A 56,457-nucleotide genomic window follows, 5' to 3' on the forward strand; every position below is an offset into this window, starting at 1 on the left:
ATGATCCTGTCGGGACGCATACGGAGCGTGTTCTTCACGAGGTCATCCATCGTGACCTCTCCCTTGCCCTCGATGTTGGGGGGTCTCGTTTCGAGCCTCACCCAGTGCTCAACGGGCAGCTGGAGCTCGGCGGTGTCCTCAATGCTGATAACACGCTCACTTGGGGGAATGAACATCGCCAGGGAGTTCAGGGTGGTCGTCTTTCCGGAACCGGTGCCACCGGCCACGAGGATGTTGGCGGGCTTTACACCAAGGCCATCGACGAACATCCAGAGCAGGGCGGCTATCTCGGGGTTCATGGTTCCGTATTTTATCAGGTCGATTATTGTGAGGGGGTCCTTCTTGAACTTACGGATGGTTATCGTCGGGCCGTCGAGGCTGATGGGGGGAATCGTCGCGTTAACACGGCTCCCATCAGGAAGACGTGCATCGAGAAGCGGGCTCTGCTGGTCTATTCTCCTGCCCACCTCCCTCGCGATGCGCTCTATTATGTTGAGTATCTCCTTCTCCTCAGGGAAGGTTATGTTGGTCTTGCACATGTTGAAGCGCCTGTGCCAGACGTACACCGGTCTGTTCGTTCCGATGACCATTATCTCCTCGAGGTTGTCATCGCGGACGAGGGGATCGAGCTTGCCGTATCCTATCATGGACTGAACTATCATCTCGGCAAGGACCTCGATTCTTCCCTCAGAAAAATGGGGCACCTCCTCTTTGATCATCCTTCTAACGGCGTTCATGAAGACGCGCCTGCGTTCCTCAAGATTTGGAAAAGCCGTCGGGTCTATCTGGAGTTCCGTTATCGCCCTGTCCTTTATCCTCTTGAGGAGTGCTTCTTCCTCTTTACTCAATTTCGGTAGACGTATCTCGTATATGGGAACAGGCTCCCCCTTCACGCGGAGTATACGAACGTTTCCGTAGGCATCAAGTACCTTAGCTTTCCCAGCGTAATTCATCCCCTCAGAGCGAATCGGAGAGCCCAGTATGCCCTGAAGGGTCGAGCTACCAGTCCTTGAAGTTGACCCGGATCCTACAGGGGGATTTCCCCCTCCTGCCAGTATCCCACCCAGAAAATCAGATCCAGTTGTTCCAGTTGCCCTATTACCAACGGTTTCTTCTCTGGAAGGGGCTTTTTCCCCCGTGCTTGGTATTCCACCGCCTCCAAGCGAGGTTCTCCCCTCACCGGCCAGTATACCCTCCAGGAAGCTCGCCCCAGTTGGTTCAGTGCTTACCACACCTTCTTTAGGCTGAGGTTTTTTCGTTTGGGCGGGGATTCCATTTTCTTGGAACGGGACTTTCTCCTCGTTTGTTAGTATGCCCTCAAGGAAACTTGCCCCGCTTGGTTCAGTATTTACCGCTTTTTCTTTAGGCCGGGCCGTTTCTTCCCCTGCGAATGGCACGCTCTTCTCCTCGGGAGGCCTTCTCTCCTCTCGGGAGGGTGCTCCACCTCCACCCGACAGTATCTCCTCCAGGAAGTTCGCCCCCGTTGGAACACTGTTCACGGATTCCTCCGGAGAGGGACGATTTAATGGTTCGTCGTGGCCAATGTTCTTTTTTTCCCTTACGGGCGGAAGATTCTCCTCTTCAGTCTCACTACCCCCCTTAAGCACGCCCTCAAGGGCCTCGTTCTCGCCGCTCAATATCTCATCGATCCACGAGACGGCTTTCTTCTTTTTCTTCTCATCCATCACAAACGCTCACCGTCCCTCCGTCTTCCAGCTAACGTGGTAGGTTATATCCACACCCTTGCCCATGAATATTATCCAAACCGGGAAGTCAAAATCCACCCGCTTGGACGGTTTAAGCTCCGGGACCCCAACGGAGACCCCGCTTATCAAGCTGTTTGAAAGCTGGAACATTCCGGACATGACCGGAGGATTCTGTGCTTCGCCCTTCTGAGGTGGATTAAGGCCCCTGTATCTCCACACGAACTCCTCCATGTATTGCCTGTAGGTCATGGTGTAGTTGGGGGTGAAGTTCGCCATCTCCGCCCCGTCGAAGATGACGGGTATCGAAGCGGCGAAGAAGGTGTTGAAGACCCCAGCGTCGTTTGGAACGTTGGTAAGGCGGAAGGTAACGTCCCCCTCGTACCCGAGGATCTTGATGTACCCATCGAGGATCGGGAACATGCTCCTCATGTAAATAACTTTTGGGGTGTTTATGAGCTGGGGGTACATGACACCACAGCTTAAAACGGCTATATCGTCGAGGTCCTGCACGATCCCGCTGACGTTGCTTCCGCTGTAATCCACGGAGGTCATCTTGGCGGAGTCGCCGCACACCGTCCGGTAATCCATGGTTTGGAGTACATAGGAGTAATTGGACGTTATCCTGAAGTTGACGACAACGGTTTCGTAGGGCATTATCCAGAAGCCGGTGTAGTAGTTCAGGGTTGTCCTCTGGACGTTCCAGACGGTGTGGACTACACTACTATTGCCCACGCGAAAAGCCCGGGCTTTCTCATCGTTATTCAACCTGTAAACCGTGAAGTCGTAGCGCGGGTTAACAATCACGAACTTTGGGAATGGGGCGGTGTTAACGATAGTAACGTTCAGGTTTATCATGACCTCCCCCTGAACCCCGATGTTGTTGTAGGTATCACCGGGGAGTGGGTACGTAACCGCACTAACCAGGGATGCGGCTAACAAAAGAACAAAGAGAGAGACCGCGAGGCGCTTCATCAAGACCACCTCAGCCGGCTACTTTAGCGATGTAGAGGTACTGCTGGTTGGACAGCACTTCCGGTACGAACATGGAGGGCACCTTCAGTATCACCAGGAACTGCGCGTTCGGATCCAGAACGAGCATACCGGACTCCTTCTCGAGGTCTATTATTTTCCATCCGTACTCCCTGAGCTGCTCCTTAACGTCCTCGCTGGCCTGTATTTTGCCGGCCGCGATGGCCTTAAGGATCTCGGCGAGGTTGACGTTGTAGCTGTAGCTCGCGGAAGCGCTCTGGCTGGAGGTCTGTGAGTTACCGTAGGTATCGCTGATGGCCTGTCCGTTGGTTATGGAATTGCCACCCGGAGTGTACTGCGTGTTGTGCTGCTCGGAGTACTGGTTCGATGAAGTGGTGCTCGATGAGCTCGTCTGACTCTGAGCCTCGCTGACGGATATGGAGCCTGCCTGGGTCGGGAGGAGAACGAGCTCGACGTAACCCCCGTTAACTATCTCTCTGAAGGGCGCGTCGGTGGCGTTCTTGGCGAAGAGCACTACCTCGTCCCCTGGTGTAAGGAAGGCACCGTTTATCCTGCTCCTGGGGAGGACGAGGGCTATGTCCACGTACTCAACCTTATACACGTGGTACTGTGTCAGTTCCCTGTAGTCGAGTATTCCGCCGAGGAGGGCCTTTGCATCCGCCTTGCTAACGATCCTCTTGACGTTGTCCTTCTCAAGGATGACGTTCTTGGTGGGGATGCTGTCGATGAGGTAGTAGTAGTACTCCCTCCAGAGCTCCAGGAGGTAGGGATCGGCGTTTATCGATTTAACCCGATCCTCGCTGGTGGCGTTCATGATTTGTTCCTCGAGGTTCTTCATCGAATCGACGACCTTCTTCTTGAGATCGTCCGGCAGTGGCATGGCGAGAAGAGGACTGAACTGGGCTTCTATCTGATCTATCTTCTCCTTCTTGGTCTGGTTGAGCTGACGCTCCATCTCGAGACGTTTCTGCTCCTGGAGATACGCCTGATACTGACTCCAGGCCTTTTGGTAGGCGGCCTTAACGTTTATCGATTTGACTTGATCAACGCTCTGAGCTGAGTTTATCTCCTTTATCAGCTCATCGCGGGCATTCTTTCCAAAACTCGTGTTCATGAGTTCGCTTCCCGGCTTAAAGTACGCGTTGACCTCGGCGAGCTTCTCCTTCTTTGCCTTGGTGAGTTCGTTGGCGGCACTGCTCTGCAGGTAAACGTAAGCACCTATTGAGATTATCAAGATCACGGTTATGATTATGGAGGCACCTATAAGAATGCGTTTTTTCCTTTCCTTTTCCCGGATACTACCTATACGCCGGGGCCTCCTGGGGGGCTTCTTTACAGGGGTCTTGATCGGCTGGGGAGTCTCTGACTCCGCGCTGGCCCGACCCAGCTCTCTAAGACGGCGAATCTTAGCCTCAATATCCTCGGACACGTTGAGCACCACCATCAATCGTTATCATGACCCGCCTTTCATGTCAAATGTTTTTGAACCTCAATCTTTATTTAGATTTCGGTGAGGGAGATGGAACGGTTGGAGATTACCGTGAAAGAAATCCGCGGGAAATGCCCGGTTTACAAATTGGGTGACAGGATAGTCATAGAGGGGCCGGAGGTCAAGCTCGACGAGACCGACGCCATATGCACCCACGCCTTCGCATCGCTGTTGCCCTACATCGTCGCGCTGCGAAAGGGTATTAAGCCCAGGGAGTTAGGTCTCGGCAGGGGGGAGAAGGCCTACCTGCAGTGCCTCGACCCCGGCGAACCCTACACTGACGGGGGGACCGTGATCTTCGAGGTAACGGTGGTGCGGGATGAAGCAGAGAAAGGCGTGGAGAATAGTGAGGGAGATCGTTGACGAGGCCGACATCATCGTCGAGGTGGTCGACGCGAGGGACCCCATCGGAACGAGGAACGGGAAGCTCGAGAGGCTCGCAAGGGAGGAGGGCAAGCCGCTCCTCGTGGTCATGAACAAGGCGGATCTGGTTCCGAAGGAGTGGGCCGAGGAATACAAGAGGAGAAGCGACGTTCCAGTGGTCTTCGTATCCGCCCGCGAGAGGAAGGGAACCGGAATCCTGAGGAAGGAGATAAAAAAGCTCGCGAAGCCGCTCCTCGAGGAGAAGGACAAAGTTAAGGTCGCCCTCGTGGGCTACCCGAACGTCGGCAAGAGCACGATAATCAACACGCTCAAGGGAAGGAGGGCAGTGAAAACGGCCCCTATACCCGGTTACACCAAGGGGAAGCACCTGATAAGGCTGAGCAAGAGGATATGGCTCCTGGACTCGCCGGGGGTAATTCCGATAGATGACTTCGACGAGCTCGTCATCAGGGGCGGATTTCCCGCCGACAAGATCGAGGAACCCTTGAAGCCCGCGCTGAGGCTCATAAAGCGGATACTCGAGACGAGGAAGGAGGCGATAACCGAGAGGTTCGGCATCGAGGGGCTCGAGGACGGAGAGGAGATACTAAGGCGGATAGGCGAGAGGAGGGGCCTGATAAAGGCCGGCGGCGAGGTTGACCTCGAGGAGACCGCGAGATGGCTCCTGAGGGAGTGGCAGACGGGCCGCTTCACCCTCTTCGGGGAAGGGAAGAAAGGGGAGGAAGGATTCACCCGGGACTTCGAGGACGTCCTCGATGGGGTGGAGAGGGAGCTCCTGCTCGACCCGCGGAGGATAATCTGGAGGTACGGCGACGAGTTAAGGGAAAGGCTCGACAACAGGAAACGCGTCGGGATCAGGGAGATCGAGGGGGTTACGGTCGGAATAGCGACGGGTTTCAAGAGGTGCGACTCCGCCGTTAAGTTCATCGAGAGGCTGACGGGCAGGCACGTCGTCTCGAGCGAGTGCTTCGGGGGAAAGTGGAAGGGCGTTGTGGTCGTACTCGATTAACGGGGTGAGGTTATGAGGCTCCTACTGACGACTTCAAGGGGGATCGAGGACCTCGCGAGGGCCGAGGTCGAGGGACTGTTCGCCAAACTGGGGGTTCCGTTTCGGGTGGAGGAGAGGCCCCTCGGCGTCGAGGGCCGTGTTTCGGCCGAGGTGGGCGAGGCCCATTACAGGGACGAGAAGGGACGGGAGAGGGAACTGAGCATCCCGACATACCTCAATGAGCGTTCGAGGCTCCTCCACCGCGTAATCGTCGGGATAGCAAGCGAGAGGTTCAAGGGCATCGAAGAGGAGGAACCTGAGGTCGCCCTGAAGAGGATCGAGGACTTCGTGGCCTCTCTGCCGGTGGAAAGGTACGTCAAGGTCAGCGAGAGCTTTGCCGTTAGGGGTTTCAGAAAGGGCGAGCACAGAATCACGAGCGTGGACATCGCCAGAACCGTTGGGACGGCCGTTTTCGAAAGGCTGTCGCGGTTCGGGAGCCCGAGGGTGAACCTTGACCATCCGGCCGTCATCTTCCGGGCCGAGCTGGTGGGCGATGCATTCTTCCTCGGGATAGACACCACGGGCGACAGCTCGCTCCACAAACGGCCCTGGCGCGTCTACGACCACCCGGCCCACCTGAAGGCCAGCATAGCCAACGCGCTGATAGAGCTGGCGAAGCCCGACGGTGGTTCCTTCATAGACCCGTTCTGCGGCTCAGGGACGATTCCCATCGAGCTGGCCCTGAGGGGTTACGGGGGGAGGATAACCTGCCTCGAGAAGTTCAGGAAACACCTGCGCGGGGCGAGGATGAACGCCCTCTCGGCGGGGGTTATCGATAGGATCGAGTTCGTCCAGGGGGACGCGACGAGGCTGAGCGAATACGTTGATAGCGTCGATTTCGCGGTCAGCAACCTTCCCTACGGGCTCAAGATAGGGCGGAAGGGGGATATACCGAAGCTCTACATGGATTTCTTTAGGGAACTCGCGGGGGTTCTCGAAAGGCGCGGCGTCTTCATAACGACGGAGAAGAGGGCGATTGAGAGGGCCATTGAGGAGAACGGCTTCAAGATAACGCACCACCGCCTCATCGGTCACGGCGGCCTCACGGTGCACGCCTACGTGGTGGAATAAAAAAACTCAGCAGAGGATCGAGCCCTCGCTCAGGACGTCGAACTCCACGGTTCCGATGCCCTGGATCCACGCCTCTACGTGATCGCCGTGCCTTAGCGGGCCGACCCCGGCGGGGGTTCCGGTCGCTATTATATCACCGGGCTCCAGGGTCATTACGCCCGAGACGTACTCGATTATCTTCGGGACTTTGAATATCATCTCGCTCGTTCTTCCCAGCTGTCTTACCTCTCCGTTGACCCTAAGGCCGATTTCAAGGTTCCCTATCTCCAGCTCCCTCCTATCAACGACCCGCGGACCAACCGGTGCGAAGGTGTCAAAGCCCTTCGCCACCGTCCAGGGGAGACCTTTCCGCCTCGCCTCCCACTGGAGATCCCTGGCGGTTACGTCGAGGAGTATCGTGTACCCGAGGACGTAATCCATGGCCTTTTCCTCCGGAACCCGCCTGGCCCTCTTACCCATTATCACCGCCAGCTCGACCTCATGGTCGACCCTTTTGCTCATCCTCGGCAGGATTATCGGCTCACCGGGGCCTATGAGTGAGCTCGGCGGCTTGAGGAAGAAAACGGGCTCATCCGGGACGTCGCTCTCCATCTCCCTTGCGTGCTCCGCGTAGTTCTTGGCAAGCGCCACTATCTTGCTCGGTCTCAACTCGTAGAAGGTGTCCCTAAACGGAAGGCGAACCATCTTGCCACACCTAAAGACTCTTGGTGGCAGGAATTATAAACCATCCGCTTTCACCGGGATGCCACCGCGGGTAAATCCAACCCGTTAAATGCGCCCACATGAGAGACCGATAAAACACGGCGACGGGAACGACGGAACATGTCCTTATACTCCCGTTCGAGGAGCTTGCTATAAATATAAAAAGAAACGTACCTAAATCCAGAGATAGTGGAAAATAGGTGGGAGGATAGATGAAAATAAAAGCTTCGTTGATCCTGATACTAATCATCCTGTCCACACTCGTCTCATCATCCACGGTGAGCGCATCCTCGCCGGCGAAAGCCCCCAGGTTACTAATCGTATGTAGCGATGCCGAGGACGTGATGTTCGCAAACTCTCTATCAACGAGAGGTTTTGATGTTGATATCCTTTACCTCGGGAAGGATCTGCCCGGAGATCGCTCCAAACTCTCCGACCTCACCTACCTCGTGAAGTACGATGAGGTATGGATACCTGATCTGAACTTCAGATGGACCGAGGGTGGAAGGCTTACCGCGGAGGAAACGGAAGTTCTATCCGAGTACGTTAGGAGGGGAGGGGCTTTAATAGTTGGCCTGAACACGTACACCCAGAGCTGGAGCAGGTCACTCGAAGAGATCACCGGAACGAGGTTGCTCCGCATAGAGGCACCAAAAACCGACTCTGCGGACTGGGACATCGTTTATGAAGGCAGCGAGTACGCTTACAACGACACCTATCAGGCAGTGGTGGTGAACGTTTACAGAGGAGAGGTCATAGCCCGATACAAAAACGGCCTCCCCGCGGTGACGATTTCCAGATTTGGGGATGGGGTTGGGGTTCTAATGACCTTCAATCCCGTTAACGCCCTCATGGACCGTCCAAACTTCGTAGGATTGTACTCTGAAATCGGCCTGAAAGCCATTGAGGAGCGTTCTACCCCCCCTCGGCCCCTGTCTAACGGCGAACTCCTCAAACTACAACTTAAAAACCTCCTCATGAATCCTCTCGTTATGCCCCTTCTCCTCCTTGTGGTTCTGGAGGTTCTGGGTTACGTTGGGTTGATGCCCCAGGGAATCACGGTTCTTCTGGCGGTTCCCCTCCTGCCGTTCTCAAAATTTCTCCTAAAAAGACCCCTATACGAGAGGATCATGGAAACAGTTGTGACTCTCAAAGGAGTGACTCTATCCGAGCTCTCAGAGGAGACGGAGGTAACGAGGAGACGGCTGAAGTTTCCCCTGGCGTTTTTAATTCTCAATCACAGGATAAACCTCGTTGACCTGAGGCATCTTGGAGAAAACGAGACCCTGATAGTTTTGAGGGGCTTTGAGGGAGAGGGGGTAGCTTCGTGGGCCGTGAGGAGGTATCCCCGTCTCATGGAGATAATCGCAAACACCCCTGGGGTGGCCATAATCGACCTCGCCCACAGGGTCAACATGCCCCCCTACGATGTCCTGAGGTTAATGCGCGAGCTCTCGAAGTACGGGGTGGTCGAGGTCAGAAAGATGGTGGTCGATTACGAGGTATACCCCATGAAGCCCCTCCTGAGGTGGTTTGAGTTATGAGAAAGGCCCTTGCCATTGTATCGGCATTCATAGTGGCCGGCTACGTTGTATACCTTGATTACCTTTTCGTTCAGTGGACGGCGTGGAAAATGGTTAGAATTACGTTCCCCGACCTTCCACGGTATCCGGTTTATACGTTTGTTCGGTATCTATTCTACCTAACGGGGGCATTGATCATCCTGGTTTACTTCGCCTACTTCATCTTCTACCTCTACTTCAAGAGCGGAGAAAGGAGGAGACTCACCCCGAGGTTCTTCCCGAAGGTCTCAATAGTGGTTCCAGCGTACAATGAGGCCATGAACATCGAGAGGTTGATAGAGAGCATACAGTACCAGGACTACCCCTTCGAGAACTGCGAGGTAATAATCGTCGACGACGGCAGTCAGGACGGAACCGCGGAAATAGCGAAGAGACTGGGGGCAAAGGTGATAAGACACGAAAGGAACACGGGGAAGGCAAAGGCGCTCGAGGACGGCATAAAAGCCGCAAAAGGGGAGGTCATACTCACGATGGACGCGGATTCGTACTTTGCGGACGGCTCATCTTTAAAAAACGTTGTCGAAAATCTCTTCAGCAGAAGGTTCATCGGAATCTCCACGGGGGTTGTGAGAATCGAAGAAAGGACGGGTGGCCTCATAGAAAAACTGCAGGCCATAGAGTTCATTCATAGTTTTGAGATGGGCCGAAGGGTTCAGGGTTACCTGGACTGGTTGCTCGTGGTTCCCGGGGCTTTCTCGGCCTTTAAAGGATACTTCCTGAAATCCCTTCCATCGATCCCCAGGGACACGCTGGCCGAGGATTTTGAGCTCGCCATGATAGCCTATCGTGCGGGCCTGACCTCAAGCTTCGAGCCGGGGGCTGCGGTCTACACGGAGCCAAAGCTGAGCTGGAAAGACCTTTATAAGCAGAGGGTCAGATGGTACTACGGGGGACTTCAGGTCATGGCCAAATATCATGACATGATAATGAACCCAAAGTACGGGGAGAGGGGGCTCTTTCTGTTCGTCCACATGATCCTTCTTGAGTACATCACCCCGGTGCTCTTCGTGTTCGGGATAATCGTGCTCCCGCTGATTCTGATCCTCCAGTACGCCTTTGGATTCCAAATTCTTGACATAATCCTCCCCATCAAGCCCATGGTGCTAATATTCCTTACTGTCTATCTGCTCCAATACCTCGCAGGGGTTCTTATAAGCGCCCTCGCCATAGCGATGGAAAGGGGCTCCCCAACCGCGGTCAGGTACCTCCCGGCGATCTTCATCTATTATGCAATCTACAACCCCCTCCTGTCCCTGGCAAAGGTTGACGCCATGATGAGGTTCTTCCGGGGGGTAATTCAGTCATGGTAGGGAACAGAAGCTTTTTTATCTCCCTGGGGACGGTGTTGCTTGTGCTCCTCATGGCGTCCCCGATAATCGCAGGGACGGTCACCTACCTCTACTCCGACTCCGGGGACATTCCACTGTACAGGGCAATTTCCAATAAAACCACCGTTGCTCTCTCCGAAAATCCAGAGGGAGGGGTGATCCTCGCCATCGACCTCAACTACGGGTTTATGAACGAGAGTAGCAGAGAAACCCTTCCAGCCCTGCTGAAAGAAGCCCAGAAGGGCAAGACGGTTATAGTCGGACTCAACACCCTGAGGAGCCTCACGGTGGAGGCACCCACGACCCTGAGGTTACTTGGGATATCCGTTAACTTCACGACGGCAGGGATCGTAGAAGTCAAACCCAAAAACGGCTTCAAATTCAAGGCCTTTGGATACGACTCGGACGTTTACGGGGTAGCAATGATAAAAGCTCCTCACGAGAAGGTCATTATTAACTCCTCGGGGATTCCGGTACTCGTTGAGATACCCGTGGGGAAGGGAAAGCTCGTAGTCCTCACCATAAACCCCTCGGCCTATTACCTTGATACAAAGAATCCCGCAGTTGTAGACTTCATAGTCGCGGTGATAGAATACTACTCCAAGGAAGGCCTTCCGTTGACGGCCGTTGCCGCGGCCGTTATTCTGAGCGCTGGTGCCGCTTACGCCACGTTTTCGAACAATCCCCACGCGGAGAAGTTCAGGAGATGGATAAAGTGGATTCCCCTCGCCATAGGGAGGTTCATGATACCCCCCGAGAAGGTGCTGAAGAACAAAACGAGGGAGTCCATCTACAGGTACATAGAGGCAAAGGGGTATTCCACCGTCGTAGACGTGGCCTCAACGTTTTCCATCTCAAGGACAAACGCCAGATGGCACCTTAACGTTCTCAAGAGGGCCGGGCTTTTGGACGAAACCACGATCCAGAACACCACCATATACCACCCCCCGGGTAGAGAAAACAGGCAAAAAGCCGTAAGGGCATTTCTGCTTGAAAACAAGATTCGGAGGGAGATATACAATCTGTTAATCCGGGGAAAGAGCATAAGCGATATAGCGAGAACCCTCGGGCTGAGCAAGTCCACGGTTCACCACCACGTAAGCGTTCTCAGGGAGTACGGGGTCGTGGGCAATGAAGAGGGATAGCGTAATCTTTAACCTCCTGCTCCTGCTCGGATACCTCATCGGATTTTCGATAGTCGTGCTGGTGATAGGGGCGAAATTCGGGAAGCCTCTGGTTTTAATCGAGGCAAAAAACGTCCATGCCCTCCTTAGTTTCCTCGGCGTATCAAACACCCTCCTCGGCAACATGATCTATCTCCCGGGTGAAAGGCTGGCATTCGAGATAACCTGGCAGTGCAGCGGAACGTTTACTTTAAGCCTTTACACCGCTGTGTATTTAGCTTTCCCAAGGATAAGGAGAAACGTACGGGAATGGATCATCGGCGCCTCAGTGATATACCTCCTGAACCTCCTTCGGGTGGCAATTGCCATCTATCTCTACCACCGCTCAGGGGAGGGGGTCTTCAACCTCTTCCACTACACGATAGGACCCGCCATCCTCTTCGGGGCCGTTGTCATCCTCCTCGGCCGTCTCCTCGTGAAGAGCCTGAGGGCCCAACAGGATTGAGCACGATTTCGGCAATTTTGATGAGAAATCTTTTTTAAGCATTGACGATCGACATTAAATTGAGGACCAAAGGCGATGTTCCCTGGTTTGAAAGTTTAACCAAAAATGTTATTAAACAAAAACTGAACCGATTGTTCCAGGCTTACCGTATCGTTCGAGAGTCCGTCTAAAGATATTATAAGTTTCCATGGGGAGACTAAAAAGGGGGTGAGAGAGATGGGAACCCTTAGACTGGTGAGAGATGCGGTGGTGGTAGTCACTTTACTCCTAATCCTCACGGGGTTATCCAACGCCGCCGGAGGGACGCTCAGCGGGAACGTCCTCCACGTCTGGAGCCACGATATGGGCAGTTCGTATACGGAAATTCACAACGTCAACAGGGGCATCAAAAAAGATACCTACGCTATCGAGCAGACGGTTCTGGCGAAAAACTACAGTGGGAGTGCCGGCGTTACGTTGCTTGAGGTCCAGGTAACCGATGGTGGCAGAACCAGGTGGTACAGCGTGTACTGGTATGGCGGAAACAGCGTGGACGTGTTCGGCAAAACCGTGAACCTCGACATGAGCGTCCCCCACACTTACAGGATAGAGGTTACACGAAACAACGTCAAGTTTTACATCGATGGGGGTCTTGTTAAAACCATTAAAAAGAGGCACATAACCAAAATCCAGCAGGTCAATGCCGGAAGGTGGGACGAGGGGAGCACCTACGACCTCTACATAGACGACGTCAGGGAGTACTGGAACGGGGATGTAATCGCTCAGGAAAACTTCGACGACGGGAGCGACGACTTCTATACCTCCGATGTGTCAAGGGGCAGTGGAAACAGCGATGAGGAGATAATACAGAGCGAGGGCGTTCCGGAGTTCCCGTTCCTCGAGCCGGTGATAGATGAAGTCATGAAAGCCCTGAACCTCTGAGGGTCTAATATGAGGCTCGAATCAGCCCGTAAAGAGGCTTTGTTTTTTCTTATAGCTATTTTTATGGCCTTCCTAACCCTGAAGGGCTTTCTTGGAAGCGGTTATCCCCCGAGCTGGGGCGGGGACGCCTACGGCCACCTCTTCAAAATCTGGAAGCTGATGGGGGGTTACCACCCATGGATCGAGGACTGGTACGGTGGCTATCCATTCCTCCGCTTTTATCCACCGCTTGCCTATTACCTCGGGGCACTTCTCGGCGTTTTGACCCATTCTGCGACCTGGGGCTACAAGCTCTCGGCCCTCCTATCCCTGATAATAGGGGCTCTTTCGATGAGGTTTCTCCTGAGGGAGCTCGGGTTCTCAGACCTTCCGTCCTACCTCGCCTCCCTTGCATACGCGTTTGCCCCCTACCATCTGCGGATTCTGTCACCTGAGGGGAACTTCCCGAGGTTCGTGGCGATAAACCTCGCCCCTCTCCTCGTCCTTGGGTTCATATACATCTTCCGCGGTGATAGAAGAAAGGCCCTAACGGCCGGGGTTCTCATCTCCCTCGTCCTCTTAACACACCACACCCTCGCGGTCTCCTTCGGCCTCGTTCTCCTTTTCCTGCTCCCCTATCTCCGGGAAACTAAAAGGGAATGGAGAACTCCTATTCAGAACCTGTTTATCGCCGGGATCGTCGCGTTCCTGATATCGGCCTTCTGGGTTCTGCCGTTCATCCTGGAAAAGGGCAACGCCCATTTCCTAAAGGAGAATGCCATAGACTACCTTTTCAAGTTCCAGAGCGCCAGGCTGGGGGAGATACTCCTTCCCACAGGCCCCTGGTCGTTCTACCAGGGGGCCCTGATGTACCTCGGGATTTTCGGGGCATTGATGACAATTAAGAGAAAGAAAACGCTCTCCATAGCTGTTTTGGCGGGCGTGTTCACCTCGCTCCTGCTCTCGCTCGGGTACTACGGGCCCACACCATGGTTAAACAGACTTCCCATACTCGATTTAATTCCCCCCTACCGGTGGCTCGGCACCGTGGAATTTCTGGCGGCCATCGGGTTCGCCATGCTTCTGGAGTTCGTTCTTAACTATGCCCCGAAAATCCATCCAGATAAGTTCAGGAAAGTGGCTCTGATAATATCCCTCGTTCTCCTGTTGCTTTCGCTCTCGGACCTCAGGTTCCGGGTTGATAGCCTGAATCCGGAGGAATTCCCCGGGAATTACATGGGGGTTCTCAACTACATCGGAAACGACAACGGAACCGGCTGGAGGTACTACCAGTGGGGGCTGGGGATAACGCAGGGCTCAAGGGTCGCCTTCACCCCCGCCCTCACCAAAAAGCCCGCTCTCGACGGCTGGTATCGTCAGGGCGATCCAGCCTATCCCGGGCATAGCTATCTCAACTACGCCGTTCTCAACGACCTCAATTTTGCCAGAAAGGCCCTCAGGGCTTATTCCGTGAAGTACATCCTCCTCGACTCCAGCTTTAAGGATACGCCAAGGGTCGAGGAAAACCTGAAGTCGATTGGCTTCAGGGAGATTTATTCGGTCGGAAACTTCAAGCTCTACTCCTGGGACAACCACAGCCTTTTGACGCCGGAGGCGGGCGTCCTCGTCGTCGGGAACTGGCCCCTTGACACCGGCGTGGAATACGAGAGGGGGAAATTCGTAGATGACCACGCGGACTCACTTGGGAGGTACTCCCTCGTCATCCTGAACAATTACGTGTACAGGGACCCGCTTGTATGGAGGAAGCTCGAGGACTACGTCAGGGACGGGGGAATTCTCGTGGTAAACACCTTCGGAAGTCCCGACGCCGAGGCTACAAGGTTCGGCGTGAGATCAACCATAGTAAAGGTTTTTGGAAAGGCCAACCTCAGCTCCGGGGTTTACAACGTCTCCCGCTTCTCAAACTTCACGTACGAGGGAAAGCCATGGACGGCAACCGCCTACACCGGGAATCTGACTCCCCTGATAAGGATGGGGAACCTCACGGTGCTCGGGGTTAAGGAGTATGGCAAAGGCAGGATATACTTCGTGGGTCTCAACCTGCCCTACCACGCTGTTTACAGCAGAAACGATTACGAGGCCAGGCTCTTAAATGAGATTCTCTCAAGGTACATCGCCCCGCCAAAGATTGAATACAGGATAGTCGAGGTTTCGGATGGAGAAATCGTCATGAAGTACACCGCCGACAGGAGCACGGCGGTCATCCTGAGCGAGAACTACTACCCCCACTGGAGGGCTTACGTTGATGGAAAAGGCATCAAAATTTCAAGGAATGAACAGTTCGGCCTCATCGAGCTCCAGCTCCCGGCGGGAGAGCACGAAGTAGAGCTGAAGTTCGAGGACCCCTATTCACCCCTGGGATATCTGAGCCTCATATCACTCGTGGCCGTGTTGGGGTTTTTGGCGTGGGACAGGGTAAGGAGAAAAGGATAAAGCAGCTCAGCCCTTCAGCGCCTCCGGAATCGCCCTATCCCACTGCTCCCTCGCGAGCTCGCCCGTGTACTTGAACTTCTCGACCTTCTTCTCCGCTTCCTTCCTCCTCCGCTGATGCTCCCTCAGGAAATCCTGGACGCGCTTTATGAGGTCGCGCTTGCACTGGCCGCAGAGGAGCTCGCCGTTTTTGCAGGCGTGGTAGCGCTCCATGAGCTTTTTGTCGTCCGGCTCGAAGAATATCTCGAACCACTTGAAGACGACGCACTTCTCAGGGTTTCCACCCTTCTCGCGCTGTTCCTTCGCCGTAGCCCTTCCTCCCGTCAACGCGTACTTCCAGAGCTTTTTACCGGCTTCCTCGGGGTCGTCCGTGAGGTAGATGGCGGTCTCAGGCTTCGACGCGCTCATCTTGCCTTCGAGGCCCATCAGGCCCGGAACGAACTTGGAGTGGAGGGCGGCGGTCTTGTAGTAACCGAGGCTCTCGGCGAAGTCCCTCTGGAGGCGCCAGTAGGGGTCCTGGTCTATCGCCGATGGAATCAGGCACCGCTTCCTCTCGAAGAAGGTCGGGGCGGCCTGTATCGCAGGATAGAATATCATCCCTATCTTGCTCTGGTCGGTGAACCCGAAGACGGCCTTCGCCATCGAGTAGTTTATCTTCTTGGCTATCGGGATGGCCATCTCGTAGATCTTGGTGAACTCGCTGTCCTGGAAGATGAAGGTTCTGTCGGGATCGAAGCCCACCGCGATTATGTCGAGGATGTTGTCGTAGGCCCATCTCTTCGTATCCTCGAAGGTGAGCCTCTCCTTGAAGAGGAACTTCTCGTCGTCGGTTATCTGGATGTAGAGGTTGACGCCGAACCTCTCCTGGAGCCACTTCGTGGCGAAGAAGGGGATTATGTGGCCTATGTGCATCGGCCCGCTCGGGCCCCTCCCCGTGTAGAGGAAGAAACCCTTTCCGTTCTCGTAATCGGCAAGAACCTTGTCGTAGTCCCTGTGGGAGAAGAAGAACCTCCTCCTGAAGTATAGCGGCAGTTCGCTCTTCGTGAGCTGGGCGGTCTTCTCGAGCAGCTCGTCCGTCAGCGGGCTCGTTCCGAACTCCTCTATGAGCCTATTGTAGTCCACCAGACCCTCAACGTCCCATGGGGTGACCTTAAATCCGTCGTCCATTCAAACACCTCCATTTCCAGTGGAAACGAAACTCCGGCCTAAGCCCGAACAGAAGAGCGGGGCATCATCAGGGCCAAAAGCAATCACCGGGCATGGAAGTGGAAAGGAAAGGAGAGGATTTAAAGTTTTCCGTTCTCCCTCAACCACTCGCCGTACTTGACGAGGGCGTAGACCGCATCGACGCCGTCCTCGACGGTCTCGTAAACCGGGACGCCCCTGAGCTCGATGTTCCTTGCCATCTTGTGCGGGTAGTCCCCACCGGGGGCGACGAAGACGATGGACTTGCCGTACTCCCCCATCTTTGCAACGGCCTCAACGATTCCCTCGTCGAGGGCGGGGCTCTGGAAGAGCGCTATAACGACGAGGAGATCGACGTTCTCGTCCTCCAGCGCGTAGCGCATGGCCCTCTCGTACCTGCTCGACGGGGCGTCGCCGATGACGTCGATGGGGTTTCTGTAGCTCATGTGCTCCGGGAGCCTTCCCTCCTCGATGTCCCTCCTGAAGCGCTCCCTGGTTTCCTCGCTCAGCTCGGCGAGCTTCATGCCGCGCTCGAGCAGGCCGTCGCTCATCATGACCCCCGCTCCACCGCCGTTGGTTACGATAGCAACGCGGTTGCCCTTCGCGGGCTTCTGCATGGCCAATGCCTTGGCGTAGTTGAAGAGCTGGCGCATGCTCTTTGCCTCGAGGACGCCGGCCTGAGTGAAGGCCGCCCGGTAGATGGCGTAGGAACCGGCCAGTGAGCCCGTGTGGGATGCGGCGGCCTTGGCTCCCGCTTCCGTTCTCCCGCTCTTTAGGACGATAACGGGCTTCCTTAGGGTGACCTCCCTGGCGGTGTTGAAGAACTTTCTACCGTCCTTAACGCCCTCGATGTAACCGGTTATGACGCCCGTTTTTGGATCCTCCCCGAGGTAAGCCATGAAGTCGCTCTCGTCGAGGTCGGCCATGTTACCGAGGCTGATGAACTTGCTCATACCTATCTTGTGGTTGGCGGCCCAGTCGAGGATGGCCGCCCCGAAGGCGCCGCTCTGGCTCATGAAGGCTATCTTCCCGGTTGGCGGCCTCGCCTGTCTCTCCGGCGGGTTGAAGTTGCAGTCGAAACCGTTCTCGAGGTTCGTGACGCCGAGGCAGTTGGGGCCGACGACCCTGATGCCCCACTTCCTGGCCCTCCTCACGAGTTCCTCCTCGAGTTCAGCCCTCCCGGCCTCCTTGAAGCCGGCCGAGATGACAACGGCCCCCTTAACGCCCTTCTCGCCGCACTCGTCGATCACATCCGGAACGAACTTAGCAGGAACCGCTATGACCGCAACGTCGATCTCGTCGGGGATCTCCTTAACGCTCCTGTAAACCTGGAACTTCCTCCCGTTGACCTCTATCTCGCCTCCCCTGACGTTGACGGCGTAGACCCTGCCCTCGTACTTGAGAGTTATCGAGCGCATTATGGCGTTTCCAACCTTTCCAGGAACGTTCGAGGCACCTATAACAGCGACGCTCCTCGGGTAGAACAGGAAATCGAGCTCTGGAGCCTCCATATTGCCACCTCCGAAGGTTTTTCGGGAGGGCCTATTTAAGCCTTCCCGTAATGGATATTTTGTCCAGTGTGGTCCCAAAAACGCCATCGAGTTTACATATATAAAGCTACCGGGAGGGCAAAAGGGTTATATGCCATAACGTTAAAAGAAACGTTGGAACGTTTAAATTGGGTGGTTGAGATGGCTAAGGTCAAGGTGATAACCGACCCGGAAGTCATAAAACTGATGCTGGAGGACACGAGGAGGAAGATACTGGGCCTTCTACGCAACAGGGAGATGACCATCTCCCAGCTCAGCGAGATTCTCGGAAAGACGCCCCAGACGATATACCACCACATCGAGAAGCTGAAGGACGCGGGACTGGTCGAGGTAAAGAGGACGGAGATGAAGGGCAACCTCGTGGAGAAGTACTACGGGAGAACCGCCGATGCGTTCTACATCAACCTCTACCTCGGCGACGAGGAGCTCCGCTACTTCGCCCGCTCCCGCCTGAAGACAAAGCTCGAGATCTTCAAGGCCCTGGGGTACAAATTCAACGACGAGGAGCTCCTCGACGTGATGGACCGCCTACTCGAGAAGGAGCACGAGTTCAAAACGGCGATATCGCGGGAGATAGAGGCCAGTGAGGAGGCCCTAAAGGACTTCTCCAACGAGGACATAATCCACGCCATCGAATGGCTCTCAATGGCGAAGATGGGACGCGATGAGGAGTCGCTCGAGCTGATCCAGAGGCTCGGTAAAATACTTAAGAAATGACCCCCAAAGGGGATGCGATGGAAAATGGCGAAGGGGATACGACTCCTGGTGCTGGACGTTCTAAAGCCGCACCAGCCGATGGTCACGGAACTGGCGCTGGGACTTAGCGAGCTCAAGGGCGTCGACGGCGTCAACATAACCCTCGTGGAGATAGACAAGGAAACGGAGAACGTCAAGATAACAATGGTGGGCGACGACCTCGACTACGACGAAATTGCGAGGACGATAGAGGAGTTCGGGGGCGTCGTTCACAGCATCGATATGGTAGCGGCCGGGAGGAGGATAGTCGAAGAGGGCGAGACGCCGCAGGACAAACTGGAGGAGTACTGAGTGAGGGAAGTTCTAATCATCACCGAGCCCGAGAGGGTTAAGGTTCTCTCGGAGGAGACCCGCTTTAGGATCCTCCAGCTGCTCAGGAACCGTCCCATGACCATCAACGAGCTCAGCAACTCCCTGGGAAGGGACAGAACAACGGTGTACCGACACGTGAAGATACTCGAGGAAGCCGGTCTCGTGGAAGAGCTCGAGGTTCAAGGAAACGAAAGGGTCTACACCAGAAGCGCGAGGCTCTTCCTCATAAAGGCCGACCCGGACGAGAGCATCGAGGAGTTCAGACAGGCCTACCTGCAGGTGGAGGCGGAGAAGCTGGTTGGGATCCTGGAAAAGGCCGGATTCAAGGTAAGAGACCGGGAGGCCCTCAGGAGGCTCGCGAAGGAAGTGCTGAACGATATAGAGGTCGGATCCCAGCCGGTAATCAAGAGGATCTCGCAGGCGGGCGTTGAGCTCACTGAGATAGAGCTCTTCCACCTCCTCAACATGCTCGTCTTCCTCCAGAGTTGCGAGCTCTGTGAAAAGGCCCGAAAGGTAAGGGAACTGATAAGGTTCTGACCTCCTTTTTATATTCCCCAAATGAAACACGATGTTTCGTTTCTCCCCCAGGGCATAATGAACAATTACGCTCTATGATGAACATTGATGGCAAAGCTCAAATATTTCACCATCGGTGATACATTATAATTGGATGGCGGGTGTTGACCATGGCCAAGAAAATGGTGGTTGCACTGCTGGTAGTTCTGGTAGTCCTCAGCGTATTCGCGGTTCCAGCGAAGGCGGAGACCCTCGAGAACGGCGGTGTCATAATGCAGGCCTTCTACTGGGACGTTCCGAGCGGGGGAATCTGGTGGGACACGATAGCCCAGAAGATACCTGACTGGGCCAGCGCCGGTATCTCAGCCATATGGATTCCACCGGCGAGCAAGGGCATGAGTGGTGGTTACTCCATGGGCTACGACCCCTACGACTACTTTGACCTCGGCGAGTACTACCAGAAGGGAACCGTGGAAACGCGCTTCGGCTCCAAGGCGGAGCTCGTGAACATGATAAACACCGCCCACGAATACGGGATAAAAGTGATAGCCGATATAGTCATCAACCACCGCGCCGGCGGCGACCTGGAGTGGAACCCCTTCGTGAACGACTACACCTGGACCGACTTCTCAGGAGTTGCCTCCGGAAAGTACACGGCCAACTACCTCGACTTCCATCCGAACGAGGTTGAGGCGAGCGACCCCGGGACGTTTGGAGGCTATCCAGATATATGCCACAAGAAAGAGTGGGACCAGCACTGGGTCTGGGCGAGCGATGAGAGCTACGCGGCATATCTAAGGAGCATCGGCGTCGACGCCTGGCGCTTCGACTACGTCAAGGGCTACTGGCCGTGGGTCGTCAAGGACTGGCTGGACTGGTGGGGCGGCTGGGCCGTCGGCGAGTACTGGGACACCAACGTCGATGCCCTCCTCAACTGGGCCTACTCGAGCGGCGCCAAGGTCTTCGACTTCCCGCTCTACTACAAGATGGACGAGGCCTTCGATAACAAGAACATCCCGGCCCTCGTCGACGCCCTCCAGAACGGCGGAACCGTCGTCTCCCGCGACCCCTTCAAGGCCGTAACCTTCGTGGCGAACCACGACACGGACATCATCTGGAACAAGTACCCCGCTTACGCCTTCATCCTGACCTACGAGGGACAGCCGGTCATATTCTACCGCGACGACGAGGAGTGGCTCAACAAGGACAAGCTCAAGAACCTCATCTGGATACACGACCACCTGGCGGGACTGTTTCATAAATTGGAAAACAAGTGGATCTTTTGATGACTTTTGTTTTCCGAAATTTTTAAATAGTTTTGAGTCATATTTTTTTGATGGTGTGGCAGTCTCCGATATGTGGGGTTTTAAGCCCGAATGGAGGCTGAAAAAACGGAAGATGTGGGGAGTTTCCGTTCCCCCCGAAAGCCACCCGATGAAGCTGGAGGGCGGAAGGTTATCTGTTACGATAGTTTCAAAAGTAGCGGATAACCAGAACGGGAAGCACCAGCATAGTCTACTACGACAGCGACGAGCTCATCTTCGTGAGGAACGGCTACGGGAACAAGCCAGGCCTGATAACCTACATCAACCTCGGCTCGAGCAGGGTTGGAAGGTGGGTCTACGTCCCGAAGTTCGCGGGCTCGTGCATCCACGAGTACACCGGCAACCTCGGAGGCTGGGTCGACAGGTACGTCTCCTCCGGCGGCTGGGTCTACCTTGAGGCTCCCGCCCACGACCCTGCAAACGGGGAGTACGGCTACTCGGTCTGGAGCTACTGCGGCGTTGGGTGAATATTTCCTTTTTCAACGTTTCGTTGATTTTATTTTCTACCAGTTCTGCACGGGATTCAGAACTCCTCAACCCACTTAACGGCCCTTGGAATTCTCCTCGCGACCTCCAGGGCGGTGAAGTTCTCGCCGAGCTCCTCTTTAGCCATATCCCCGGCGAGGCCGTTGAGGAAGGCCCCAACGGAAGCGGCCCTTAGGGGTTCATTGCCAAGCGCAAGCAGGGCCCCAACGATGCCAGCTAAAACGTCCCCGGTTCCTCCCGTTGTCATCCCCCTGTTGCCCGTCTTGTTGTACTTCCATGTTCTTCCGTCGCTCACGATGTCGTAGGGGCCCTTCAGAAGGATCACACCACCCATTTCTTCTGCCTTTTCCCTCACGAGCTCCCCCTTCCCCTCAAGGTCTCCTCCGGGCTTAAACCCGAAGAGGAGTTTGAACTCGCCGGCGTGGGGCGTCAGGACGAAGGTTTTGCCCTCCAGGACGCCCGGGTTCTCGGCGATGGCCTTCAGGCCGTCGGCGTCTATCACGAGGGGCCTTTCACAGCGGCTTACAAACGCCCGCACGAACTCTTTAGTCTCTTCGTTTAATCCAATGCCGGGCCCTATAACTATGGCATCAACCTTTTGGGCGAGTTTTAGCAGAGAATCAACGTGTTCTTTTCTGAAATTTTTCCCTTCGAAGGGCCTCAAAATCAAGTCGGGGTCGCTTATTCTCATAGCTGGATACTCCGGCATCGCGAGGTGGACCAGGTCCACGAGGTACGAGGCCGCCTTCCCCGCCAGGTAGGGCGCCCCGAAGTAGTCCTCGCTCCCCCCGATTATTAAAAGCCTCCCGTTCTGGCCCTTGTGCTCTCCCCCCTTCCGTAAGGCGAACTTGGCATCGCCCGGACCGACGAGGTGGTGGAGCTCCCGCGGGTAGCCTATCTTAACGACCACGCGCTCAAAGTCTTTATACTCCTCCTTGTCCCACTGGAAGGTGACCGCGAAGTCGGCCCTAACGCGAACCTTAGATGGATAGCCGCTCGGCAGGTCAACGCTCACTATCTTCGCCCTTCCCGCGTACTCGTTTATCTTCTCTATCGCGCTCCTTACCGGCTCCCTCGGCTCGCCCCTCGTCCCGGCCCCGAGGAGGGCATCAACTATGACGTCGAAGTTTGAGAGGTCGAGGGCCTTTACGTAAGAGGAGTCCTTGAGAACCTTAACCTTCAGGAGGTCGAGGCCCTTCAATATCTCCCAGTTGTGCCTGGCCTCCTCGCTCCTTATCTTTGCCTCATCGCCAACGAGAAAGACGGTAACGTCGTTGTCGAAGCTGAGGTGCCTCGCCGCCACGAAGCCGTCGCCGCCGTTGTTACCCGTTCCCGAGAAGACCGCGATCCTGAGGTTTCTTCCAAAGCGCTCCTCTATGGTTCTCGCAACTCCCGCCCCGGCGTTCTCCATGAGCTGGAGGGGGGAGATACCGAGCCACCTCGCGTTGATGTCCCAGACGTAAACGTCCTCGATCCGCATGGGAATCACCGTGAGAAACTTGGGCAAGGTGGATATAAGGGCATCGGGGCATCAGGGGGTTACGTAGCCCAATGACTCAGGGGCACAGGGCACAGCCAGCGGTCGATTAACATAACGCCCGGATAAATCCGATATCCACACGCCACGAGCGAAAATGCGAAAAGCGAGCTTCAGAGGGGCATGTTACCCCAGGCTCCCGCTTACTTTGTTCTCACCGCCGGCGATCTTCGGTGTTATTCAGGTTTCCCAACCCCACGAGTAAAACGAAGAGGACGGAGATCACGAAAACCGAGACGAGAACGTCGACGTTATGGATGGTCGTGGGTCCCGGCCCGAGGGACGCCGAAGTGCACAGGTCACTCGTCGCACATGCGAGCTTTCTGATGGCGTAGTACAGTATCAGGAAACCAGACAGGAAGAGCATCGTGAATCCAACGGCAATTCTTCTGATAAGGGCCGCAACCTCCTCACATGACATACTGATCCCCGAGGAGTTTTACCTTCAAGGGTTATATAGTTTTCCATCCAACGGCGGTTTTCTTTTCGAGTCTTCGTTAAGAAACGGGGAAGGGCGTGAGTTGAAGGGGCTAACCTCCACCCAGAACCTCAACGGCCCTCCCGTAGTCCCTCTCGGAGTAGAGAACGAGATAAATCCGCTCCAGGCTCCGCGCTTCCTTTTCGAATTCCCGCACGACCTCCGCGAAAGTCCTCACAACCTCCTCCAGCGGACAGCCGTAGATGCCCGCGCTTATGGCTGGAAAGGCTATCGTCTTAACGCCGAGCTCCTCGGCCTTTTTCAGCGCACCGAGTATGGCCCTTCGGAGCTTCTCCTTCTTGTCTTCATCCCAGCGACCGCCGCAATACGGCCCGACCGTGTGGATAACCCAGCGAATCCCATGTTTTTCGAGTCTCAGGGCGGGGGTAACGACGACCTCGCCGTGATCTATGTAGTCCTTCCCGAGTTGCTCCCTCATGGCCTCCTTGCTTATCCTGATGTACTCGGAAACGTCGCCTGCCGCCGCCCTGGCTATCGCGTAGGCCACACCGCCGCCGTGCTCGAGGTAACGGTTGGCGGCGTTGACTATCGCTTCGGCCGGAAAACGGGTTACGTCCCCGCGGACGATCTCAAAGGAGGGCATGGAAACCACCTCAGTCGAAGAGCCTCCTGAGGATCTTCCTCCCCCTCTCGTCGAGGAAGGAGTCATCACCCGTCACTATCACGGTCGCCCCGTTCAGGAGGGCGTAGTCCCTCAGCGTCGAGAGGAACTTCATGACGGGTGTAAAACCGTTCTCGAGGATCAGGTACTCAAGGCCGTCTATAACTACGACCGCGTTCTTCCCGGCATCGGCCGCGCGCTTCATGAACTTAACGGCGGTATCGAGCATCTTTGCGAGGTTCGTTGGGCTTATCGTGCGCTCCCCGGACAGTTTGGTGATCCAGAACCAGTTGGGTCTTTCCTCGCGTGTTCGGGAGAACACGAGAGCCCCGTCCAGGACATCGTCGGGAACGCTGGGCATCCTCGTGAGGCCGCCATTAAGCTCGAGTTTAACCTCGGAGGGCTCGAATTCACCGATGAAGGAACTGTCAAGAAAGGCCTTTATTGAAACGTAAGCCAGGAAAAGGGCGAATAGCGCGGTGGTCAGTCGTACGTATTCCCGGGCAAAGAAATAGCCCCCAAGGAAAAGGGCCACGGCAAAGACCACCTCCAGAATCGCCAGCAACCGGGAGGGATTCGTTGTTTGCAAAGAGGAGGAACGCACCGGAGAAAGCCACGCACCCTGCCAGAACGATCAGGGAGTACAGCACATGCTCAGGGAAAAGGAACAGAACGGCCGCGAGGGGAACGACCGCGAAATACCTCAGCTCGTGGGCGTAGGGAATGCTCAAGAGGAGTTCATCCGAGGCGCGGATGTTACCGAGCCAGAGGAGGGAAGCGAAGAAGGCGAGGCCCACTATGTAAATGGCTTCTCCCCGGACGAAGAAGGGAACGGAGAGGCTCAACCACGCGAGGGCGTAGTAGATCAGGGCTTTCCTCCCCGTAAGGTAATAGTTGTAGAAAAGTAGGACGTACGAGACCACGAGGGCGACCCCAAAGACGAACTCGATCATACCAGCTCACCGATCACCCGTTCGGCATCGTTAAGTATTCTCTCCTCGTCCAAAGTGAGTACTTCTCCGTCCAGCATTAAAACTTTTCCGTTCACTATGGTGGTCTCAACGTCGTTCCCGTTGGCGGCGTAAACCAGGTGGCTTATAACGTTGTTCATCGGCCTCAGATGGGGCCTGTTGAAGTCGATGATGGCCAGATCTGCGAGGTAGCCCTCCTTCACGACGCCCGCATTGAGCCTTAACGCCCTCGCACCGTTGACCGTCGCGGTCCTGAAGACCGTTTTTGCATCGGCCACCGTCGGGTCGAGGTTGTGGACCTTGTGGAGCAGAGCGGCCAGCTTCATCTCCTCCAGCATGTCGAGGTTGTTGTTGCTCGCCGAACCGTCCGTGCCGAGGCCGACGTTCACGCCCGCGTTGAGGAGCCTCTGAAGGGGCATGACACCGCTGGCCAGCTTCATGTTACTCCCCGGGTTGTGGGCCACGGTGACGCCGTTCCTCGCGAGTATCCGGACGTCCCTACCCTCGAGCCAGACGCCGTGGGCCATGATGACGTCGCTCCCGAGGAAGCCGATGTCGTCCAGAAGAACCACTGGGCTTTTACCGTAGCGTTCGCTTATCTGGCCTATCTCGGCCATCGTCTCGCTCACGTGGATGGTTATGAGTTTGCGGTGCTCGTTCGCGAGCCTTCTAATCTCCTTGAGCAGGGCTATGGAGCAGGTGTAGGGGGCGTGGGGCCCGAAGACGAAGTGAACCCTGTCCGAGCCGAGCTTATCTATGAACTCCATCGTCCTGAGGGCCTCCTTAATCTCCTTCTCCGTCTTTTCGGGATCGCCGAGGTCTATCATCCCGTAGGAGAGGTAGCCCCTGAGACCGCTCTCGAGGGTCACCTCGGCGACGGCGTCCATGTGGAAGTACATGTCGAGGAAAGTCGTCGTCCCTCCTTTTATCATCTCCAGCGCGCCGAGGTAGGCGCCGACCTTCGTGTACTCCCTCGTCAGCTTCGCCTCCCGCGGCCAGATGTACTTCTCCAGCCAGTCCATCAAAGGCAGATCGTCGGCCAGGCCGCGGAGCAGGCCCATCGGGGAGTGGGTGTGAAGGTTCACGAAGCCCGGAGAAACGACCCTGCCCTTGGCGTCTATCACCGTATCGGCGGCCTCGTTGATGTTCCTGGCGACCTTGGTGATGCGGTTGCCCTCGATGAGAACGTCCGCCTCGATGACCTCGAAATTCTCCCCATAAACGACGTGACCGTTCTTGATGAGAATGCTCATAGTTATCACCATTGCCCTTTAAAAGGAGTCTTGAACCCGAAAATTATAAGCCTTACCGTAATGGAGATAACGGGCGGGTCAATGGCCGTTAGCTCCGCAACAACCAGCCCGTGCCATTAATCCACAAGTCACCTGCCCGAGATCAAACCCCTGAATTTCCTGTACATCCGCATATACTCAGAGTGAGCCTCCGAATTGTCCACGAAGAGGTACTCGTAGATGCTACCCGCAACCAGTGCCAGCAGGATCAAGAGTTTTCCCCCAAGCGTATGAACGTTATCCAGCCCGTAAATGAACAACAGGGAGATGGTCAGGTAAACGGCAAGGTCACGGAGCTTCGATCTAACACTCACTTTCATATCACATCCCCCCATATTCTCCTATGGGCGCGAGTAATATATAAACATTGCCACCCGATAAAATCCTCCTCGATCAAGCGCATTCATTCACTTGGCCGGTGATTCCTTATACCCCCTCCACATCAATTTGTTGTAAAGGATGCTTTTCCGAACCAAAGGCCGGTAACCTACTGGGGCAGGGCCAGGAAACCCGTCATGGGCGACCAGTTTCCTTAGAGAGGTCATAACGCCCCAAAACTATCCAGCTTTTTTGTATATAGCCATCTCATTTTTCCTCACCCAATTTAGTATCGACTTCAACTATATGTTTTTTGATACCCATTAAATACGCAAAAACAATAAAAAGCACCCAAAAATAAATGGAGCTGGGATCATGAGGACGTATAGATTGGATAATTCTCATACCCACGTATCCATCCACAATCATTGATAAAGTGTACTCGGCTATTGATTTAATTTTGCCATCCAGGTAATAAGAAAAAATTCCTGATACTGTGATGTATAGAGCCAACAGTATTAAAATTTCAGTGATAGATAAAAAGTGCGCCCATACCAGAACAATCACTAAAAGAGAGAGCAAAACAACAAAAGACGAAACCCAAACTTTTTTCACTTCAACCAGCCCCCAATGCATTATTCAATTATAACCAAACCCGAATCTGTTAATCTCCTACAGATAGATTCTCCCGTCTCCTCATATTTAAATTTTACGCTTTACTATAACACTATTATTTTTTTCGATGTGTTCTAAAAGGAATTACTTAAAGGGTATTTAATTCACCATAAAACAGATTAAAAGAGTAGAACATTAAAACTATAAAAAGTAGTAAAAACAAAAAAACTCGCCCAAAACCTTCTGCAAAACCTTTTCTGAAGGAGGAATCAGCCCGTTCTGGTTAGCCGTAACTTTTGTAAATATTGTTACGGTTAACCTTCCGTTCATTGGAGGGCTTTCGGGGGGAACGGAAACTCCCCACATCTTCCGTTTCCAACCCCCATTCGGGCTTAAAACCCCACATATCGGGGACATCAATAGTTAAACACGGAGCCATTTAAAGTTTTTTGAAAAACAAAAATATTCAAACGTTGTGATAGTTACTATTTAGAGAACAGCCCACCCTCGCAACCCCAACAAAACCTGCACTCCTTCCCGCTCGTACTCCTTGGCTTCGTCCAACGCCCGGAAGATACCCTTTACCTGCCCGTCAACATCCATCCCTTCCCCATAAACAACGTGACCGTTTTGATAAGAATGCTTATGCTCACCACCTCTGTTTAAAGGGATGTGTTTCCGGTGGAAGTTAAAAAGGTGTCGGGAAAGAAAGGCATCAGATCGGGACCCAGAGAGTCCAGGAGTAGGGGTTGAACTCGTTGTAATGATCCCAGATGCTCGCGTAGCCGTTCTCGACGAGCCACTCGTTGATGTTGAGGGCGTAGCCGTAGTTCCAGAACGGGAGGTAGAGAACCGCGACGACCCTGCCGTAGTGGTCGGTTTCATAGACGTCATCTACGTCGAGGAAGACGTAGTAGCCGTAGTTGTCGAGGAGCCACTCCAGGGCGGCCTTCGATTCCTTGCCTTCCTCCGTGTATATCTCTGGGGCGTTTATGTCGGCGAAGCGAATCTTGAACGTCTCCCCAGCCCGATATCCGTAATAGGAGTGGAACCACACCGTGTCCCCATCGACGACCTTTGTGATGCGACCGTAGGCCTGGAACTCGTAGGCACCGGCAAAGGGCATCAAAAGCACCGAAACGAACACCAGTCCGATCAGTAGAGCAACCTTCCGCATTTGAGGTCACCGAAAGACGTCGGGGCCCGGATTTATAAATTTTTTGTATATTGACCATATATGAGCCCCAAAAATATACATAATAATGACAAAACATAAACATTAAACGAACATGCTCTTCAGCACGTCGGCGCAACCGCAGTGCCTCTCCTCCGGAATCCTCGGGATGCCCTTCCTGAGGAGCTCCTGAACCTTGTAGTTGTTCTCCGCCATGACTTTGAGCACCTCCTGGGCATCGACCGGCTTCTCGGCCCAGACGTCGTAGTCTGTGACGGTTGCGATGTTGACGTAGCACATCCCGAGCTCCCTCGCCAAGTTCACCTCCGGGACGAGCGTCATGCCGATTATGTGGGCGTACTGCCTGAACATGAAACTCTCCGCCCTCGTCGAGAACCTCGGACCCTCGATGCAGACGTAGGTGCCCTTCCCGTGTACGGAGAAGCCGAGCTCCTTGGCCGTTTCGTAGAATATCTTCCTCAGCTCGGGGCAGAAGGGGTCGGCCATCGAGACGTGGGCAACCCTGGGCCCGTCGTAGAACGTGTAGTCCCGTTTTTTGGTGAAGTCGATGAACTGGTCCGTTATGACGATGTCGCCGGGTTTGTACTCCTCGCGGAGCGAGCCAACGGCCGTTATCCCGATGACGCGTTCGACGCCGAGCTCGTGGAGGGCCCAGACGTTGGCGCGGTAGGGAACCCCGTGCGGCGGGAATTCGTGGTGCTTGCCGTGGCGCGGTATGAAGGCGACCTCGACGCCCTCGATCTCGCCTATCTCCACCGGGGCCGAGGGGCTCCCGTAGGGAGTGTGAACTTTTACCGTCTCCTTCGGCTCGAAGACGCCGTAAACGCCGGAACCGCCGATGATTCCTATCCTTGGCATGGTCACCACCCTGTAAAAATCGCACCTGAATTATTTAAAACTTGCCTTTCCAGTGGAAACAAAACTCCGAAACTTTAATAACCTTTAGAGATTAAAAATCTCACGGGTGAGAGCATGGGAAACGAAAGCCCGGTCAAGATAGTTCTGCCAGAGGTGGAGAGCCCCATCCTGATAGAGGGCTACCCTGGAATAGGCCTGGTCGGCCACATAGCGGCCAACTTCCTGGCGAAGGAACTCGGGATGGAGATGATAGGCTACGTGGAGAGTCCCTTCATCCCGCCGATGGCGCTGATCCTGGAGGGGAAGCCAAATCCACCGCTGAGGTTCTACGGCAGGGACAACCTGATACTCGCCATGGCGGACATCTACGTCCCGCCGACGCTCGTGAGCGAGATATCGAGGGGACTGGTTGAGTACCTCAAGAGAACGGGCGCGAAGAAGGTCATATCAATCGGAGGCATCGGGATAGGCTTTTTCAAGGAGCGGATGGACGTCTGGGGCGTCGGAGCGAGGGAAGAACTTAACAGGGAGCTCGAGAGCGCCGGAGCCAAGATCCTCCAGTACGGCTCGATAATGGGGATGAGCGGGGACCTCCTTTGGAAGGCGAGCAAGGAGAAACTCGACGCGTACGTTCTGCTCGGCGAGACCTTCGGAGACAGACCGGATCCGAGGGCGGCCGCCAACGTAATCGAGGTTCTCAAGAAGATGGTGCCTATAGACGTCTCAACGGAGCCTTTAATCAAGGAGGCCGAGATGATAGAAGCCCAGCTCAGAAAGATGCACGAGCAGGTGGAGCAGGCGCGGAAAAAGGCCGGAAAACAGTACGAGAACATATACCTGTGAGGTGGGAGCATGGAGGCGATCATCCTGGCGGGAATCGCGAGGAGGGTCCTGGACGAGCTCTTGAAGAACCCGTACAAGACCATTGAGATAAGGGGGGCCAGAAACGTCGTTGCGCTCGAGAGGGCGAGGGAACTGGGCAGGGTCTTTCTAACCTACGAGACCTATCAGGACATAGCCCCCGGAACGGAGGGACTTCTCGCGGAGCTTCTGAAACTCGACAGCATGGAGCAGAGGATCCCGTGGAAGGAGAGCGATGAGAGGGAGATAACGGTCTGCAGGGCACAGATAAGGCTCCTCGGCCTCGGAAGGGTTGTCAAGGTCAGGGAGAGGAACACAGTGCTCATGGTCGAGGTCAGGGAGATGATGCCCCACGAGATGGACATGGGCTAAAACAGGGTTTTTTGCTTTCCCCTCTTAAACTCTCCACGCTTCGGCGGCTGGACCTTCCGGAACTCGAGGCCCTCCTTTTCAAGGAGCCGTCTTGCGCCGGATGTTAAACCGGGGGCCACGAGGATCCCGCGGACGTTACCGTGCTCCCCCCCAAGCGCCTCAACGTAGCGCTTCAGCTGGCTGACGGCGTGCAGGTCGGCCTTTCTGCGCTTCAGCTCGAGAATGACGAGGTTCCCTCGATTGTCTTTCCCGAGGATGTCGACTATCCCGGAGCCAACGGGCTTCTCCCGGAAGAGGGGTCTGAAACCGGGTTCGATAAGTTCGGGGTTTTTGAATATCATCTCCGCCATCTCTGCTTCGCTGCCCGTCAGATCTAACTCCTCGTAGTCCTCAGCACGGAAGAGGGATGCCAGATAAATTTCCTCGAGTTCGACCTCGAGCGTCTCCTTCGGCTTTCGCCTCACGGAACGGAGGATGACCTTTCCGTTGCGCTCTTCAACGCTTACGAAGCTCCCTGGGGGCTGCCAGTTAACGGGTTCCCGCTTCTTGCTCTGGTGAACGAGGAAGGAGCCGTCAGGTTTAACCATTATTATCCTGTCCCCGGAACCGAGCTCGCTCTTCGCCCGGCCATCGTAGTGGACCCTACAACGGGCGAGGACCACCAGTATGGCCTCGGACGAGAGAAAGGAATCCACGAGCGTCATAAACTCATCGTTAGAGGGATTCGTTACCGTCTCGACCTTCGACATGAAAGGGGGTAGAGAAGAGGGGTTAAAAAGCTAACTCAGTCCTCGGCACCCTTCTCTGTGATGCGGAATATCGCCTCGCCCTCGGGCAGGTGGGGGCTGTCTATGAGCCTCGCGACGCGCTTTCCGGCCTTGCCCTTCCGGAGGTATATCCTGAGCGTGGCGGAGTGGGCCAGGATGTGTCCACCAACGGGCCTCGTGGGGTCGCCGAAGAAGGCGTCGGGCTTGGCCTGAACCTGGTTGGTGACGAAGACCGCCACGTCGTAGAGGTCCGCTATCCTGTGGAGGTCCGCGAGGTGTTTGGCCAGTTTCTGCTGTCTCTCGGCTAAGGTTCCCCTGCCGACGTACTCGCTCCTGAAGTGGGCCATGAGGGAATCCACGACGAGCAACTTGACGGGCCTCTCCGTCTCGGCCTTCTCCTTGATTATCTCCTCGGCCTTCTCGATGAGGAGCATCTGGTGGTTGCTGTTGAAGGCCCTCGCCACGTAGATGTTCCTGAGGGCCTCATCCGGGTCGAGGCCGCGGTTTTCTGCGATCTGCCTTATCCTCTCGGGCCGGAAGGTGTTCTCAGTGTCTATCCAGATGACTGAACCGTGGAGACCTCCCTCTTCCTCGGGAAGCTGAACCATGACCGCCAGGGTGTGAGCGAGCTGGGTCTTGCCACTGCCGAACTCACCGAAGACCTCGGTTATGGCCTGTGTCTCGACTCCGCCACCGATTAGCTTGTCAAGGCTCTTGCTTCCGGTGGAGATCTTACCTATGGACTCCCTCCTCTCCATGTACTCGTCAGCACGCATGAAGGTTCCTATGTTGGCGGCCTCGCGGGCGGCCTGGATGATCTTGAGAGCCGCGCCCTCGCTTATCCCGGCTATCTCCTTTAGCTCCATCGGAGAAGCAACAGCTATGGCCTCGATGCTATCGTAACCAGCCTCACGGAGCTTTTCGGCCGTTGCGGGCCCGACACCCGGCAGGTCCTCCAAAGTTTTTATTTCCTTCTCCTTCTTTTTCTTGGTTGAGTCCGATGACTGCTCTTCAACGATATCGAGCTCCTCAAACTCCTCGAGCTCTTTTATTTCATCGTCAGCTTTCTTCTTTCTCGGCATCAGTCTCACCTTCCACGCCTACCTTCCATGAGGGTAACCGGTCAAAGGGTTATATACTTTTCTTTCCGGTGGAACCGGGGCGATAAATCAATTTACAAGGCAGTATTGCGTATTTGAGCAATTTAACCAGTTCTAAGGGGAATCAAAAGCCATACTGACGACATAGGCGTGATAAACCGGAAGGGTGACTTTTATATTTCAAGTGCAGAGCTTATACACCCCGACAAAGGTACGACCACATTCTTAAGAGTCGGTGAATCATGCAGGATCATCTTGTGTAGACGTATGATTGTAATGAGGTTCGCCCCAGGTCCCCGATTAAACACCTCGAAAGGGTCTAAAGGGATCGACACCGGCACCAAAGAACGATCCTCCCTGGCCCCGTGAGCGGACACGCAAGAACAGCACCACGGAAGACCGTTCCAAGCCAGTTTTCCAATGGAAACAAAGGTCTCTTTCGACGTCCATCTGAAAGACCCCCCAGAGTTCCATTTCCACTGGAACCCACTTTTGCAGATGGACGGATTTAAGCGGATTATTTTTAGAAAGACGGATTTATAAAGGATATTACTAATATCAAATTCATTGCTTTTGAATCCTCCAGGAGATTATCTGAATAATTTCCATTATTTCCGGTTTATTATCTTATTTTTATGAACATTGTTCACAGAAAAATATAAATATGAGTACTCCATGAAACAGTGGGAGAGTTTCACCGAAAACAAACAAAAGAAAAGCGAGTAGCCACAAACCTGGTTCCAGTGGAAACAAAACCCTGGGGGAGGTCGTTACTGTTTACATTCTGTTCTATTGTTAGCACTTATGTTTTCCCTAAATGTACTTTAAAGGACTTTAATGAACGTATTTAGATGTACATAGATGTGCTTTCTCCTTCCAGCGGAAACCGCCCACCGTACCCCAGGCCCCTTTACAAACCTAAACTTCTCATGCACAGCACAGTACATAGAACTGTACGGTTTCCTCTGGAAATCCGGGTGGGTAATGTGATCGACACACCGTAATGGGGTGCCAAGTCTTACGTCAGCTAAGGTTCACGTAGAAAGCGATAAACGCTGATTTAAGCAATAACCGGGGAGAATCGCCCTCTTTTCCATGGTTATCCTTTCTGTTTTTATCTCACCTTTTTACATCCCCCTGTCCAACAAGACATATAAACCCCGCCGCTCGATTACCTATGCTTTCCTCTGTGTCCGGTGCTTCCTCTGGAGTATGTGCCGGATATCCAAAATAATGCTGTATGTTGGATAAAATTGTTGATTTATCCTGATAATGTTGGCATATGTTTAGAAAATGCCCTGTATATTGGATGAAGATCAGTAGTGGGGCTCGATTTCCAGTGGAACGGGTGGTGGCGATGGACGACAACTACCTCGGTTCGATCTTCGAGAAGTACCTTCACGCCAAGAAGATCTTCAAGAACAAGGAGGTCCTCCGGCATAGTTACACCCCTCGGGAGCTCCCCCACAGGCATGAGCAGATCGAGAACCTCGCCCACATCCTCGTTCCCGTTCTCCGCGGTGAGACCCCGTCCAACGTCTTCGTCTATGGAAAGACCGGAACAGGTAAAACCGTGACCATCAAATTCGTGACCGAGGAGCTCAAGCGAATATCCCGGAAGTACAACATCCCCGTGGAGGTTGTGTACATAAACTGTGAGATAGTCGACACTCAGTACAGGGTTCTGGCCAACATCGTGAACTACTTCAAGGCGGAGAGCGGTGTGGAGGTCCCCCTCGTTGGCTGGCCGACAGACGAGGTTTACGCCCGGCTCAAGGAGGTTATAGACGCCAAAGAGCGCTTCGTTATAATTGTTCTGGACGAGATAGACAAGCTCATCAAGAAGAGCGGTGACGACATCCTTTACTCCCTCACGAGGATAAACACGGAGCTCTCCAGGGCCAAGGTCAGCATAATCGGCATCTCCAACGATCTCAAGTTCAAGGAGTACCTCGATGCCCGTGTTCTCTCGAGTCTGAGCGAGGAGGAGGTAGTCTTCCCGCCCTACGATGCCAACCAGCTCAGGGACATTCTGATGCAGCGCGCCAAGGACGCCTTCAACGAGGGCGTTCTCGACGACGGCGTCGTCCCCCTGTGTGCGGCCCTGGCCGCGAGGGAGCACGGGGACGCAAGGAGGGCCCTCGACCTGCTCCGCGTGGCCGGCGAGATAGCCGAGCGCGAAGGGGCCAGCAAGGTCACGGAGAGGCACGTCTGGAAGGCCCAGGAGAAGATAGAACAGGACACGATGGAGGAAGTTATAAAGACGCTCCCTCTCCACTCGAAGGTTCTCCTCTACGCGATAGTTCTCCTCGATGAGAACGGTGAACTGCCCGCGAACACGGGCGACGTTTACTCGGTTTACAAGTCCCTATGCGACCATATTGATCTCGAACCGCTGACTCAGAGGCGCGTTAGTGACCTGATAAACGAGCTCGACATGCTGGGCATCATCAACGCCAAGGTCGTCAGCAAGGGTCGCTATGGCCGGACGAAGGAGATTCGCCTGAACGTAACACCTTATAAGGTGAAGAACATATACCGGCACGATCACCAGCTTCAACCCCTGCTCACCGTAAGCATGTCCAGCCAGAGGAGGCTGCTCTGATGGGCCTGATAGATGATTTGCTGGCCAACAACTACCTGATCACCCCCTCGGCCTACTATCTTCTCGCCGATGCCTACAAGCGGGAGTTCACGCTGGCCGAGTTGATAAAGTTCGTAAGCGCACGGGGAACCTTCGTGGTGGACTCCAAACTGGCGAAGGAATTTCTATCCGAGAGGGGTCTCACTCCAATGGAAACGTCCACCGACTCCATCGCCGGGGAGGGGCATCCCCTGGATGAATACATCTCTCCTGAATCCACTTCTTCCGGTGAAATTTCGAAGGAAACCGGGATTTATGGCGAATCTGTCGAGTTAACAACCCCCACACCAGAAATAACCGAAGAAATCACTCCTCATGAAAGTCCCCCCCAGACCTTTATTTCCACTGGAACCCCCTCTGAAAAAAGCCCGGAAACATATGAAACACCCAAATCAGGGGAAGAAGAGGGCAACTTTTCTGCGGATGAGAGTTATGTTTCCACTGGAGGTGCCGGGGTCGAGGGGGCTGGGGAAGGCCCCGAGCTCGAAACGGAAACCGGGGAACCGAAGTTATCAGGGGATTTGGAGAAATCCCTTCCAGTGGAAAGCGAACCCGATGAGGAACTCCAACCCGAAAACGGCAACGGCTACCTCAACGGCGATGAGAACGGAAACGGGGTTAAACCCAGGGTCGTCTACGGTGACTACGGCGTTCCCATAGCCTACGAGGCTGAAGAGGTTCCTGAGGAGGAAAAGAGCTACTCCGTTTACTCAGATTTCAAAACATCTCCGAAGGAGGGCTTCCACTACCGAGCGAAGGAGATCCCGGATGATTACGAGGTGGCCTTCGACGTAAAGAACGTTAAGTTCACCCCCCCAAAGGCGAAGAACGCCGCCGGAAAGGAGGGGGACGTCATAATAAAGGTTTACTCCGATTACTTCCGCAGCAGGCTTAGAAAGATGCGGAGGATTCTACGCGAGAACCCCGAGATAGGCGGGGTCATAGACATAGGCAAGCTGAGCTACGTGAAGGGCGAGGAGGATGTAACGATAATCGGCCTCGTGAACAGCAAGCGCGAGACCGCCAAGGGCTTCATGTTCGAGGTCGAGGACAACACGGGTATCATCAAGGTCTTCATCAACCGGAACAACGAGGAGAGCGAGAAGTTCTTCCAGATAATGCCCGATGCGGTGGTGGCCTTCAGGGGCCGTCCTTCCGGAAGGGGGATATTCTTCGCGAACCGTATTTACCTGCCCGACGTTCCGAAGTTCCGGCGCGAGAAGCCGCCGCTCGAGGAGAAGGTCTACGCGGTTCTCCTGAGCGACATCCACGTGGGGAGCAACAAGTTCTGCGAGAAGGCCTTCATGCGCTTCCTCGAGTGGCTGAACGGTGAGGTGAACAACCGCGCCGAGGAGGAGTTCGTCAGCAGGATAAAGTACATGGTGCTCGCGGGGGACGTCGTCGACGGCGTCGGCATCTACCCCGGCCAGTACAACGAGCTCGCCATCCCCGACATCTTCGACCAGTACGAGGCCCTCGCGAACCTCCTGAGAAACGTTCCCGACCACATCACGATGTTCATCGGGCCCGGCAACCACGACGCGGCGAGGACTGCCCTCCCCCAGCCGGGTTTCTACGAGGAGTACGCCCGGCCGCTGATGAAGCTGAAGAACGCGGTCATAATAAGCAATCCGGCCGTTGTACGCCTTCACGGCAGGGACTTCCTCATCGCCCACGGGAGGGGGATAGAGGACGTGGTGAGCATCATTCCGAACAGGAGCCATCACCGCCCCGCGGAGGCGATGCTCGACCTCCTCAAGCTCCGACACGTGGCACCGACCTTCGGGGAGAAGGTCCCGATAGCCCCGGATCCGGAGGATACCCTCGTTATAGAATCGGTTCCCGACCTCTTCCAGGCGGGCCACGTCCACGTCATGGAGTACAAGACCTACAACGGCGTTTTTCTGATAAACTCGGGCACGTGGCAGGCCCAGACCGAGTTCCAGAAGATGGTCAACATAGTCCCGACCCCGGCGAGGGTTCCGATAATCGACGTGGAGACCGCAAAGCTGAGGGCCGTCGTGAGGTTCGACCGGTACTGCGAGGGGGTTTGAGATGCGGATTTTAATCGGCTCGGATGAGGGGAAGATAAGCTTTGTGGGGAAAAGGGGGACGTTCATAGCCCGCATTGGGGTTGCCGTCGCCCTTCCCAAAAAGGGTTACGACTCTTTCGTTGAAGACTACTACGAGTTCTTCGAAAAGTTCAAGGGGGAATTTGGCATGGAAACCCCCCTTACGGTGATTAAGATGATGGGACGAAACCTTTTTATGCGTTTACCCATTAGTATCAAACGGGGATACCGCCAGGCCAGGCGGTGTCTCTTCGTGTCGACTTATGTGCCTCTGTCATTTTTACATTCCAATTCTAAACCCAACTCCCCAAAGGCCACGTCACCATCCGCGGTTTCTGCCCTATCGCCTTCCGCTGAGGTGATTCTTGATGTCTGAGATTTATTCTCCAGAGATGAAGGCTTACTTCGAGTCCCTCCAGCGGGAGATAGACAGGGCCTACGAGATAGCTCGAAAGGCGCGCGAGCAGGGGAAGGATCCGAGCCTCGAGGTCGAGGTTCCCCAGGCAACGGACATGGCCGGCCGTGTCGAGAGCCTCGTGGGGCCGAAGGGCGTGGCCGAGAGGATACGGGCCCTCGTCAGGGAGTACGGCAAGGAACTGGCGGCCCTGAAGGTCGTTGACGAGATAATCGACGGCAGGTTCGGCGACCTCGGGGGCAAGGAGAAGTACGCCGAGCAGGCGGTGAGAACCGCCCTCGCGATCCTCACGGAGGGGATAGTCTCGGCCCCCCTCGAGGGGATAGCCGACGTTAAAATCAAGCGCAACACTTGGAGCGATGGTTCCGAGTACCTCGCCCTCTACTACGCGGGCCCGATAAGGAGCTCCGGCGGGACGGCCCAGGCGCTGAGCGTTCTGGTCGGGGACTACGTCAGGAAGAAACTCGGCCTCGACCGCTTCAAGCCGAGCGAGGAGCATATCGAGAGGATGGTCGAGGAGGTGGACCTCTACCACAGGGCCGTCACGCGCCTGCAGTACCATCCCGAGGCAGACGAGGTAAGGCTCGCTATGAGGAACATACCGATAGAGATAACCGGTGAGGAGACGGATAAGGTTGAGGTCTCCCATCGGGACGTCCCGGGAGTTGAGACCAACCACCTCCGCGGCGGCGCCATCCTCGTTTTGGCCGAGGGTGTGCTCCAGAAGGCGAAGAAGCTCGTTAAGTACATAGACAAGATGGGTGTCGATGGCTGGGACTGGATAAAGGAGTTCGTCGATGCCAAGGAGAGGGGTAAGGTCGAGGGGAACTCCGAAACCCCTGAATCCACGCCCGCTGAGTCGGGAACCAGAGAGGAGACCGTGGAAGCGGTTGAGAGGGGCTTTTACTACGGGCTTTACGAGAAGTTCAGGGCGAACGTTGCCCCCAACAAGAAGTACACCAAGGAGATAATAGGCGGGAGGCCGCTCTTCGCCGAGCCCTCAACGAACGGCGGCTTTCGCTTGAGATACGGTCGCTCCCGCGTCAGCGGTTTCGCCACCTGGAGCGTGAACCCCGCCACGATGCTTATTCTGGACGAGTTCATAGCCATAGGCACGCAGATGAAGACGGAGCGGCCCGGGAAGGGCTGTATCGTGACCCCCGCTACCACCGTCGAGGGGCCGATAGTCAAGCTCAAGGACGGAAGTGTGGTGAGGGTCGACGACTACGAGACGGCCCTGAAAGTCAAAGACAGGATAGCGGAGATACTCTACGTCGGGGACGCCCTGGTGAACTTCGGTGACTTCGTCGAGAACAACCAGACGCTCCTGCCAGCGAACTACGCCGAGGAATGGTGGGTTCAGGAGCTCGTTAAGGCCATAGCGGACACCTACGAGGTCGAGCTCAGGCCCTTCTCCGACAACCCGCGCGAGGCCGTTGAGGAGGCCGGGGAGTACCTCGAAGTCGACCCGGAATTCCTCGAGAGCCTCCTGAGAGACCCCCTCCGCGTCAGGCCCACCGTCGAGGTCGCGATACACCTATCGAAGGTCCTCGATATCCCGTTCCACCCTTACTACACCCTCTACTGGAACACGTTAAAGCCCGAAGAGGTTGAGGAGCTCCAGCGGGCTTTGCTCGGGGCTCAAATCGAGTGGGACGAGTACATGAAGAATAAATTCGCGAGGAAGGTCGTCCTGGAGAACGACCCGAAGATCAAGCGCTACCTCGAGCTCCTCGGCCTCCCGCACAGGCTCGAGCGCGTTGAGGGGAAGAAAAAGGTCATCGTCGTTGACTACCCCTGGAGCGCCGCCCTTCTAACCCCCCTCGGCAACCTCGAATGGGAGTTCAAAGTGAGGCCATTCCACACCGTCGTGGACGTAATCAACGCGGAGAACCGTATAAAGCTCCGCGACAGGGGGATAAGCTGGATAGGGGCGAGGATGGGGCGGCCCGAGAAGGCCAAGGAGAGGAAGATGAAGCCGCCGGTCCAGGTTCTCTTTCCGATAGGTCTCGCCGGCGGCCCGAGCAGGGACATCAAGAAGGCCGCAGAGGAAGGCAAAGTGGCGAGCGTGGAGATAGCCTTCTTCAGATGCCCGGAGTGCGGCCACGTGGGACCCGAGCACGTCTGCCCGGTCTGCGGCACGAGGAAGGAACTCCTCTGGCACTGCCCCAGGTGCAACGTCGATTACCCCGAGGGAGAGGCAAAGAAGTTCGACTTCCACTGTCCGAAGTGCGGCGCCGAGCTGGAGCCCTACGCGCGGAGAACGATAAAGCCCTCCGAACTCCTCCGCAGTGCGATGGAGAACGTCAGGGTCTACGGGATAGACATGCTCAAGGGCGTCCGCGGTATGACCTCCGGCTACAAGATGGCCGAGCCCCTCGAGAAGGGCCTTTTGCGGGTTAAAAACGGTGTCTACGTCTTCAAAGATGGTACGATTCGCTTCGACGCCACCGATGCACCGATAACCCACTTCCGGCCGAGGGAAATCGGGGTGAGCGTTGAAAAGCTGCGGGAACTCGGCTACACCCACGACTTCGAGGGCAAACCCCTTGAGAGCGACGACCAGATACTCGAGCTGAAGGTTCAGGACGTTATCCTCCCGAAGGCCGCGGGGGAGTACCTGCTCAAGGTGGCGAACTTCATCGACGACCTCCTCGAGCGGTTCTACGGCCTGCCGAGGTTCTACAACGCCGAGAGGATGGAGGACCTCATCGGCCACCTCGTCATCGGCCTGGCCCCGCACACGTCCGCCGGCATCATCGGCCGGATAATAGGCTTCTCTGACGTCCTCGTGGGCTACGCGCACCCCTACTACCACGCGGCGAAGAGGAGGAACTGCTTCCCGGGCGATACGAGAATTTTGGTTCAGTTGGATGGCAAACCAGCTCGGATAACACTCCGTGAGCTCTATGAGCTGTTTGAAGGGGAGAGTTATGATAACATGGTCTATGTCAGGAAGAAACCGAAAATAGACGTTAAAGTTTATTCCTTCGACCCAGAGAGCGGCAGGGTCGTTCTTACTAACATAGAGGACGTTATAAAGGCGCCGAGTACCGACCATCTCATTCGCTTTGAGCTTGAACTCGGAAGGAGCTTTGAAACGACGGTTGACCATCCTGTTCTGGTCTATGAGAACGGAAAGTTCGTGGAAAAGCGGGCCTTTGAGGTTAAGGAAGGCGACAGAATACTCGTTCCAAAGCTTGAATTTGAAGAGAGTAGTATTGAACGCTTCGACTTACTCAATGCCTTCTCCGATGAGAGGTTCACGGATATGTGGGATGTCATCATGGTTCGTGGACTCTCAAAGTGGCTATCTTCACGTGGATTTAAAGTTAAATGGGATTACCTTCGCAGGGATTCAATACCTCTGAGGGAGCTTTTGGTGATCCTAGAGGAAAATAGGCTTTCGTTTGAAGACGTCCCAGACTGCTGGCTGGCTTTTAAGCGTGATAAAGTTAGAATAAAGAGGTTTGTGCCGGTAAAACCACTGATGAGGGTTCTTGGCTATTATCTTGCAGAGGGCTATGCAAGAACGAGCGACAGCGTTTACCAGATAAGTTTCTCCATAGCCGAGGAGGAAGTACGCGAAGACCTCAAGAGGGCATTGAGAGAGGCTTTTGGCGATGGCTTTGGAATCTATGAACGTGGGGAGAAAGTTACAGTGGGTTCCCGCGTCCTCTACCTGCTCTTTACTGAGGTCTTTGGTGCAGGAAAGAATGCCCACACAAAGCGCGTCCCGCAACTAATTTACCCCCTATCTAGGAACTTAGTGGCGGAGATGCTGAGGGCTTACTTTGAGGGGGATGGGACGGTTATTGGCACCAAACCTACGGTAGTCGTGTACAGTGTTAGCAGGGCACTTTTGGAAGATATCGACACCCTGTTGATTTCCAAATTTGGTCTCTATGCGAGTTGGAGCGTGGATAGAAACGCCAACTCCCGTCCGGGCAACGTTGTTCAAAAATATCACCGGGCAAAGGGTGATGCAGTCCCAGTATCTAAGGTTTATCATCTCACCCTCTACGGCACTCAGGCATTGAATTTCATGAAACAGATTGGGTTTGTCAGCAAAAGAAAGAACGACGTTGCTAAGTGGTGGAGTGGCCATAATTTCAAGCCGTATAGCCGTGCCACGGATCTGGGCGTTCTTCTCAAGGTTAAATCCGTTGAGTTCACCAAGTCTCCCGATGAATTCGTGTACTCGCTGAATGCCTCTAAGTATCATACTGTTATAGTTGGTAATAATATTGCTACTTCAAATTGTGACGGAGACGAAGACGCCGTCATGCTCCTCCTCGATGCCCTCCTCAACTTCAGCAGGTACTACCTGCCGGAAAAGCGCGGCGGGAAGATGGACGCGCCCCTCGTCGTCACCACCCGTCTGGACCCGCGCGAGGTCGACAGCGAGGTCCACAACATGGACGTCGTCCGCTACTACCCGCTCGAGTTCTACGCGGCGACCTACGCGATGAAGTCTCCTAAGGAGGTTAAGTTCATCGAGCGCGTCGAGGACCGCCTCGGGAAGCCGGGGATGTACGAGGGGCTGAAGTTCACCCACGACACCGACGACATCGGCCTCGGCCCGAAGATGAGCCTGTACAAACAGCTCGGCGACATGGTCGAGAAGGTGGAGCGCCAGCTCGCCCTGGCGGAAAGGATAAGGGCCGTCGATGAGCACCACGTGGCCGAGACGATAATCAACTCCCATCTCGTCCCGGACCTGAGGGGCAACCTGAGGAGCTTCACCCGGCAGGAGTTCAGGTGCGTGAAGTGCAACACGAAGTACCGCCGTCCACCCCTGGAGGGCAGGTGTCCCAAGTGCGGCGGCAAGATAGTCCTCACGGTCAGCAAGGGGGCCATAGAGAAGTACCTCCCGACCGCGAAGCTTCTGGTCACGAGGTACAACGTCCTGGACTACACCAGGCAGAGGATATGCCTAACGGAGAAGGACGTAAAGACCCTCTTCGAGAACGTCTTTCCAGAGAAGCAGAGAACGCTAATGGGCCTATCCGCTGACGTCTGCGAGAAAATGATCAAGGAGAGGACGGGCAGGTCCAACGGCAGGAACGGCTACCTCGACGAGTTCAACGGGAAGCTCAAAAAATCCGGGGCTGGAAAAACGGCCGAGAAAAAGAAGGAATCGGTCCCCAAACGCTCTGAGAAGAAGGGAACGGCAAAGGAGAAGGGGAAGGAGAAAAAGGAAACGAACGGGAAACCGTCCGAGGGGCTGGAGAAAGCGGTTAAGAAGGGAAAAACCTCAAAGAAGAGAAAGAAGGGCATAAGCCTCGACGAGTTCTTCGGTTCTTAATCTCTTTTCCGTTAATCATATATACCATTACGTCGCCCTTCCTTTGATGGGAATGGACTTCAAGCTGCTCCCCAGCGTTGCCTACCTGCGGGTCCAGAGGCAGGCCTTCGTGGGCTACTCCATGCCCTTAGCGGGGTGGATCGGCGAGTACCTCGTGAACTACGGGAAGCTCCCGAGGCCCCACTTCCTGGGCAGGGCGATGGGCAAGCTCGGTTTCCGCCCCGCCGGGGAGGAGCGCGACGATGGGTACGTAACCCAGTTCTTCACCAGGGGGAGCGTCTCGATAAGCGCGAGCTGGGACGTCGAGAGGGAGAGCCTTTTCCTTCAGCTCTTCCCGCTCCGTTCGAGGCTCTCGCGGGGTCTGACGGTCAGGACCGAGCGCATAGACTTCTACGACCAGTACGTCGTGAGCATAGAGCCGACGGGCAAGCTACCCCCGGGCGTCAGGGGCATCGGGATAAACGCACTTGTTCTGGAGGATTTCTACCCCGTCCAGACCCCCTACTGGGGGATGCTCCACGAGGACTGGGAGGTGGAGCTCAACCTGCTCGTCATGAAGGATGAGATCTACGATAAGCTTTCCCGCGAGGAGTACCGCTGTCCCGTCTGCTTCTCGCCCTTAACGGAGGAGAACGGCGTTCTGAAGTGCCCCAGCTGCGGCTTCACCTACGCCCCGGAGCACGACTTCGAGCGGGTTCTGGAGGAGTTCACCGTGGAGGAGTTCGCCTTCTGAGGGACTTTATTCACATGGCGCTTGAAAAGGGATTTCCTAACCGCCGATAGGACTGCAAAGGCCGGGGTTGCGCGTTCCCTCTTTTCTGGGCGGATATCGCGTTTTTATCAGTGGGACTTCGCTAAACTTTATAAGTTACCCTTCGGCTCTTCCTATGGGCAGCCCCGTGGTGTAGTGGCCAAGCATGCGGGACTTTGGATCCCGCGACCCGGGTTCGAATCCCGGCGGGGCTACCATAAGTTTCTTACACCTATTGTTGAACAACTCGGATAGAAGAAAAAGTGGGCTTAGCTGAAGCTCGCGAAGCCTATCTCGTAGAGCTGACGGAGCATGCGGAGGACTTTCCTGGCCGTGTGCCGGTATTTATAGTCCCCAGTTTTACCAAGCTCCTCGATAATGCGTTCAACCAGTTTTTTCAAGGCATCCTCTCCAAGGATATCTTTCCATAGTTCATCCGTTCCCTTCTCCGCCTCGTCCCCTTTGAGCCCTCCCTCTTTTGCCATCTTGAGGACCACCAGCAGGGGCTTCTCGAGTTTCCTCCTGTTGCCGTGGAACTTCGGGAGGACCTTCATGAGGAGGGCCAGGTCGAAGATCTCATCCTCGTCTTTGAACTCAACGATTCCCCCTTCCTGGCTTTCTCTGGCCTTTTTGAAGAAGAGCGCTATCTCGTCGACGACGCGGTAGCCGAAGTGAAGGTCATAGGGCTCGAGGGCCTGGTTGAGGTTCTCGAGTGCGTTCCAGTATTTGGTTCTCTTTAGCTCCTTAACGGCCTTGTTGATCTCCTCCTTGGAACGGGCAAGGAATTTTCCGTTTTCTTCCCTTAGATCGTTCAGTATCTCCCTCCTGAGAGTTTCGGGGAGTTCAGACGATTCCTGCTCTGCCGTTTCAGGCGGGTATCCTTTGAGCTCTACATCATGGAACTCCACCGTGAAGGCCCTGTCGAGGACTTTGGGGCTGAAGGAGTAGGTGGTCTCGTCCATGTTGACGGTTCCGATGATGTACAGGTTGGGCGGGAGCTTTATCTCCTTTGGAATTCCCTGTTCCTCTTCGACTTTTTCGACATCGTGAAGCTTTATGCTCTCCCTCGTGAAACCGTTCTCATCCCTGCCGCTCTCGAGGACGCTGAGGAAGTCGGCGAAGTAGTACTCCACGTGGGCGAGGTTCATCTCGTCGAGGAGGACGAAGTAGGGCATCGCGTTCTTTCCGTTTTCTTTGTAGTCGTGGGTTGCTCTCAGTAATAGATCCAGTAGAGGCGTTTTTTGATACTGATCAGTTAATAAGGGATTGTAGTAGCCGAGCAGGGGCTTTGAATCCCTCCAGTCAGGGCGAACCGAGAGGAAGATGAAGTTCTCCTTTGAGGGATCGAGTAGCTCGGCGAGCTCCTGCGCTATCTTCGTCTTTCCAGTTCCTGTGAGGCCAGAGAGAATGACGAATCCCTTGGTCTTCAGGGCCGTGTAGAACTGGGCGACTAAATGTGGGGGATAGTAGTACCCTGTATATTCAAAATATCTTGCCAACGAGGGAAGTTTATGCTCCCTTTTGTTTTCCTGTGAGCTCTGTGGGATTTTGTTTTCTTCCTGTTTATTTTTAAGCCACCATCCAAAATAATCCACCACTATGAAGTTGATGGGTTTATCTCTGCACTCTTCCTTAAATATGTCCCTTAACTCTCCAAGATGCTTAAGGACTTCTGAGTACTTCTCTGGTTTTCCCCACCCGAATTCCGTAAAGTACCATTCAACCACGTTGTTCCATGGAGCAAAATATTCCGGATAGTAGAATGCAAGAACCTCTGAAATCAAACCTTTTCCTGCCCCTTTAATTTGTTTCCACCTCTTAAATCGTTCATCTATGTCTTCGAGGAGCTTTTCTGGTGGAGTTTCTAAGACCTCTTTGATGAATTTCTCCCAGAGGTTTTTTAGATCTTCTGTTGTTTTGGCATGAAATCGAAGGATATTTTTCCCAGAATGTGTCTTTAGAAGTGCTTCCTTCAGTTTTTCGTAGTCTTCGGTTTCTCTGATCTCATTGAGAATTTTTTGAAAATCTTTAATATTGGATATCACCTGCTCATTCCTTTCATCACAATATTCCCTAATAAACGTTCTGAGATCGGCTTTATCTATCATCCCCTCACCCCCGGAACGAGTCTTATGTAACCAACACCCTCTATCTTAACACCCCCGCCAGATATCAAATCCTCAAGAGCCCATGGTTCCTTCTTCTCACGATTAACCTTAAAAAATACGCTCCTCCTTCCCGGATAAACCACCACCGCGAACTTCGCTTTTAGAGCATCCCGGTAGGTGTGCATCTTGTAGATATCCTCGAGTTTTGCCCACGTTTCCAGACTTGGGCTGGTTTCCATCGCCTCGTCTTCTTCCGCGAACTTCTCTGGATCAGGAAAATCGAGCTTGAACTTCGCGTCGAAAACCCCGACGACTTCCCCATCCTTAACGAGTGAAAAATCCGGCCTGACGGATACCGAGTAGCTGTCCTTGACGAACTTCCGGTTGTAGTACAGCCTCCAGCCTCTTCTAAAAGACGCATACGCTTTTGCTCCCTGTGAAAGTCTTCCCTCCAGAGTTACATCGATGTGGAGCTTTGGGTTCCTCAGGATCTCCCCGAGTTCATTAGCCAGTTTGAAAAACGCCCAATACTCGTAGAGCGTGGCGATGTCCTTGTTCTCGACCGCCCTCCAGAGGTTGTCGAAGAACGGGGAATAAGCCGTGAACTCGCGGTAGAGCTGGAGCAACTCCCTGTAACCGTCGCCCTTGAGGAGGGTCTGCGAGGTGTAAGGAAAGAACTCCATCTCGCCCACTTCGCCCCAGAGGGAATGGCTCCTTATGAACTCCAGCTCCTCGAGCGTTTCCTTAACCGGTGAGAGATCTATTTTGCCTCCAAAGCTCTCGATCACCCGTTCGGCCCAGGTTATTAAGGTCTCTAAGAAATACTTCGCGAAACGGTTCTCAGGGGTGTCGAAGCTCTCGTACTTCCTTGAGCTGAGAACCCTGGTCGGTACGTGGCCGTGGAGGTACTCTGCTATCGGAGCGTTCACTTCCGCGGGCGTCAGGTACTCCGAATGCTGAGCGATGGAGAGCAGGGTATCGGGCGAGACCTCCGTAACTTCGTATGGCTCCATCCACTCGCGCTCTTCCACGAGCTTCCTCCTGGCCCTTCTGAGCACCGTCTCAAAGGCCTCCCTTATGCGCTCCCCGTTGTTGCGGAGGTAGTGGTAGGCGAAAAGCTCATTCATGGAGTCGTCGCTTTCTTCCGGGATGAACCCCGTTGGTGACTCGATGGAGAACGGCAGGGAAGGGGAGATTCTTATAATGTCCTCAAGTAGGGCTCCGTAAAACTCCTCGTGGGCGTTAAGGATGGTTTTGAACGTTTGGCCATCCCTTTTAACTCCCATTATGTCGAGAACCTTGGAGGAAAGAACTTCGATGGGCTTTTTGAGGAGGGGTTGTCCGTCTTTCAGGATCTCCATGATGCTTTTTCCGGTGTAATTTCTGAGCTGGAACTCCGCTATATATGTCCCGTCTTTAATTTCTTCGGCTTCCGTTTCCTGATTCAGGAGACGAAGGGTGAATTTCTGGTTTCCAGCGAGCAGATACGGCTTCCACTCGAAGAGGTAGATGGTTCCGTTCTCCTCGTGGAGTTTGGGTTCTCCCTTTTCTTTGCCCTTTGAGCGGCCCTTCACTTTAAGTTCATACCCGTCCTCAAGTTGAATCTCCTCGACCTCTTCCACGAAACTGCCCCCAACCTTTCCATCCTTCAGAACTCCCAACTCTCCCCATCGCTTAGCGTGACAACCCTATCCCCCCAGTTCTCCACGAACCACCCCTGGCTTTCCGTGTGGACCGGGATGATGTAGTCCGGGTCTATCTCGTCGATGACCTCCCTCAGCTCCTCCCTTGAGATGTGGCCGGACGCATGAAGGCCCTTTTCGAAAACTGGATGGCCGTTCTCCGTTATCCTGAAGCCGTGGACCTCAAGGCGGAAGTATCGAAGCCAGTTCCAGAGCCTCTGGAAGCTGAACTCCTGCTCCTCTCCAAACGCTTCACTGGAGGAATAGACGTAAACGCCGCCCTCCGGCATTACGTCGAGGAGGTGGGGCATATCGTAGAACGAAAAGCAGAGGATGTAGTTATCAGGGTTCTCCTTCAGCTCCTCCGGGGAGATTCTCAGCTCGGGGTGTTCGTTGAAGATCCACTCCTCCCACTTCTCGAGCTTCGCCCTTGAGCTACCGTAGACCCTGAGGCCGTCGAGGTGGTTCCTCCCCTGGACGATGCCGAGGGCGTGGAGGAAGTAGGCGTCCTTTGTCGTGACGACGAGCTCCCTACCGGTTCTCCCGGCGATTCCCTTAAAGCTCTCCAGCCGTTCGAAGTTCCTGGCCGAGAAGTCCGCGACGACGAGCCCCTTCGCCTCTTCCACGATTTCCAGCGCGTTGCTGTAAACGTCCTCCTCGGAGACGTTTACGTCCTCGTCCCTGCCCACGCGCGTTCCCTCCGTTATCAGCACGCTCGCGCTCTTAGCGGCCTTAACGAACCCCCGGGTTTTGTCCCCCCGCTTCCCGTGGAGCCTGAAGTCGCCGGTGTAGGCAACGGTCATATCCCCCTCCAGGAGGTAGGCGGTGGCCCCGTAGATGGAATGGTCAACGGGGAACGCCCGGACGTCGAATCCCATATCGACCCCGTCCAATCTCCCGATCCTGCCCGCCCTTATCGGTTTGACCCTGCCGGGATTCTTCGCGAGCTCAACGCTGGCCCGCCATTGCAGGAACTCCCGCCCCTCGTCGGCGAGCTCTTCCGTCAGAAGCATGTCCCTGCTCGGGTAGTATCTTACGCTCCGATCTGCCTCAAGAACGGAGGGGTTCCCCTTGCTCGGGCCCTTTGGGCTGTAGTAAGGAAGCTCCATGCCCAGGTGGCCCCCTCGGGAGGTGTCGCGGAGGGCCTTCAGGATCACCATCGTGGTCGGCGAGCCGGCCAGCGGAACGTTTTCATGAAGGAGGGCGATGTTGCCCACGTGGTCGAGGTGGGCGTGGCTTATCAGGACCGCGTCGACGGGAACCTTAGGTGATTTTCGCACCTCGTCCGAGAGGTCGGCTGGTATCAGGTCGGAGCGGTAGACGTTGAGCCTTGGTATCAGGCCAAGCCGCCAGAGGTCGTGGATGCCCCTCGCGGGCCTCTCGCTTATGAACTCCTCGTAATAACGGGAGTATTTCGCGAAGTTCATCCCGAAGTCCAGGAAGAGGCCGTGCCCCCCTTCCGAGACGTGGATCTTCGAGCCGCCGATGGTCCTGGCGCCGTCGTAGAGGGTTATCCTCATATCCCCTCACCCGATAAATGGAACGGAGTTTATTCTGCCCGATGATAGATAACGTTTTCTATCGGAGTGTATCCGATGGTGCCACTGGAACTTACCGACTGTTTTTACCCGTCCGTACTATCGAGGGGATGCATCTCGCGTGCGTTTGGACTTTTAACGGGAAATAAACCCGGGTGGCCCTTCTTTGTTTCCAGCTTGTCCCCTTCGTTTGGCCCCCTGGTGTCTTCTATCTGCTCAATCCGGTCGATGAGAAATCTTAAATAGAACAAAGTGGAAAGATAGAATGGTGAGAACGATGAAGGGGATTACACCCTACGAGTACTACGTCCCGGGAAGCCTCGACTGGTTGCGCGTGGTCAGGAGGATACGGGAAGCAAAGGACGGCGGGGAGATCCCGGAGTCGAGGAGGCTGTACCTCGTAACGAAGGACGTCATCGCCGTGATGCCCGTCCGCATGCCCCTCTACAAGGACGAAGACGGCAGGCTGTTCGTGGATAGGGAAGATCTGGCCACTTGGGACGAGTTCGAGAGGTACAGGGGATTGTTCGAGTGACAGGCGGTGGGGAAACGTCATGGCCCGTTAAAATCCTGGCAAGGCCTAAAAGATAGAATAAAGCGCGGGTAGGCTCTTCACTCCCGTAAGTTCTGGCTTTCGATTTCCTCGGGAGTGATGCCGCCGTTGTGGCCGCCCCCTACATGACGCGCTTCTCCATCTTCTGAACCTCAGAAGGGATGTGGAAGGTTATCCACGAGACCCTTTTCTCCTCAACAGCCCGTTTTATCGCCCTTTCCCTTGGCGTTAGATTTTTGGTCCTGCCGCTCTTGACCTCGATGAACACTATCTCCTCCACTTTTCCTTCCTCGAGCCCCTTGAAGGCGATGAAGTCCACCGGCTGGCCGAGGAACCTTACTTCTTTGGAGTTGATGCCATAGTTCGTGAAGAAGAGCAGCGGTGCGAGTTGTTCGCCGATGCGCCCGAGTATCGTGGCCGTTGAGCGGGAGATTGCGTCCTTTCTTATTTTCTCCTCCTCTTTCTGCCTCCATTCCTGGAATCTCGCTTTGTACTGACTCTCCAAGCTCTGAAATATCAACTTCTTCTGTTCTTCCAGTTCCTTTGTTCTCCATTCGTTGAACATTTTTTGGGCTTGCTCGGTGGCTATCGCCGAATTCTTGGCTTGAAGCTCTGTTAACTTTTTATCCATGTCCACGAGGGCCTCTTGAAGTTTCTTCGTTTCTGCCTTTGACTTCAGCAGCAGCACCAACAGGACTATCACTAAAAGGAGTAACAATATCGAAAGCATGTCCATCATTTTCACCTCCATCATTTCGTTCTTCAACATTAACCACATGACGGAAAATCAAAACTCAACTTTCTCCCCCTTGTTCTTCCATTCCTCGATGGGGATGAGATATTTGATCTCTCTGTGCTCCACTGGCTTTAGGTTCTCTGCAGGGTTTTGGATTACGTAGAGAGTGGGGTTCTCACGGACATTCGCCACGATATAGAGCCAGTATTTATCCCCAAGTCTTCTTGCAGCAATCCATTCGTTGTACGTTAGTTCTACATCCCCCAAATGGGCACGTGCTTTGACTTCTATGTACCTCTCACTCTCAATGGGGATCGGCTTGAAAATCCAGGAGGTTCTTAATAACAGTTATTTTCGTTAACATGTCTGGCGTGATGACGACTTCCGCGAGGTTCTTAGAATTGATGTATTTACCCAAGATAACTACATTATCTCCTACTGGCATAGTTGTAATAACTTTTAGTTTTTCAGAGAGAAACGGAGCGTGAATTATGTCCCCTTGTTTTATTTTCACCATTTCCATCCACCTTTAATATCATCTTGAATTGGGAATAATAAGTGTTTCGGATAAGATAAAAAGGATATTATTGAAATTTAGTTACGTTCATTTGCTTAGAGTTTTGCTCTTAATGGACAATTATCTTATGCGGGTAGACAGAAAACCATGCAAGTGATTGCACCGAAGAAGGTCAGTTCATTGACATTGTAGCAACGTGTTATTGACATTTTTCTTTTTCAAACCTTACCCCTCAGGGCTGGAGGAGGTTGGATTTAAAAATCAATCACCATAAGAAGAAATGAGGGGTACCCTACGGGAGGGCCTCCGTGGAGTTTCACCTTGGCAGAACCCAGCACAAACTCCATGCCCATATACATAAATGAGATAGGGTGGAAAACTCCAGGACAAAGACAAAGGAAAACCCCTCAAACTATCAGAGAAACCAGGTCCCTTATCGCCTTCTCCGGGTCCTTCGCCTTCGTCACGCCGCTGGCGAGGAGAACGCCGACGCTCCCGAGCTCCAACGCTTTCTTGACGTCCTCCCCCGTGGAGATGCCGGCCCCGGTGAGGACCTTGACGTCCGGGTTCACCCTCCTGACGAGCTCGACCGTGTCAGTTATGACCTCGGGCTTCGCCTTGCTGACGGGGATTCCCGTTCCTATGAGTTCCGGCGGCTCGACCGCGACGTAGTCCGGCCCGAGGGCGGCGACCGCGGCGCTGACGGCCGGGTTGTTGGAGCAGACCATCGTCATCAGCCCTACTTCCTCGGCCCTCCTTATCGCCGCCTCGAGGTTGGCCAAGACCATCCTGTTCTCCGAGTGGTTGAGGAGAGTTCCAACCGCTCCGGCCTCCTTGACCGCCTCCGGCAGAACGTGGCCGGTGTGGCTCCCCGGCGTTATCGGGTCGATGTGCTGGGCGAAGACCGGGATCTCAACCTCCTGGGCCACCCTGTAGAGGTCGGCGAGCTGGGGGGCGACGACGATGGTTATCCCCGTCTCCTTCCACACCTTCTCGGCGGCCTTCGCTATCCTCAGCGCTCCATCGCCCGTGGCCTGGGCGTAGGTCTTGAAGTTAATCGCTATTATCGGCTCCTTCAGCTTCGACATCCGTATCACCGAGGGTGAGTTAACGCCCGGCCCTTAAATCCTTTTGCGTGTTGAATGGATCGTGGGATATAAGCTCCTTCCCACTTGAAGGTTCCCCTTCTTGGCCCCCTCTCCAAGCCACCCTCATGATTATATCTAACCACACGCCACCACATCGACTATCCTGACGCCCTCTACTCCAGGACCCTTCCGGACCGAAACATTTATAAAGTACAAGCACATATGTAATATTGAACTTACATATGAAGAGGTGAAGAAACATGTGGAAAAAGTTGTTTGGAATAGGATTGTTGGCTTTGGGTCTGTTTGGTTTAGTGTTTGGAGCAGTAGCAGCATACCAAGGGGAACCTGGACCAAACCCAGAAATCAATAGAGAAATGATGCCTGCCCAAGCTATGGAAATGAAAGGATATGGACACCATGGAGAAAGAGGAAAGCCCCAATTTATGGGCTTAGGAGCTATGGGACAAAATCTTGAAGAAGTCAGCATAGAGGAGATTAGTGAAAAAGCTGAAGAAATTTTGAGCCAAGTAACAATTGAAGAGTTCACCAACCCAAGAGGTCTCACAATTCAGAGGCTCGTCTATGATGGGCAATACATTGGAAAAGTAGTTGGCGACTACAACCTCAGTGAGCTGAGCATCTACAAAGCCTTTGAGACACAGATGGGCATTAAGGTCTTCCTAGGCTATGAGGGTCAGATAGTTGGATTCTTCCTAATAAAGTGATTTCCCTTTTTCCAATCTTTTAAGTAAGTGTGATGATATGAAAGTCAGTGAAGGAGGCGACTGAATGAGGGTTCCCAGATGGGTAAGACCAATTTTAGATTTATTGCTAACCATCGATTTCATAATAGAAGCACTATCAGGAATAGCCCTTTACTTAGCACCAAGTGGCAAAATAGCAGAGATTACAAAGTGGACTTTCCTAGGGCTAAACAAAGATGTTTGGAACGCTTTACATGTGTATTTTGGCTTTGCTATGATAGTGTTAGTTGCAATACATTTGTTTGTGAACTGGAACGCAATGATTTGCCTGCTTAGGGGCATGATAAAAAACAGAAAAACAAACAAGATAAACGTTAAAAATGTCCTTGGAATAGCCATAGTTAGCCTCTTATTCATAGGGGGGGGCGGTAATATATTCACTAAAAAGCCTAGAAAGTGAAAGCGATTATTACACATCGAGTGAATATGAAACAGTATCCAACACGGCAGAAGAGGTAGAGATCACGGGAAGCATGTTAGAAACATTCACGATAGAAGAACTTGCTCAAGCATACAATATTTCAGCTGATAAACTAATAGAAATCTTAGAGAAAGACTATGGTATTAAAGCGTCAAAGAACGAACTTCTTGAGGTTGTCATGGCAAACAATGGATATGCAAGAGGAGATTTCAAATACATCCTTGAAGAAGCTATATTAAAAGCTAAGGAGGGCTAACCATGCCCGGACCTTATTTTTCTCCTGCCTATGGATGATTCGCAAAAGCCGAGTATTTACTAATGATCTTTTGGCTAATATTGTTAGTTGTGTTTTTGGTATCCTTTTGGCATTTGAGACAAAGTATCAATGAAATAAAAGAAGAAATCAATGAAATTAGACCAAAAATTGTTGAGCTTAATCGAGAGAGTAAGGAAATAGTGGAGATGCTTGAAGAGGTGTGAATTAGTAAATTAAAAAAGTTCAAAATTTTGAATTGCTGTCCTCTTACGTGCTTAGAAAACTTTTTATTTTCCTCCAACGACTCTTTATCTATATAATTAACAGCTGCCTTATGTAAGTGATAGACATGGTGAAAACAATAAAAGAGCTCTCAACCATCACAGGGGCGTTGAGTTCCCCGGTGCGTATCAGGATACTAAAGATGCTCGTTGAAAAAGAATGGTACGTTTATGAGTTAGCCAAAACTTTAAACATCTCCCGTCAGCTTTTATATCTCCATTTAAGAAAACTTGAAAAAGCAGGCTTAATAGAGAGTGAGCTTCGCTTAGAACCAAATGATCCAAGAGCTAAAAAGTATTATAGGGCAAAGCCTTTTAGGATTATCATAGATAATGAGCTTATAAAAAACTTAAAGGAGGAGTGAAAGATGGCACCTTATGGTGTAACGCCAAGCGGATGGGTTTCAATTGTTTTAGGGCTTATACTTCTCGCGATAGTTGTTTTTGCCTTCTGGAGCATGAACAAGACTATGAATGATCTTAAGGTAGAGCTTAACAATTTAAGAAATGTTCTTGAGGAGACAAGAAAAAACACTGAAGAAGTAAAAAAGAAGCTTGAAGAAGTTTGATTTGGAGGTTTAAATTTGAATGGATTATTTTACATTTTCTTGCTCTCACTTATCCCAACCTTTGAAGGAAGATATGCCATGGGGGCGGACACCGGAGGGATGTTCCCTAGTAGGTCTTTTCCTCGGGTTCCCGAGGGGGTCTATCAGGCCGGCCCTTATCAGGGAAGAGCTGATTTTGGGGCCGATGGCGCTCTTAACGAGGCCTATCTTGACTATCTCGAGTGGTTTAAGCCCCTTCTCCACCCTCGCCCTGTTGACGATGAGCGCGCCCTTGTAGGTCTCCTCGCTGACGACTATCGCCTCGAGGCCTTTCATCCCGTCGGCGAAGCCTATCGCGGTGTGTATCTTGATGACCCGGTAGTTCGAGTAGCCGTTCACCTCGAAGAACTTGAGGAGGTCCCTGAGGCGGATCTTGTAGGGCAGGATTCTGTCGGCGTAGGGCTTGTCCCGTATCATCTCGTCCGATGTTAGACCGACGTAGACGTACTCCCCGACCTCGAAGGCCTTCCTCAGCAGGGCCTTGTGGCCGAGGTGGAGCCTGTCGAAGGTTCCGCCAACGACCACCTTCCTGTACCTTTTTCTCATGGAAGGAACTTTGTGGATGAACCAATAAGCTTTTTTATTCGTCGGGGAGATTTCGATGGAGGTGGTTGAATGAGGCGGTTAATGGCTATGGTAATCGTTATCCTTCTTCTCACCCCGCTCCTCAGCGAAGCCAGCGCGGCGGACAAGCCCCAGTCCCTTTTCATGATCGACATGACCATCAGGGTGAGCCCGGTTAACGTCGAGAACGCGTCCACGTGGATGGGGCTATTCCAGATACACGCCGTTCTAAAGGACCCCGGCCAGCGGGCCTACTTCCAGTACCTGGCAGCCAACAACAGCACGAAGGCCAGGGAGGAGTTCGGGGACTTCGTGAAGCAGTTAATCTACGACAACATGAGGGACAACATCAAGAGGAGGTTCAACGCCGCCAACGTGAGCGGCACGATATACCTTCCCCCCGGGGGCCCCGTAGAGGTCCTCAACAACTGGTCCGCGGTTGTGACCTTCTACCTCACAAACTTCCTCATCAGCGACGGGGACGTTCTCAGGTGTCCGCTGAGCGGCCCCCTCGATTTCGTCTACAAAGGCCACGTCTTCAGGTACACCTGGGACAGGCTCACGCTGATTCTGCCCCGGGGTTACGGGATAAAGAACCTGGCCCCCGTCCCGGACGATCTGAGCGATGGAGTCGCCGTGTGGAACGGTGGGTACTTCATCCCGCTGATAGAGCTCTACGCCAACAACTCCACTTCCACCGGAACCCGGGTGCTCTCCTACGCGGAGTTCCTCAACTCGACGAGGAAGGAGATTTCTCTCGTTTACGACCCAGACGAGGGTTACGTCCAGTTCAACGCAACGTTCACCGGCGCCAGCGCTACCCCCTCGATAACAAGCCGGCTACTCGCGAGCTTTAGGGCCACGATGAACGTTATCAGCATGGACGCCAGGGAGGGGAACGGTTCCCTCGTCATCATCGGGGTTGCCAGGCCCGAGGTCGCCTACCAGGAGACGTCCTCCGAAAGGATATGGAAGGCGGTGGTGAGGCTCCCGGGGAGGTTTGACAACGTCTCCGTTAGGGGAGGCGAGTACGTCCTCGCGCCCGACAACACCCTGATAATAACCGTCAAGGAGAAGAAATCGAGGCTTAAACTCTACGCCGGTGGAGTGGCCGCCGTGCTCGTGATAGCGGCCGTTGCTATTCTGTGGAAAAAACGGGCCGGTAAGGGGCCCGAAACCTCCGGCGAGAACCCGTCATCCAAAACCGAACCCGAAACGGAAGGAAACGGGGGTTCCGAGGAACCCGACGGGGGAGGTGAATGAATGGACTTCTTCTTTTATCCCTCCAGCGTCGCCCTCTTTGGCTCCTTCAGGGAGGGAGCGATAGCCCGTGAGATCCTCAGGAACATCGTGGAGGGTGGCTTCGAGGGGAAGATAATAGCGGTCAACCCGAGGGGCGGGACCGTCGAGGTCGCCGGAAAAACCTTCGAAGTCCGCGATAGGCTCGATGAAGCCGTCGACCTCGCGATAATCGCCGTTCCCGCGAGGTTCGTTCCCTCCCTGATAGACGAAATCGGTCCGCTGATCAAGGGCGCCGTCGTCATAAGCGCCGGCTTCTCCGAGGTCGGGAACGATGAACTCGAGCGCGAGCTGATTGAGAAGGCTAAGAAGCACAAAGTTAGGATAATCGGACCGAACTGCGCCGGGATCTTCGGGGTCCACGCGAGGTTCTTCGGCTCCTTCGAGGTCCGCGTTAAGCCTGGCGGGCTGGCACTGATAAGCCAGAGCGGGGCCTTCGGCGGGGCGGCCCT

At 54.3% G+C, this 56,457-nt stretch carries 52 protein-coding genes, 1 tRNA gene and 3 pseudogenes (2 of these 56 running past the window's edge); 31 read left to right on the forward strand and 25 right to left on the reverse strand.

The window, feature by feature from the left end:
- From A3L02_RS07290 to A3L02_RS07300, 3 genes and pseudogenes are all read right to left on the reverse strand, one after another.
- Window positions 1-1,148 (reverse strand): annotated as a pseudogene (locus A3L02_RS07290) (ATPase, T2SS/T4P/T4SS family); it reaches 2,162 nt to the left of the window's first position.
- 546 nt (window positions 1,149-1,694) lie between these two features.
- On the reverse strand, window positions 1,695-2,678 hold the full coding sequence (locus A3L02_RS07295; protein ID WP_088863294.1) for a hypothetical protein: 984 nt from the start codon (window positions 2,676-2,678) through the stop codon (window positions 1,695-1,697).
- Window positions 2,679-2,688: 10 nt separating this feature from the next.
- Window positions 2,689-4,140 (reverse strand): DUF515 domain-containing protein, encoded by a 1,452-nt coding sequence (locus tag A3L02_RS07300; RefSeq protein WP_237268590.1) that lies wholly within the window; start codon window positions 4,138-4,140, stop codon window positions 2,689-2,691.
- A gap of 75 nt (window positions 4,141-4,215) precedes the next feature.
- Between A3L02_RS07300 and A3L02_RS07305 the strand changes: the two genes are divergently transcribed.
- The 3 genes from A3L02_RS07305 to trm14 are packed head-to-tail and all read left to right on the forward strand — an operon-like array spanning window position 4,216 to window position 6,688.
- Window positions 4,216-4,548: a TIGR04076 family protein gene (locus tag A3L02_RS07305; RefSeq protein ID WP_088863296.1), complete on the forward strand. Its 333-nt coding sequence runs from the start codon at window positions 4,216-4,218 to the stop codon at window positions 4,546-4,548.
- A complete protein-coding gene (locus A3L02_RS07310) occupies window positions 4,505-5,578 on the forward strand; it encodes a GTPase (RefSeq protein ID WP_088863297.1) in 1,074 nt (357 codons plus the stop codon). Before A3L02_RS07305 ends, A3L02_RS07310 begins: the two co-directional genes overlap by 44 nt.
- Window positions 5,579-5,590: 12 nt before the next feature.
- Entirely contained in the window at window positions 5,591-6,688 is a 1,098-nt protein-coding gene (gene trm14, locus A3L02_RS07315) for a tRNA (guanine(6)-N2)-methyltransferase (RefSeq protein WP_088863298.1), read from the forward strand.
- A gap of 6 nt (window positions 6,689-6,694) precedes the next feature.
- Here trm14 and A3L02_RS07320 read toward each other — a convergent pair whose 3' ends face one another.
- Window positions 6,695-7,372 (reverse strand): fumarylacetoacetate hydrolase family protein, encoded by a 678-nt coding sequence (locus A3L02_RS07320; protein WP_088863299.1) that lies wholly within the window; start codon window positions 7,370-7,372, stop codon window positions 6,695-6,697.
- A 230-nt stretch (window positions 7,373-7,602) separates the two neighbouring features.
- Between A3L02_RS07320 and A3L02_RS07325 the strand changes: the two genes are divergently transcribed.
- The 6 genes from A3L02_RS07325 to A3L02_RS07350 all read left to right on the forward strand — a co-directional run bounded on the left by A3L02_RS07325 (window position 7,603) and on the right by A3L02_RS07350 (window position 15,284).
- Window positions 7,603-8,934 (forward strand): type 1 glutamine amidotransferase family protein, encoded by a 1,332-nt coding sequence (locus tag A3L02_RS07325; protein WP_088863300.1) that lies wholly within the window; start codon window positions 7,603-7,605, stop codon window positions 8,932-8,934.
- A complete protein-coding gene (locus A3L02_RS07330) occupies window positions 8,931-10,283 on the forward strand; it encodes a glycosyltransferase (RefSeq protein ID WP_088863301.1) in 1,353 nt (450 codons plus the stop codon). The genes A3L02_RS07325 and A3L02_RS07330 overlap by 4 nt, the downstream gene beginning before the upstream one ends.
- 50 nt (window positions 10,284-10,333) lie before the next feature.
- Window positions 10,334-11,446: a helix-turn-helix domain-containing protein gene (locus A3L02_RS07335; RefSeq protein ID WP_157895768.1), complete on the forward strand. Its 1,113-nt coding sequence runs from the start codon at window positions 10,334-10,336 to the stop codon at window positions 11,444-11,446.
- Window positions 11,433-11,930 carry an archaeosortase family protein ArtF gene (artF, locus tag A3L02_RS07340; protein ID WP_088863303.1) on the forward strand — a complete coding sequence of 166 codons (498 nt, stop codon included), beginning with the start codon at window positions 11,433-11,435 and terminating at the stop codon, window positions 11,928-11,930. Before A3L02_RS07335 ends, artF begins: the two co-directional genes overlap by 14 nt.
- A gap of 216 nt (window positions 11,931-12,146) precedes the next feature.
- Window positions 12,147-12,851 carry a LamG domain-containing protein gene (locus A3L02_RS07345; protein ID WP_088863304.1) on the forward strand — a complete coding sequence of 235 codons (705 nt, stop codon included), beginning with the start codon at window positions 12,147-12,149 and terminating at the stop codon, window positions 12,849-12,851.
- 63 nt (window positions 12,852-12,914) lie between these two features.
- Complete coding sequence (locus A3L02_RS07350; RefSeq protein WP_237268591.1) at window positions 12,915-15,284, forward strand: 6-pyruvoyl-tetrahydropterin synthase-related protein; 2,370 nt, start codon at window positions 12,915-12,917, stop codon at window positions 15,282-15,284.
- 6 nt (window positions 15,285-15,290) lie between these two features.
- On the opposite strand, the gene A3L02_RS07355 is transcribed toward A3L02_RS07350, so the two are convergent.
- Both A3L02_RS07355 and A3L02_RS07360 read right to left on the reverse strand, forming a co-directional pair.
- Window positions 15,291-16,448, reverse strand: coding sequence for a tryptophan--tRNA ligase (locus A3L02_RS07355; protein WP_088863306.1), 1,158 nt, complete (start codon window positions 16,446-16,448; stop codon window positions 15,291-15,293).
- A gap of 119 nt (window positions 16,449-16,567) precedes the next feature.
- Window positions 16,568-17,977, reverse strand: coding sequence for an acetate--CoA ligase family protein (locus tag A3L02_RS07360; RefSeq protein WP_088863307.1), 1,410 nt, complete (start codon window positions 17,975-17,977; stop codon window positions 16,568-16,570).
- A gap of 180 nt (window positions 17,978-18,157) precedes the next feature.
- Here A3L02_RS07360 and A3L02_RS07365 point away from each other — a divergent pair, with 180 nt between their 5' ends.
- From A3L02_RS07365 to A3L02_RS07385, 5 genes and pseudogenes are all read left to right on the forward strand, one after another.
- Entirely contained in the window at window positions 18,158-18,733 is a 576-nt protein-coding gene (locus A3L02_RS07365; protein ID WP_088863308.1) for a winged helix-turn-helix domain-containing protein, read from the forward strand.
- Window positions 18,734-18,757: 24 nt separating this feature from the next.
- Window positions 18,758-19,063 carry a DUF211 domain-containing protein gene (locus tag A3L02_RS07370; RefSeq protein WP_054834067.1) on the forward strand — a complete coding sequence of 102 codons (306 nt, stop codon included), beginning with the start codon at window positions 18,758-18,760 and terminating at the stop codon, window positions 19,061-19,063.
- On the forward strand, window positions 19,064-19,621 hold the full coding sequence (locus tag A3L02_RS07375) for an ArsR/SmtB family transcription factor (RefSeq protein WP_054834066.1): 558 nt from the start codon (window positions 19,064-19,066) through the stop codon (window positions 19,619-19,621).
- 149 nt (window positions 19,622-19,770) lie between these two features.
- A pseudogene (locus tag A3L02_RS07380) lies at window positions 19,771-20,850 on the forward strand (alpha-amylase); the annotation flags it as partial.
- Window positions 20,851-21,098: 248 nt separating this feature from the next.
- Window positions 21,099-21,392: pseudogene (locus tag A3L02_RS07385) on the forward strand (alpha-amylase domain-containing protein); the annotation flags it as partial.
- A 56-nt stretch (window positions 21,393-21,448) separates the two neighbouring features.
- Here the strand turns inward: A3L02_RS07385 and A3L02_RS07390 are convergent.
- The 4 genes from A3L02_RS07390 to A3L02_RS07405 form a co-directional block, all read right to left on the reverse strand.
- Window positions 21,449-22,891: an NAD(P)H-hydrate dehydratase gene (locus tag A3L02_RS07390; protein WP_088863309.1), complete on the reverse strand. Its 1,443-nt coding sequence runs from the start codon at window positions 22,889-22,891 to the stop codon at window positions 21,449-21,451.
- A 211-nt stretch (window positions 22,892-23,102) separates the two neighbouring features.
- Entirely contained in the window at window positions 23,103-23,369 is a 267-nt protein-coding gene (locus A3L02_RS07395) for a hypothetical protein (RefSeq protein ID WP_054834065.1), read from the reverse strand.
- Window positions 23,370-23,478: 109 nt separating this feature from the next.
- The gene (locus A3L02_RS07400; RefSeq protein ID WP_088863310.1) at window positions 23,479-24,030 is read right to left on the reverse strand and encodes a [protein ADP-ribosylglutamate] hydrolase; all 552 of its coding nucleotides are present in this window, start codon (window positions 24,028-24,030) and stop codon (window positions 23,479-23,481) included.
- 10 nt (window positions 24,031-24,040) lie between these two features.
- Window positions 24,041-24,583 (reverse strand): DUF835 domain-containing protein, encoded by a 543-nt coding sequence (locus A3L02_RS07405; RefSeq protein WP_088863311.1) that lies wholly within the window; start codon window positions 24,581-24,583, stop codon window positions 24,041-24,043.
- 115 nt (window positions 24,584-24,698) lie between these two features.
- Here A3L02_RS07405 and A3L02_RS07410 point away from each other — a divergent pair, with 115 nt between their 5' ends.
- Entirely contained in the window at window positions 24,699-24,956 is a 258-nt protein-coding gene (locus tag A3L02_RS07410; protein WP_088863312.1) for a hypothetical protein, read from the forward strand.
- Window positions 24,957-24,997: 41 nt separating this feature from the next.
- On the opposite strand, the gene A3L02_RS07415 is transcribed toward A3L02_RS07410, so the two are convergent.
- The 5 genes from A3L02_RS07415 to A3L02_RS07435 form a co-directional block, all read right to left on the reverse strand.
- Complete coding sequence (locus A3L02_RS07415) at window positions 24,998-26,272, reverse strand: amidohydrolase family protein (protein ID WP_088863313.1); 1,275 nt, start codon at window positions 26,270-26,272, stop codon at window positions 24,998-25,000.
- Window positions 26,273-26,400: 128 nt separating this feature from the next.
- Complete coding sequence (locus A3L02_RS07420; protein ID WP_088863314.1) at window positions 26,401-26,631, reverse strand: hypothetical protein; 231 nt, start codon at window positions 26,629-26,631, stop codon at window positions 26,401-26,403.
- 814 nt (window positions 26,632-27,445) lie between these two features.
- A complete protein-coding gene (locus A3L02_RS10240) occupies window positions 27,446-27,661 on the reverse strand; it encodes a hypothetical protein (RefSeq protein WP_157895750.1) in 216 nt (71 codons plus the stop codon).
- A gap of 298 nt (window positions 27,662-27,959) precedes the next feature.
- Window positions 27,960-28,421: a thermonuclease family protein gene (locus tag A3L02_RS07430; RefSeq protein WP_088863316.1), complete on the reverse strand. Its 462-nt coding sequence runs from the start codon at window positions 28,419-28,421 to the stop codon at window positions 27,960-27,962.
- Window positions 28,422-28,523: 102 nt separating this feature from the next.
- A complete protein-coding gene (locus A3L02_RS07435) occupies window positions 28,524-29,297 on the reverse strand; it encodes an S-methyl-5'-thioadenosine phosphorylase (RefSeq protein ID WP_088863317.1) in 774 nt (257 codons plus the stop codon).
- Between the two features lie 114 nt (window positions 29,298-29,411).
- Here A3L02_RS07435 and A3L02_RS07440 point away from each other — a divergent pair, with 114 nt between their 5' ends.
- Window positions 29,412-30,140 (forward strand): proteasome assembly chaperone family protein, encoded by a 729-nt coding sequence (locus A3L02_RS07440; RefSeq protein WP_088863318.1) that lies wholly within the window; start codon window positions 29,412-29,414, stop codon window positions 30,138-30,140.
- Between the two features lie 9 nt (window positions 30,141-30,149).
- Complete coding sequence (locus tag A3L02_RS07445; RefSeq protein WP_088863319.1) at window positions 30,150-30,530, forward strand: DUF473 domain-containing protein; 381 nt, start codon at window positions 30,150-30,152, stop codon at window positions 30,528-30,530.
- On the opposite strand, the gene nucS is transcribed toward A3L02_RS07445, so the two are convergent.
- Both nucS and radA read right to left on the reverse strand, forming a co-directional pair.
- Window positions 30,527-31,279 (reverse strand): endonuclease NucS, encoded by a 753-nt coding sequence (gene nucS / locus A3L02_RS07450; protein WP_088863320.1) that lies wholly within the window; start codon window positions 31,277-31,279, stop codon window positions 30,527-30,529. The genes A3L02_RS07445 and nucS overlap by 4 nt on opposite strands.
- A 35-nt stretch (window positions 31,280-31,314) precedes the next feature.
- A complete protein-coding gene (gene radA / locus A3L02_RS07455) occupies window positions 31,315-32,379 on the reverse strand; it encodes a DNA repair and recombination protein RadA (protein WP_088863321.1) in 1,065 nt (354 codons plus the stop codon).
- Between the two features lie 1,375 nt (window positions 32,380-33,754).
- Between radA and A3L02_RS07460 the strand changes: the two genes are divergently transcribed.
- The 6 genes from A3L02_RS07460 (at window position 33,755) to A3L02_RS07485 (ending at window position 43,805) form a co-directional block, all read left to right on the forward strand.
- Complete coding sequence (locus A3L02_RS07460; RefSeq protein WP_088863322.1) at window positions 33,755-35,002, forward strand: ORC1-type DNA replication protein; 1,248 nt, start codon at window positions 33,755-33,757, stop codon at window positions 35,000-35,002.
- Window positions 35,002-37,095, forward strand: a complete 2,094-nt coding sequence (locus tag A3L02_RS07465) for a DNA-directed DNA polymerase II small subunit (protein WP_088863323.1) — start codon at window positions 35,002-35,004, stop codon at window positions 37,093-37,095. The genes A3L02_RS07460 and A3L02_RS07465 overlap by 1 nt, the downstream gene beginning before the upstream one ends.
- A gap of 1 nt (window position 37,096) precedes the next feature.
- Entirely contained in the window at window positions 37,097-37,489 is a 393-nt protein-coding gene (locus A3L02_RS07470; protein ID WP_088863324.1) for a hypothetical protein, read from the forward strand.
- Window positions 37,482-42,836 carry a DNA-directed DNA polymerase II large subunit gene (locus A3L02_RS07475; RefSeq protein ID WP_088863325.1) on the forward strand — a complete coding sequence of 1,785 codons (5,355 nt, stop codon included), beginning with the start codon at window positions 37,482-37,484 and terminating at the stop codon, window positions 42,834-42,836. The genes A3L02_RS07470 and A3L02_RS07475 overlap by 8 nt, the downstream gene beginning before the upstream one ends.
- A gap of 46 nt (window positions 42,837-42,882) precedes the next feature.
- A complete protein-coding gene (locus A3L02_RS07480; RefSeq protein ID WP_088863326.1) occupies window positions 42,883-43,569 on the forward strand; it encodes a hypothetical protein in 687 nt (228 codons plus the stop codon).
- Window positions 43,570-43,729: 160 nt separating this feature from the next.
- Window positions 43,730-43,805: transfer RNA gene (locus A3L02_RS07485), tRNA-Gln, on the forward strand.
- 51 nt (window positions 43,806-43,856) lie between these two features.
- Here A3L02_RS07485 and A3L02_RS07490 read toward each other — a convergent pair.
- The 3 genes from A3L02_RS07490 to A3L02_RS07500 are packed head-to-tail and all read right to left on the reverse strand — an operon-like array spanning window position 43,857 to window position 48,897.
- Window positions 43,857-45,695, reverse strand: a complete 1,839-nt coding sequence (locus tag A3L02_RS07490) for an McrB family protein (protein ID WP_157895751.1) — start codon at window positions 45,693-45,695, stop codon at window positions 43,857-43,859.
- The gene (locus A3L02_RS07495; RefSeq protein ID WP_237268592.1) at window positions 45,692-47,356 is read right to left on the reverse strand and encodes a DUF2357 domain-containing protein; all 1,665 of its coding nucleotides are present in this window, start codon (window positions 47,354-47,356) and stop codon (window positions 45,692-45,694) included. Before A3L02_RS07495 ends, A3L02_RS07490 begins: the two co-directional genes overlap by 4 nt.
- Entirely contained in the window at window positions 47,344-48,897 is a 1,554-nt protein-coding gene (locus A3L02_RS07500; RefSeq protein ID WP_088863327.1) for a ribonuclease J, read from the reverse strand. Before A3L02_RS07500 ends, A3L02_RS07495 begins: the two co-directional genes overlap by 13 nt.
- A gap of 286 nt (window positions 48,898-49,183) precedes the next feature.
- On the opposite strand from A3L02_RS07500, the gene A3L02_RS07505 reads away from it, so the two are divergent.
- Window positions 49,184-49,450 (forward strand): hypothetical protein, encoded by a 267-nt coding sequence (locus A3L02_RS07505; protein ID WP_157895752.1) that lies wholly within the window; start codon window positions 49,184-49,186, stop codon window positions 49,448-49,450.
- Between the two features lie 139 nt (window positions 49,451-49,589).
- Here A3L02_RS07505 and A3L02_RS07510 read toward each other — a convergent pair whose 3' ends face one another.
- The 4 genes from A3L02_RS07510 to tpiA form a co-directional block, all read right to left on the reverse strand.
- Window positions 49,590-50,207: a Holliday junction resolvase-like protein gene (locus tag A3L02_RS07510; protein ID WP_237268661.1), complete on the reverse strand. Its 618-nt coding sequence runs from the start codon at window positions 50,205-50,207 to the stop codon at window positions 49,590-49,592.
- 48 nt (window positions 50,208-50,255) lie between these two features.
- Window positions 50,256-50,552 (reverse strand): DUF3883 domain-containing protein, encoded by a 297-nt coding sequence (locus tag A3L02_RS07515; protein ID WP_088863330.1) that lies wholly within the window; start codon window positions 50,550-50,552, stop codon window positions 50,256-50,258.
- On the reverse strand, window positions 50,509-50,721 hold the full coding sequence (locus tag A3L02_RS07520) for a hypothetical protein (protein ID WP_088863331.1): 213 nt from the start codon (window positions 50,719-50,721) through the stop codon (window positions 50,509-50,511). The genes A3L02_RS07515 and A3L02_RS07520 overlap by 44 nt, the downstream gene beginning before the upstream one ends.
- A gap of 407 nt (window positions 50,722-51,128) precedes the next feature.
- The gene (tpiA, locus tag A3L02_RS07525; RefSeq protein ID WP_088863332.1) at window positions 51,129-51,809 is read right to left on the reverse strand and encodes a triose-phosphate isomerase; all 681 of its coding nucleotides are present in this window, start codon (window positions 51,807-51,809) and stop codon (window positions 51,129-51,131) included.
- Window positions 51,810-52,069: 260 nt separating this feature from the next.
- On the opposite strand from tpiA, the gene A3L02_RS07530 reads away from it, so the two are divergent.
- The 5 genes from A3L02_RS07530 to A3L02_RS07550 all read left to right on the forward strand — a co-directional run bounded on the left by A3L02_RS07530 (window position 52,070) and on the right by A3L02_RS07550 (window position 54,103).
- A complete protein-coding gene (locus A3L02_RS07530; protein WP_088863333.1) occupies window positions 52,070-52,537 on the forward strand; it encodes a hypothetical protein in 468 nt (155 codons plus the stop codon).
- 64 nt (window positions 52,538-52,601) lie between these two features.
- Window positions 52,602-52,976: a DUF4405 domain-containing protein gene (locus A3L02_RS07535; RefSeq protein WP_088863334.1), complete on the forward strand. Its 375-nt coding sequence runs from the start codon at window positions 52,602-52,604 to the stop codon at window positions 52,974-52,976.
- 73 nt (window positions 52,977-53,049) lie between these two features.
- The gene (locus A3L02_RS07540; protein ID WP_054834051.1) at window positions 53,050-53,253 is read left to right on the forward strand and encodes a translation initiation factor IF-2 N-terminal domain-containing protein; all 204 of its coding nucleotides are present in this window, start codon (window positions 53,050-53,052) and stop codon (window positions 53,251-53,253) included.
- Between the two features lie 349 nt (window positions 53,254-53,602).
- Window positions 53,603-53,899: an ArsR/SmtB family transcription factor gene (locus tag A3L02_RS07545; protein ID WP_088863335.1), complete on the forward strand. Its 297-nt coding sequence runs from the start codon at window positions 53,603-53,605 to the stop codon at window positions 53,897-53,899.
- Window positions 53,900-53,902: 3 nt separating this feature from the next.
- Entirely contained in the window at window positions 53,903-54,103 is a 201-nt protein-coding gene (locus A3L02_RS07550) for a hypothetical protein (protein WP_054834049.1), read from the forward strand.
- Between the two features lie 45 nt (window positions 54,104-54,148).
- Here A3L02_RS07550 and coaD read toward each other — a convergent pair whose 3' ends face one another.
- Window positions 54,149-54,688, reverse strand: a complete 540-nt coding sequence (gene coaD, locus A3L02_RS07555) for a phosphopantetheine adenylyltransferase (protein ID WP_088863336.1) — start codon at window positions 54,686-54,688, stop codon at window positions 54,149-54,151.
- A gap of 69 nt (window positions 54,689-54,757) precedes the next feature.
- On the opposite strand from coaD, the gene A3L02_RS07560 reads away from it, so the two are divergent.
- Both A3L02_RS07560 and A3L02_RS07565 read left to right on the forward strand, forming a co-directional pair.
- On the forward strand, window positions 54,758-55,969 hold the full coding sequence (locus A3L02_RS07560; RefSeq protein WP_088863337.1) for a hypothetical protein: 1,212 nt from the start codon (window positions 54,758-54,760) through the stop codon (window positions 55,967-55,969).
- On the forward strand, window positions 55,970-56,457 hold the beginning of the coding sequence (locus tag A3L02_RS07565; protein WP_088863338.1) for an acetate--CoA ligase family protein. It continues 832 nt past the right edge of the window; only the first 488 of its 1,320 coding nucleotides appear in the window; its start codon is at window positions 55,970-55,972; its stop codon lies beyond the right edge, outside the window.

Source organism: Thermococcus celer Vu 13 = JCM 8558 (assembly GCF_002214365.1).
Lineage (GTDB): Archaea > Methanobacteriota_B > Thermococci > Thermococcales > Thermococcaceae > Thermococcus > Thermococcus celer.

What these genes read in the sequence shown, in the direction of transcription:
- A3L02_RS07295 (WP_088863294.1), bottom strand. Translation starts at nt 2,678, where the DNA reads ATGAAGCGCCTCGCGGTCTCTCTCTTTGTTCTTTTGTTAGCCGCATCC.
- A3L02_RS07300 (WP_237268590.1), bottom strand. Translation starts at nt 4,140, where the DNA reads ATGGTGGTGCTCAACGTGTCCGAGGATATTGAGGCTAAGATTCGCCGT.
- A3L02_RS07305 (WP_088863296.1), top strand. Translation starts at nt 4,216, where the DNA reads ATGGAACGGTTGGAGATTACCGTGAAAGAAATCCGCGGGAAATGCCCG.
- A3L02_RS07310 (WP_088863297.1), top strand. Translation starts at nt 4,505, where the DNA reads ATGAAGCAGAGAAAGGCGTGGAGAATAGTGAGGGAGATCGTTGACGAG.
- trm14 (WP_088863298.1), top strand. Translation starts at nt 5,591, where the DNA reads ATGAGGCTCCTACTGACGACTTCAAGGGGGATCGAGGACCTCGCGAGG.
- A3L02_RS07320 (WP_088863299.1), bottom strand. Translation starts at nt 7,372, where the DNA reads ATGGTTCGCCTTCCGTTTAGGGACACCTTCTACGAGTTGAGACCGAGC.
- A3L02_RS07325 (WP_088863300.1), top strand. Translation starts at nt 7,603, where the DNA reads ATGAAAATAAAAGCTTCGTTGATCCTGATACTAATCATCCTGTCCACA.
- A3L02_RS07330 (WP_088863301.1), top strand. Translation starts at nt 8,931, where the DNA reads ATGAGAAAGGCCCTTGCCATTGTATCGGCATTCATAGTGGCCGGCTAC.
- A3L02_RS07335 (WP_157895768.1), top strand. Translation starts at nt 10,334, where the DNA reads ATGGCGTCCCCGATAATCGCAGGGACGGTCACCTACCTCTACTCCGAC.
- artF (WP_088863303.1), top strand. Translation starts at nt 11,433, where the DNA reads ATGAAGAGGGATAGCGTAATCTTTAACCTCCTGCTCCTGCTCGGATAC.
- A3L02_RS07345 (WP_088863304.1), top strand. Translation starts at nt 12,147, where the DNA reads ATGGGAACCCTTAGACTGGTGAGAGATGCGGTGGTGGTAGTCACTTTA.
- A3L02_RS07350 (WP_237268591.1), top strand. Translation starts at nt 12,915, where the DNA reads ATGGCCTTCCTAACCCTGAAGGGCTTTCTTGGAAGCGGTTATCCCCCG.
- A3L02_RS07355 (WP_088863306.1), bottom strand. Translation starts at nt 16,448, where the DNA reads ATGGACGACGGATTTAAGGTCACCCCATGGGACGTTGAGGGTCTGGTG.
- A3L02_RS07360 (WP_088863307.1), bottom strand. Translation starts at nt 17,977, where the DNA reads ATGGAGGCTCCAGAGCTCGATTTCCTGTTCTACCCGAGGAGCGTCGCT.
- A3L02_RS07365 (WP_088863308.1), top strand. Translation starts at nt 18,158, where the DNA reads ATGGCTAAGGTCAAGGTGATAACCGACCCGGAAGTCATAAAACTGATG.
- A3L02_RS07370 (WP_054834067.1), top strand. Translation starts at nt 18,758, where the DNA reads ATGGCGAAGGGGATACGACTCCTGGTGCTGGACGTTCTAAAGCCGCAC.
- A3L02_RS07390 (WP_088863309.1), bottom strand. Translation starts at nt 22,891, where the DNA reads ATGCGGATCGAGGACGTTTACGTCTGGGACATCAACGCGAGGTGGCTC.
- A3L02_RS07395 (WP_054834065.1), bottom strand. Translation starts at nt 23,369, where the DNA reads ATGTCATGTGAGGAGGTTGCGGCCCTTATCAGAAGAATTGCCGTTGGA.
- A3L02_RS07400 (WP_088863310.1), bottom strand. Translation starts at nt 24,030, where the DNA reads ATGCCCTCCTTTGAGATCGTCCGCGGGGACGTAACCCGTTTTCCGGCC.
- A3L02_RS07410 (WP_088863312.1), top strand. Translation starts at nt 24,699, where the DNA reads ATGCTCAGGGAAAAGGAACAGAACGGCCGCGAGGGGAACGACCGCGAA.
- A3L02_RS07415 (WP_088863313.1), bottom strand. Translation starts at nt 26,272, where the DNA reads ATGAGCATTCTCATCAAGAACGGTCACGTCGTTTATGGGGAGAATTTC.
- A3L02_RS07420 (WP_088863314.1), bottom strand. Translation starts at nt 26,631, where the DNA reads ATGAAAGTGAGTGTTAGATCGAAGCTCCGTGACCTTGCCGTTTACCTG.
- A3L02_RS10240 (WP_157895750.1), bottom strand. Translation starts at nt 27,661, where the DNA reads ATGTCCCCGATATGTGGGGTTTTAAGCCCGAATGGGGGTTGGAAACGG.
- A3L02_RS07430 (WP_088863316.1), bottom strand. Translation starts at nt 28,421, where the DNA reads ATGCGGAAGGTTGCTCTACTGATCGGACTGGTGTTCGTTTCGGTGCTT.
- A3L02_RS07435 (WP_088863317.1), bottom strand. Translation starts at nt 29,297, where the DNA reads ATGCCAAGGATAGGAATCATCGGCGGTTCCGGCGTTTACGGCGTCTTC.
- A3L02_RS07440 (WP_088863318.1), top strand. Translation starts at nt 29,412, where the DNA reads ATGGGAAACGAAAGCCCGGTCAAGATAGTTCTGCCAGAGGTGGAGAGC.
- A3L02_RS07445 (WP_088863319.1), top strand. Translation starts at nt 30,150, where the DNA reads ATGGAGGCGATCATCCTGGCGGGAATCGCGAGGAGGGTCCTGGACGAG.
- nucS (WP_088863320.1), bottom strand. Translation starts at nt 31,279, where the DNA reads ATGTCGAAGGTCGAGACGGTAACGAATCCCTCTAACGATGAGTTTATG.
- radA (WP_088863321.1), bottom strand. Translation starts at nt 32,379, where the DNA reads ATGCCGAGAAAGAAGAAAGCTGACGATGAAATAAAAGAGCTCGAGGAG.
- A3L02_RS07460 (WP_088863322.1), top strand. Translation starts at nt 33,755, where the DNA reads ATGGACGACAACTACCTCGGTTCGATCTTCGAGAAGTACCTTCACGCC.
- A3L02_RS07465 (WP_088863323.1), top strand. Translation starts at nt 35,002, where the DNA reads ATGGGCCTGATAGATGATTTGCTGGCCAACAACTACCTGATCACCCCC.
- A3L02_RS07470 (WP_088863324.1), top strand. Translation starts at nt 37,097, where the DNA reads ATGCGGATTTTAATCGGCTCGGATGAGGGGAAGATAAGCTTTGTGGGG.
- A3L02_RS07475 (WP_088863325.1), top strand. Translation starts at nt 37,482, where the DNA reads ATGTCTGAGATTTATTCTCCAGAGATGAAGGCTTACTTCGAGTCCCTC.
- A3L02_RS07480 (WP_088863326.1), top strand. Translation starts at nt 42,883, where the DNA reads ATGGGAATGGACTTCAAGCTGCTCCCCAGCGTTGCCTACCTGCGGGTC.
- A3L02_RS07490 (WP_157895751.1), bottom strand. Translation starts at nt 45,695, where the DNA reads ATGATAGATAAAGCCGATCTCAGAACGTTTATTAGGGAATATTGTGAT.
- A3L02_RS07500 (WP_088863327.1), bottom strand. Translation starts at nt 48,897, where the DNA reads ATGAGGATAACCCTCTACGACGGCGCCAGGACCATCGGCGGCTCGAAG.
- A3L02_RS07510 (WP_237268661.1), bottom strand. Translation starts at nt 50,207, where the DNA reads ATGATGGACATGCTTTCGATATTGTTACTCCTTTTAGTGATAGTCCTG.
- A3L02_RS07520 (WP_088863331.1), bottom strand. Translation starts at nt 50,721, where the DNA reads ATGGTGAAAATAAAACAAGGGGACATAATTCACGCTCCGTTTCTCTCT.
- tpiA (WP_088863332.1), bottom strand. Translation starts at nt 51,809, where the DNA reads ATGTCGAAGCTGAAGGAGCCGATAATAGCGATTAACTTCAAGACCTAC.
- A3L02_RS07530 (WP_088863333.1), top strand. Translation starts at nt 52,070, where the DNA reads ATGTGGAAAAAGTTGTTTGGAATAGGATTGTTGGCTTTGGGTCTGTTT.
- A3L02_RS07535 (WP_088863334.1), top strand. Translation starts at nt 52,602, where the DNA reads ATGAGGGTTCCCAGATGGGTAAGACCAATTTTAGATTTATTGCTAACC.
- A3L02_RS07540 (WP_054834051.1), top strand. Translation starts at nt 53,050, where the DNA reads ATGTTAGAAACATTCACGATAGAAGAACTTGCTCAAGCATACAATATT.
- A3L02_RS07545 (WP_088863335.1), top strand. Translation starts at nt 53,603, where the DNA reads ATGGTGAAAACAATAAAAGAGCTCTCAACCATCACAGGGGCGTTGAGT.
- A3L02_RS07550 (WP_054834049.1), top strand. Translation starts at nt 53,903, where the DNA reads ATGGCACCTTATGGTGTAACGCCAAGCGGATGGGTTTCAATTGTTTTA.
- coaD (WP_088863336.1), bottom strand. Translation starts at nt 54,688, where the DNA reads ATGAGAAAAAGGTACAGGAAGGTGGTCGTTGGCGGAACCTTCGACAGG.
- A3L02_RS07560 (WP_088863337.1), top strand. Translation starts at nt 54,758, where the DNA reads ATGAGGCGGTTAATGGCTATGGTAATCGTTATCCTTCTTCTCACCCCG.